Source organism: Staphylococcus pseudoxylosus (assembly GCF_044794325.1).
Lineage (GTDB): Bacteria > Bacillota > Bacilli > Staphylococcales > Staphylococcaceae > Staphylococcus > Staphylococcus pseudoxylosus.
On sequence record NZ_CP085024.1, the window covers coordinates 1,095,761 to 1,153,431 of the forward strand.

49 protein-coding genes, 28 tRNA genes and 3 rRNA genes (1 of these 80 cut by a window edge) are annotated in these 57,671 nt (G+C 34.2%); 69 read left to right on the forward strand and 11 right to left on the reverse strand.

Going from position 1 to position 57,671, the window contains the following annotated elements:
• Together ligA and LG295_RS05140 are read left to right on the forward strand one after the other, a co-directional pair.
• Positions 1 to 1,520 carry the 3' portion of an NAD-dependent DNA ligase LigA gene (gene ligA / locus LG295_RS05135; RefSeq protein ID WP_326028970.1) on the forward strand. 484 nt of this gene lie to the left of the window's left edge, so the window shows 1,520 of its 2,004 coding nt (coding positions 485–2,004); its start codon lies off the left edge, out of view; its stop codon occupies positions 1,518 to 1,520.
• Positions 1,521 to 1,532: 12 nt separating this feature from the next.
• Positions 1,533 to 2,741: a CamS family sex pheromone protein gene (locus LG295_RS05140; protein ID WP_107531211.1), complete on the forward strand. Its 1,209-nt coding sequence runs from the start codon at positions 1,533 to 1,535 to the stop codon at positions 2,739 to 2,741.
• Between the two features lie 94 nt (positions 2,742 to 2,835).
• Here the strand turns inward: LG295_RS05140 and putP are convergent, their stop codons facing one another.
• Complete coding sequence (putP, locus tag LG295_RS05145; protein ID WP_326028969.1) at positions 2,836 to 4,371, reverse strand: sodium/proline symporter PutP; 1,536 nt, start codon at positions 4,369 to 4,371, stop codon at positions 2,836 to 2,838.
• Between the two features lie 368 nt (positions 4,372 to 4,739).
• On the opposite strand from putP, the gene gatC reads away from it, so the two are divergent.
• From gatC to dinB, 7 genes are all read left to right on the forward strand, one after another.
• On the forward strand, positions 4,740 to 5,042 hold the full coding sequence (gene gatC, locus LG295_RS05150) for an Asp-tRNA(Asn)/Glu-tRNA(Gln) amidotransferase subunit GatC (protein WP_107530764.1): 303 nt from the start codon (positions 4,740 to 4,742) through the stop codon (positions 5,040 to 5,042).
• A 1-nt stretch (position 5,043) separates the two neighbouring features.
• Positions 5,044 to 6,501 (forward strand): Asp-tRNA(Asn)/Glu-tRNA(Gln) amidotransferase subunit GatA, encoded by a 1,458-nt coding sequence (gene gatA, locus LG295_RS05155; RefSeq protein ID WP_107530765.1) that lies wholly within the window; start codon positions 5,044 to 5,046, stop codon positions 6,499 to 6,501.
• A gap of 12 nt (positions 6,502 to 6,513) precedes the next feature.
• On the forward strand, positions 6,514 to 7,941 hold the full coding sequence (gene gatB, locus LG295_RS05160; protein ID WP_107530766.1) for an Asp-tRNA(Asn)/Glu-tRNA(Gln) amidotransferase subunit GatB: 1,428 nt from the start codon (positions 6,514 to 6,516) through the stop codon (positions 7,939 to 7,941).
• A 465-nt stretch (positions 7,942 to 8,406) separates the two neighbouring features.
• Positions 8,407 to 9,324 carry a diacylglycerol kinase gene (locus tag LG295_RS05165; protein WP_326028967.1) on the forward strand — a complete coding sequence of 306 codons (918 nt, stop codon included), beginning with the start codon at positions 8,407 to 8,409 and terminating at the stop codon, positions 9,322 to 9,324.
• A gap of 72 nt (positions 9,325 to 9,396) precedes the next feature.
• Positions 9,397 to 10,758 carry a 23S rRNA (uracil(1939)-C(5))-methyltransferase RlmD gene (rlmD, locus tag LG295_RS05170; protein ID WP_404476617.1) on the forward strand — a complete coding sequence of 454 codons (1,362 nt, stop codon included), beginning with the start codon at positions 9,397 to 9,399 and terminating at the stop codon, positions 10,756 to 10,758.
• Positions 10,759 to 10,970: 212 nt separating this feature from the next.
• The gene (locus LG295_RS05175) at positions 10,971 to 11,522 is read left to right on the forward strand and encodes a DUF3267 domain-containing protein (RefSeq protein WP_326001162.1); all 552 of its coding nucleotides are present in this window, start codon (positions 10,971 to 10,973) and stop codon (positions 11,520 to 11,522) included.
• A 203-nt stretch (positions 11,523 to 11,725) separates the two neighbouring features.
• The gene (gene dinB / locus LG295_RS05180) at positions 11,726 to 12,796 is read left to right on the forward strand and encodes a DNA polymerase IV (protein WP_326020928.1); all 1,071 of its coding nucleotides are present in this window, start codon (positions 11,726 to 11,728) and stop codon (positions 12,794 to 12,796) included.
• 48 nt (positions 12,797 to 12,844) lie between these two features.
• Here the strand turns inward: dinB and LG295_RS05185 are convergent, their stop codons facing one another.
• Both LG295_RS05185 and LG295_RS05190 read right to left on the reverse strand, forming a co-directional pair.
• Entirely contained in the window at positions 12,845 to 13,399 is a 555-nt protein-coding gene (locus tag LG295_RS05185) for a 3'-5' exonuclease (RefSeq protein WP_107530770.1), read from the reverse strand.
• A 298-nt stretch (positions 13,400 to 13,697) separates the two neighbouring features.
• Positions 13,698 to 14,201 (reverse strand): ferritin, encoded by a 504-nt coding sequence (locus LG295_RS05190; RefSeq protein ID WP_107530771.1) that lies wholly within the window; start codon positions 14,199 to 14,201, stop codon positions 13,698 to 13,700.
• A 169-nt stretch (positions 14,202 to 14,370) separates the two neighbouring features.
• Here LG295_RS05190 and LG295_RS05195 point away from each other — a divergent pair, with 169 nt between their 5' ends.
• Positions 14,371 to 15,690 carry a Mur ligase family protein gene (locus LG295_RS05195; protein ID WP_107530772.1) on the forward strand — a complete coding sequence of 440 codons (1,320 nt, stop codon included), beginning with the start codon at positions 14,371 to 14,373 and terminating at the stop codon, positions 15,688 to 15,690.
• Positions 15,687 to 16,409, forward strand: a complete 723-nt coding sequence (locus LG295_RS05200; RefSeq protein WP_107530773.1) for a type 1 glutamine amidotransferase — start codon at positions 15,687 to 15,689, stop codon at positions 16,407 to 16,409. Before LG295_RS05195 ends, LG295_RS05200 begins: the two co-directional genes overlap by 4 nt.
• A gap of 201 nt (positions 16,410 to 16,610) precedes the next feature.
• Here the strand turns inward: LG295_RS05200 and LG295_RS05205 are convergent, their stop codons facing one another.
• The gene (locus tag LG295_RS05205; RefSeq protein ID WP_107530774.1) at positions 16,611 to 17,597 is read right to left on the reverse strand and encodes an aromatic acid exporter family protein; all 987 of its coding nucleotides are present in this window, start codon (positions 17,595 to 17,597) and stop codon (positions 16,611 to 16,613) included.
• Between the two features lie 176 nt (positions 17,598 to 17,773).
• Between LG295_RS05205 and map the strand changes: the two genes are divergently transcribed.
• The 5 genes from map to LG295_RS05230 all read left to right on the forward strand — a co-directional run bounded on the left by map (position 17,774) and on the right by LG295_RS05230 (position 21,394).
• The gene (map, locus tag LG295_RS05210; protein WP_107557952.1) at positions 17,774 to 18,526 is read left to right on the forward strand and encodes a type I methionyl aminopeptidase; all 753 of its coding nucleotides are present in this window, start codon (positions 17,774 to 17,776) and stop codon (positions 18,524 to 18,526) included.
• A gap of 104 nt (positions 18,527 to 18,630) precedes the next feature.
• Positions 18,631 to 19,017: a hypothetical protein gene (locus LG295_RS05215; RefSeq protein ID WP_107530776.1), complete on the forward strand. Its 387-nt coding sequence runs from the start codon at positions 18,631 to 18,633 to the stop codon at positions 19,015 to 19,017.
• A 16-nt stretch (positions 19,018 to 19,033) separates the two neighbouring features.
• Positions 19,034 to 19,735 (forward strand): cell wall-active antibiotics response protein LiaF, encoded by a 702-nt coding sequence (gene liaF / locus LG295_RS05220; protein WP_107530777.1) that lies wholly within the window; start codon positions 19,034 to 19,036, stop codon positions 19,733 to 19,735.
• Positions 19,732 to 20,775, forward strand: a complete 1,044-nt coding sequence (locus tag LG295_RS05225; protein WP_107557953.1) for a sensor histidine kinase — start codon at positions 19,732 to 19,734, stop codon at positions 20,773 to 20,775. Before liaF ends, LG295_RS05225 begins: the two co-directional genes overlap by 4 nt.
• Positions 20,765 to 21,394 carry a response regulator transcription factor gene (locus LG295_RS05230; protein WP_017723494.1) on the forward strand — a complete coding sequence of 210 codons (630 nt, stop codon included), beginning with the start codon at positions 20,765 to 20,767 and terminating at the stop codon, positions 21,392 to 21,394. Before LG295_RS05225 ends, LG295_RS05230 begins: the two co-directional genes overlap by 11 nt.
• A 270-nt stretch (positions 21,395 to 21,664) precedes the next feature.
• Here the strand turns inward: LG295_RS05230 and LG295_RS05235 are convergent, their stop codons facing one another.
• The 3 genes from LG295_RS05235 to LG295_RS05245 form a co-directional block, all read right to left on the reverse strand.
• The gene (locus LG295_RS05235; RefSeq protein WP_107530779.1) at positions 21,665 to 22,810 is read right to left on the reverse strand and encodes a YihY/virulence factor BrkB family protein; all 1,146 of its coding nucleotides are present in this window, start codon (positions 22,808 to 22,810) and stop codon (positions 21,665 to 21,667) included.
• Between the two features lie 356 nt (positions 22,811 to 23,166).
• Positions 23,167 to 23,451 carry a hypothetical protein gene (locus LG295_RS05240; RefSeq protein ID WP_107555508.1) on the reverse strand — a complete coding sequence of 95 codons (285 nt, stop codon included), beginning with the start codon at positions 23,449 to 23,451 and terminating at the stop codon, positions 23,167 to 23,169.
• 6 nt (positions 23,452 to 23,457) lie between these two features.
• Positions 23,458 to 23,922 carry a low molecular weight protein-tyrosine-phosphatase gene (locus LG295_RS05245; protein WP_107557954.1) on the reverse strand — a complete coding sequence of 155 codons (465 nt, stop codon included), beginning with the start codon at positions 23,920 to 23,922 and terminating at the stop codon, positions 23,458 to 23,460.
• Positions 23,923 to 24,056: 134 nt separating this feature from the next.
• On the opposite strand from LG295_RS05245, the gene LG295_RS05250 reads away from it, so the two are divergent.
• The 3 genes from LG295_RS05250 to LG295_RS05260 all read left to right on the forward strand — a co-directional run bounded on the left by LG295_RS05250 (position 24,057) and on the right by LG295_RS05260 (position 26,126).
• The gene (locus LG295_RS05250; RefSeq protein WP_107557955.1) at positions 24,057 to 24,260 is read left to right on the forward strand and encodes a DUF1128 family protein; all 204 of its coding nucleotides are present in this window, start codon (positions 24,057 to 24,059) and stop codon (positions 24,258 to 24,260) included.
• Between the two features lie 17 nt (positions 24,261 to 24,277).
• Positions 24,278 to 25,516, forward strand: a complete 1,239-nt coding sequence (locus LG295_RS05255) for an aminopeptidase (RefSeq protein ID WP_107530783.1) — start codon at positions 24,278 to 24,280, stop codon at positions 25,514 to 25,516.
• Positions 25,517 to 25,604: 88 nt separating this feature from the next.
• Complete coding sequence (locus LG295_RS05260; protein WP_107557956.1) at positions 25,605 to 26,126, forward strand: acyl-CoA thioesterase; 522 nt, start codon at positions 25,605 to 25,607, stop codon at positions 26,124 to 26,126.
• A 146-nt stretch (positions 26,127 to 26,272) separates the two neighbouring features.
• On the opposite strand, the gene yfkAB is transcribed toward LG295_RS05260, so the two are convergent.
• Positions 26,273 to 27,427 carry a radical SAM/CxCxxxxC motif protein YfkAB gene (gene yfkAB / locus LG295_RS05265; protein WP_107557957.1) on the reverse strand — a complete coding sequence of 385 codons (1,155 nt, stop codon included), beginning with the start codon at positions 27,425 to 27,427 and terminating at the stop codon, positions 26,273 to 26,275.
• 258 nt (positions 27,428 to 27,685) lie between these two features.
• Here yfkAB and LG295_RS05270 point away from each other — a divergent pair, with 258 nt between their 5' ends.
• The 7 genes from LG295_RS05270 (at position 27,686) to LG295_RS05300 (ending at position 33,319) form a co-directional block, all read left to right on the forward strand.
• Entirely contained in the window at positions 27,686 to 27,868 is a 183-nt protein-coding gene (locus LG295_RS05270) for an SE1561 family protein (RefSeq protein WP_107555513.1), read from the forward strand.
• Positions 27,869 to 27,954: 86 nt separating this feature from the next.
• Complete coding sequence (locus LG295_RS05275; RefSeq protein WP_017722811.1) at positions 27,955 to 28,473, forward strand: type 1 glutamine amidotransferase domain-containing protein; 519 nt, start codon at positions 27,955 to 27,957, stop codon at positions 28,471 to 28,473.
• Positions 28,474 to 28,773: 300 nt separating this feature from the next.
• Positions 28,774 to 29,583: a monofunctional peptidoglycan glycosyltransferase SgtB gene (gene sgtB / locus LG295_RS05280; RefSeq protein WP_107557958.1), complete on the forward strand. Its 810-nt coding sequence runs from the start codon at positions 28,774 to 28,776 to the stop codon at positions 29,581 to 29,583.
• Between the two features lie 246 nt (positions 29,584 to 29,829).
• Positions 29,830 to 30,648 carry a recombination regulator RecX gene (gene recX / locus LG295_RS05285; protein ID WP_107557959.1) on the forward strand — a complete coding sequence of 273 codons (819 nt, stop codon included), beginning with the start codon at positions 29,830 to 29,832 and terminating at the stop codon, positions 30,646 to 30,648.
• Positions 30,626 to 30,940, forward strand: a complete 315-nt coding sequence (locus tag LG295_RS05290) for a YfhH family protein (RefSeq protein ID WP_107530790.1) — start codon at positions 30,626 to 30,628, stop codon at positions 30,938 to 30,940. Before recX ends, LG295_RS05290 begins: the two co-directional genes overlap by 23 nt.
• Before the next feature lie 15 nt (positions 30,941 to 30,955).
• On the forward strand, positions 30,956 to 32,488 hold the full coding sequence (locus LG295_RS05295) for an ATP-binding cassette domain-containing protein (protein ID WP_404476631.1): 1,533 nt from the start codon (positions 30,956 to 30,958) through the stop codon (positions 32,486 to 32,488).
• Between the two features lie 9 nt (positions 32,489 to 32,497).
• Positions 32,498 to 33,319, forward strand: coding sequence for a sugar ABC transporter permease (locus LG295_RS05300; RefSeq protein WP_107558679.1), 822 nt, complete (start codon positions 32,498 to 32,500; stop codon positions 33,317 to 33,319).
• 182 nt (positions 33,320 to 33,501) lie between these two features.
• Here LG295_RS05300 and LG295_RS05305 read toward each other — a convergent pair whose 3' ends face one another.
• Positions 33,502 to 34,479, reverse strand: coding sequence for a metal-dependent hydrolase (locus LG295_RS05305; RefSeq protein WP_318832769.1), 978 nt, complete (start codon positions 34,477 to 34,479; stop codon positions 33,502 to 33,504).
• A gap of 122 nt (positions 34,480 to 34,601) precedes the next feature.
• Between LG295_RS05305 and mutY the strand changes: the two genes are divergently transcribed.
• The 3 genes from mutY to LG295_RS05320 all read left to right on the forward strand — a co-directional run bounded on the left by mutY (position 34,602) and on the right by LG295_RS05320 (position 38,202).
• Positions 34,602 to 35,648 (forward strand): A/G-specific adenine glycosylase, encoded by a 1,047-nt coding sequence (mutY, locus tag LG295_RS05310; RefSeq protein WP_318832770.1) that lies wholly within the window; start codon positions 34,602 to 34,604, stop codon positions 35,646 to 35,648.
• Between the two features lie 67 nt (positions 35,649 to 35,715).
• On the forward strand, positions 35,716 to 36,258 hold the full coding sequence (locus LG295_RS05315; protein WP_017722819.1) for a DUF402 domain-containing protein: 543 nt from the start codon (positions 35,716 to 35,718) through the stop codon (positions 36,256 to 36,258).
• Positions 36,259 to 36,465: 207 nt separating this feature from the next.
• On the forward strand, positions 36,466 to 38,202 hold the full coding sequence (locus LG295_RS05320) for an ABC transporter ATP-binding protein (RefSeq protein ID WP_107558677.1): 1,737 nt from the start codon (positions 36,466 to 36,468) through the stop codon (positions 38,200 to 38,202).
• 79 nt (positions 38,203 to 38,281) lie between these two features.
• On the opposite strand, the gene LG295_RS05325 is transcribed toward LG295_RS05320, so the two are convergent.
• Both LG295_RS05325 and LG295_RS05330 read right to left on the reverse strand, forming a co-directional pair.
• Positions 38,282 to 39,376, reverse strand: a complete 1,095-nt coding sequence (locus LG295_RS05325) for an aromatic acid exporter family protein (protein WP_107530796.1) — start codon at positions 39,374 to 39,376, stop codon at positions 38,282 to 38,284.
• 64 nt (positions 39,377 to 39,440) lie between these two features.
• Positions 39,441 to 40,730, reverse strand: coding sequence for a glutamate-1-semialdehyde 2,1-aminomutase (locus tag LG295_RS05330; protein ID WP_107530797.1), 1,290 nt, complete (start codon positions 40,728 to 40,730; stop codon positions 39,441 to 39,443).
• A gap of 82 nt (positions 40,731 to 40,812) precedes the next feature.
• Between LG295_RS05330 and bcp the strand changes: the two genes are divergently transcribed.
• From bcp to trmL, 40 genes are all read left to right on the forward strand, one after another.
• Entirely contained in the window at positions 40,813 to 41,268 is a 456-nt protein-coding gene (gene bcp, locus LG295_RS05335; RefSeq protein ID WP_107530798.1) for a thioredoxin-dependent thiol peroxidase, read from the forward strand.
• Between the two features lie 6 nt (positions 41,269 to 41,274).
• Positions 41,275 to 42,225: a phosphoglycerate dehydrogenase gene (locus LG295_RS05340; RefSeq protein WP_107558676.1), complete on the forward strand. Its 951-nt coding sequence runs from the start codon at positions 41,275 to 41,277 to the stop codon at positions 42,223 to 42,225.
• Positions 42,226 to 42,319: 94 nt separating this feature from the next.
• Positions 42,320 to 42,772: a peroxide-responsive transcriptional repressor PerR gene (gene perR, locus LG295_RS05345; RefSeq protein ID WP_017722825.1), complete on the forward strand. Its 453-nt coding sequence runs from the start codon at positions 42,320 to 42,322 to the stop codon at positions 42,770 to 42,772.
• Between the two features lie 876 nt (positions 42,773 to 43,648).
• Positions 43,649 to 45,201: ribosomal RNA gene (locus LG295_RS05350) — 16S ribosomal RNA — on the forward strand.
• 103 nt (positions 45,202 to 45,304) lie between these two features.
• Positions 45,305 to 45,381, forward strand: a tRNA-Ile gene (locus LG295_RS05355).
• A 20-nt stretch (positions 45,382 to 45,401) separates the two neighbouring features.
• Positions 45,402 to 45,477 (forward strand) — tRNA-Ala (locus LG295_RS05360).
• Positions 45,478 to 45,666: 189 nt separating this feature from the next.
• Positions 45,667 to 48,589, forward strand: a 23S ribosomal RNA gene (locus tag LG295_RS05365).
• Between the two features lie 79 nt (positions 48,590 to 48,668).
• Positions 48,669 to 48,783: ribosomal RNA gene (gene rrf / locus LG295_RS05370) — 5S ribosomal RNA — on the forward strand.
• The 16S, 23S and 5S rRNA genes sit together here with 27 tRNA genes alongside, the layout of an rRNA operon.
• A gap of 9 nt (positions 48,784 to 48,792) precedes the next feature.
• Positions 48,793 to 48,868: transfer RNA gene (locus LG295_RS05375), tRNA-Val, on the forward strand.
• 16 nt (positions 48,869 to 48,884) lie between these two features.
• Positions 48,885 to 48,960: transfer RNA gene (locus LG295_RS05380), tRNA-Thr, on the forward strand.
• Between the two features lie 7 nt (positions 48,961 to 48,967).
• A tRNA-Lys gene (locus tag LG295_RS05385) sits at positions 48,968 to 49,043 on the forward strand.
• A 13-nt stretch (positions 49,044 to 49,056) separates the two neighbouring features.
• Positions 49,057 to 49,138 (forward strand) — tRNA-Leu (locus tag LG295_RS05390).
• A gap of 3 nt (positions 49,139 to 49,141) precedes the next feature.
• A tRNA-Gly gene (locus tag LG295_RS05395) sits at positions 49,142 to 49,216 on the forward strand.
• An 8-nt stretch (positions 49,217 to 49,224) separates the two neighbouring features.
• Positions 49,225 to 49,310: transfer RNA gene (locus LG295_RS05400), tRNA-Leu, on the forward strand.
• A 17-nt stretch (positions 49,311 to 49,327) separates the two neighbouring features.
• A tRNA-Arg gene (locus tag LG295_RS05405) sits at positions 49,328 to 49,401 on the forward strand.
• An 8-nt stretch (positions 49,402 to 49,409) separates the two neighbouring features.
• Positions 49,410 to 49,483: transfer RNA gene (locus LG295_RS05410), tRNA-Pro, on the forward strand.
• Positions 49,484 to 49,501: 18 nt separating this feature from the next.
• A tRNA-Ala gene (locus LG295_RS05415) sits at positions 49,502 to 49,577 on the forward strand.
• Positions 49,578 to 49,604: 27 nt separating this feature from the next.
• A tRNA-Met gene (locus tag LG295_RS05420) sits at positions 49,605 to 49,678 on the forward strand.
• Positions 49,679 to 49,705: 27 nt separating this feature from the next.
• Positions 49,706 to 49,779, forward strand: a tRNA-Ile gene (locus LG295_RS05425).
• Positions 49,780 to 49,788: 9 nt separating this feature from the next.
• A tRNA-Ser gene (locus LG295_RS05430) sits at positions 49,789 to 49,881 on the forward strand.
• A gap of 44 nt (positions 49,882 to 49,925) precedes the next feature.
• Positions 49,926 to 50,018 (forward strand) — tRNA-Ser (locus LG295_RS05435).
• A 13-nt stretch (positions 50,019 to 50,031) separates the two neighbouring features.
• Positions 50,032 to 50,105: transfer RNA gene (locus LG295_RS05440), tRNA-Met, on the forward strand.
• 8 nt (positions 50,106 to 50,113) lie between these two features.
• A tRNA-Asp gene (locus LG295_RS05445) sits at positions 50,114 to 50,189 on the forward strand.
• 10 nt (positions 50,190 to 50,199) lie between these two features.
• Positions 50,200 to 50,272, forward strand: a tRNA-Phe gene (locus tag LG295_RS05450).
• A 10-nt stretch (positions 50,273 to 50,282) separates the two neighbouring features.
• Positions 50,283 to 50,358: transfer RNA gene (locus LG295_RS05455), tRNA-Thr, on the forward strand.
• 6 nt (positions 50,359 to 50,364) lie between these two features.
• Positions 50,365 to 50,448 (forward strand) — tRNA-Tyr (locus LG295_RS05460).
• 17 nt (positions 50,449 to 50,465) lie between these two features.
• Positions 50,466 to 50,539, forward strand: a tRNA-Trp gene (locus LG295_RS05465).
• Positions 50,540 to 50,541: 2 nt separating this feature from the next.
• Positions 50,542 to 50,614, forward strand: a tRNA-His gene (locus LG295_RS05470).
• Between the two features lie 11 nt (positions 50,615 to 50,625).
• Positions 50,626 to 50,697, forward strand: a tRNA-Gln gene (locus tag LG295_RS05475).
• A gap of 9 nt (positions 50,698 to 50,706) precedes the next feature.
• Positions 50,707 to 50,777, forward strand: a tRNA-Cys gene (locus LG295_RS05480).
• A gap of 10 nt (positions 50,778 to 50,787) precedes the next feature.
• A tRNA-Gly gene (locus tag LG295_RS05485) sits at positions 50,788 to 50,862 on the forward strand.
• Positions 50,863 to 50,877: 15 nt separating this feature from the next.
• Positions 50,878 to 50,952 (forward strand) — tRNA-Gly (locus LG295_RS05490).
• A gap of 105 nt (positions 50,953 to 51,057) precedes the next feature.
• A tRNA-Gly gene (locus tag LG295_RS05495) sits at positions 51,058 to 51,132 on the forward strand.
• Between the two features lie 189 nt (positions 51,133 to 51,321).
• On the forward strand, positions 51,322 to 51,708 hold the full coding sequence (panD, locus tag LG295_RS05500) for an aspartate 1-decarboxylase (RefSeq protein ID WP_107530999.1): 387 nt from the start codon (positions 51,322 to 51,324) through the stop codon (positions 51,706 to 51,708).
• A gap of 279 nt (positions 51,709 to 51,987) precedes the next feature.
• Positions 51,988 to 52,070 (forward strand) — tRNA-Leu (locus LG295_RS05505).
• Between the two features lie 246 nt (positions 52,071 to 52,316).
• Positions 52,317 to 53,384 (forward strand): PTS transporter subunit IIC, encoded by a 1,068-nt coding sequence (locus tag LG295_RS05510; RefSeq protein WP_107558878.1) that lies wholly within the window; start codon positions 52,317 to 52,319, stop codon positions 53,382 to 53,384.
• 286 nt (positions 53,385 to 53,670) lie between these two features.
• Positions 53,671 to 55,137, forward strand: a complete 1,467-nt coding sequence (locus tag LG295_RS05515; protein WP_318832772.1) for an ABC transporter substrate-binding protein/permease — start codon at positions 53,671 to 53,673, stop codon at positions 55,135 to 55,137.
• Positions 55,130 to 55,852, forward strand: a complete 723-nt coding sequence (locus tag LG295_RS05520; RefSeq protein ID WP_107531002.1) for an amino acid ABC transporter ATP-binding protein — start codon at positions 55,130 to 55,132, stop codon at positions 55,850 to 55,852. The genes LG295_RS05515 and LG295_RS05520 overlap by 8 nt, the downstream gene beginning before the upstream one ends.
• Positions 55,853 to 56,014: 162 nt before the next feature.
• A complete protein-coding gene (gene queG / locus LG295_RS05525) occupies positions 56,015 to 57,145 on the forward strand; it encodes a tRNA epoxyqueuosine(34) reductase QueG (protein WP_107558482.1) in 1,131 nt (376 codons plus the stop codon).
• A 1-nt stretch (position 57,146) separates the two neighbouring features.
• The gene (gene trmL / locus LG295_RS05530; RefSeq protein ID WP_107531004.1) at positions 57,147 to 57,617 is read left to right on the forward strand and encodes a tRNA (uridine(34)/cytosine(34)/5-carboxymethylaminomethyluridine(34)-2'-O)-methyltransferase TrmL; all 471 of its coding nucleotides are present in this window, start codon (positions 57,147 to 57,149) and stop codon (positions 57,615 to 57,617) included.
• The last annotated feature ends 54 nt before the right edge of the window (positions 57,618 to 57,671 follow it).

Below are 57,671 nucleotides of genomic sequence, written 5' to 3' on the forward strand. Positions count from 1 at the left end.
TTGAAGTTCGAGGTGAGGCATATATGCCTAGAAAATCTTTTTTTAATTTGAATGAAGCTAAGGCAGAAAATGATGAACAGCCTTTTGCAAATCCAAGAAACGCAGCTGCAGGTTCACTAAGACAATTAGATTCTAAACTTGCAGCTAAACGTAAATTAAGCGTCTTTCTATATAGTGTGAATGATTTTACGCAATTTAACGCAGATACTCAAAGCGAAGCGTTAGATGAGTTAGACCAATTAGGATTTAAAACAAATCAAGCACGCCAACGTGTTCAAACGATAGACGAAGTGTTGGCATATATCGAAAAGTGGACAGATCAACGAGAAGCTCTGCCATATGATATTGATGGTATTGTCATTAAAGTGAACGCTTTAGAACAACAAGAAGAACTTGGATTTACCCAAAAATCACCGCGTTGGGCTATTGCATATAAATTCCCTGCAGAAGAAGTAATAACAGAGTTGTTAGATATTGAGTTAAGTATTGGTAGAACGGGTGTTGTGACACCAACTGCAATACTTGAACCGGTAAAAGTTGCAGGAACAACTGTTTCTCGCGCTTCGTTACATAATGAAGATTTGATACATGAGAAAGATATTAGAATTGGTGACAGTGTTGTTATTAAAAAAGCTGGAGATATTATCCCTGAAGTTATCAAGAGTGTGTTAGATAGACGTCCTGAAAATGCAGAACAATATCATATGCCTACACATTGTCCTAGTTGTGATCATGAGTTAGTAAGGATTGAAGGCGAGGTTGCATTACGCTGTATCAATCCGAAATGCCAAGCGCAATTAGTAGAAGGTTTAATACATTTTGTTTCTAGACAAGCTATGAATATTGACGGTCTAGGCACAAAAATGATTCAACAATTATACGAAAATGAACTGATAAAAGATGTAGCTGATATTTTCTATCTTACGAAAGTGGACCTAGAGCCACTTAATCGCATGGGTGAGAAAAAAATCGATAACCTGCTTAAAGCTATCGAGTTAGCAAAATCTAATTCACTTGAACAATTATTGTTTGGATTAGGTATAAGGCATCTAGGTGTGAAAGCAAGCCAAGTCATTGCAGAAAAATATAGTACCATGGATAAGTTATTTGATGTCACAGAAGAAGAATTGATAGCAATCCACGATATTGGACATAAATTAGCACAATCAGTAGTAACTTATTTAGAAAATGAAGATATTCGTGCACTTATTGAAAAATTAAAAGCTAAAAATGTTAATATGACTTATAAAGGTGTTAAGACAAGTGAACTTGAAGGACATCCTGAATTTAAAGATAAAACAATTGTCCTTACTGGTAAGCTGTATCAAATGACACGAAATGAAGCATCAAAATGGTTAGCGTTACAAGGTGCAAAAGTAACAAACAGTGTTACTAAAAGTACAGATTTAGTCATTGCAGGTGAGGACGCTGGATCTAAGCTAACTAAAGCAGAAAAATTCGGTACCGACATTTGGTCTGAAGAAGACTTTGTTCAGAAACAAAAAGAAATTGAGGGATAGAGGAGATAATGCATGAAAAGAACGATAATATTAATCATTTCAGCAATTTTTGTATTATCAGCATGTGGTCAAAACGAAGAGAAACCAAAAGAAAAATCAAATGATAATGAACAGCAACAAGAATCAGGTTCTGTAAAAGAAATAGCAACTGATAAAAATGTACAAGGTGATAACTACAGAACAATTTTACCTTTTAAAGAAAGTCAGGCTCGAGGATTATTACAAGATAATATGGCTAATAGTTATAATGGAGAAGACTTTGAAAATGGGCTTTTAGATTTAAGTAAAAGTGTATTTCCAACTGACGAATATTTATATCAAGATGGACAATACTTAGATAAATCCACAATTAATGCATTTTTAAGTCCAAAGTATACGAAATCTGAAGTAGATAAGATGGATGAAGATGAGCGTAAAGAGAAAAAAGCAAATGAGAATTTAGGACTTAACCCTTCTCATAATGGTGAAACAGATCCTGAAAAAATCGCTAAAAATTCACCAGCCTATTTATCTAACATTTTAGAACAGGATTTTTATGGTAGCGGTGATACTAAAGGTAAAAAAATCAAAGGCATGACAATAGGTTTAGCAATGAATAGTACATACTATTATCAAAAAGAAAAAGATGGCGAAACTTATAGTGAAGATTTAGATGATAAAGAAATTAAAAAGCAAGGTAAGCAAATGGCAGGGGAGATTCTATCTAGAATTCGTGAGCATAAAGAATTGAAAGAAATACCAATTCATTTTGCAATCTACAAACAAACTGGTGAAAATTCCATTGTACCTGGAGAGTTTATTGCAGGTACAACTGTTGAAGAAGGTAAAACTCGCATCAATGACTGGAAAGATATTAATCAAAAGACAGTCTTATTACCTTCACAAGAAGCGGCTGATTTAGATGAAAACTTAAATAATGATTTTAAACAGTTTAATGATGACTTACAAACTTATTTTAATAACTTTACTCAAGCAGTCGGAACAGTTAAATTTGATAAAAAAGAAGCAAAACAATTATCTGTCGATGTACCAATTGATTACTATGGTAAAGCAGAAACAATTGGTATCACCCAGTATGTGACAGAACAAGCAGAAAAATATTTTGACGGTATAGATGAATATGAAATTCATATTAAGGATGGTAATAATCCAAAAGCCTTAATCAGTAAATCAAAAGATGATAAAGAACCGCAAGTTCATATTTATAAAAATAATAATTAGTAAATAGAATATATTAAATTAACGCCCTACAAGATTGTCAATTTATGTCAATTTTGTAGGGCGTCTTTATATGATATAAATAATTAGAAAGTGTTTATTCTTTAATCATTTGTTTGACCTTATTGAGATCTTTTTCGACAAAATCTCCAGGTTTTTTAGTATATTTACTAACAAGGTAAGTTACAATCACACTTGCCAAGAAACCAGGTATGATTTCATACATACCAAATATTTCATTGATGTTAGCTAAAGGTTTTATCCAAGCAATCCAGATAATAACAACTACTGCACCTGTAATCATTCCAGATAAAGCCCCTACATGTGATAAACCTTTCCAGTATAGTGAGAAGATGACTAAAGGACTGAAAGCAGCGCCAAATCCTGCCCAGGCATTTCCGACTAAATTTAAAATAGTATCATTTGGTGACCAAGCAATCCAAATAGCAACAATGGCTACTAACAATACAGATAACCTACCAACCAAGACGAATTCTTTTTCGTGTTCTCGGGCATTATCTTCTCCACGAATTAATTTATAAAAGTCTTCAGTTAATGAACTAGAAGTTACAAGTAACTGAGATGATATTGTACTCATAATGGCTGCTAATATCGCTGCTAATAGGAAACCACCTACAAGAGGATGGAATAAAATCTGACTCATGACAATAAATAGTGTTTCAGGATCTTCTAATTGAATATTGCGTTCAGAAATAAATGCAATACCAGTAAGGCCAACTACTACAGCGCCTAACAAACCTATAACCATCCAGCTAATACCAAGTCGTCTTGCTTTAGGTAACAGTTTATGTGTTTTAATAGACATAAACCTAACGATGATATGTGGTTGGCCGAAATAGCCTAAACCCCAAGCAAATAATGAGATAATCCCTAATACTGTTGTACCTTTAAATAAGTTCATATTTGTTGGTTTCATTTCAGCTACCTGTCTAAACGTATCCAATCCACTGAGCTCTATGAGAGCAACAATGGGCACCATGACCATGGCAATTAACATGATAACGCCTTGGAAGAAGTCTGTAATCGAAACTGCTAAGTAACCTCCAAAAAAAGTATAAAATATGACAATCGCAGCTACTATAATAAGTCCCCAGTGATAGTTCAAACCAAAAGCGCTTTCGAATAATTTGCCCCCTGAAACAAAACCAGAGTGTGTATACAGCGTGAAGAAAACTACGATAATTAAACCAGAAATAATTTTTATATAATTTTTTTGATCATTCAGTCTATTTTTGAAAAAATCTGGTAATGTAATCGCATCGCCTGCGAGTTCAGTATAAACTCTCAACCTAGGCGCTACGACAAAGTAGTTCACATATGCGCCTAATGAGAGACCGATTGTTATCCACATTGCTGAAAGCCCTGTGCTATATACAGAACCAGGTAATCCCATAATCATCCAACCACTCATATCCGATGCACCAGCTGAAAGAGCGGTGACATAAGGACCAATACTTCTGCCTCCAAGCATAAATTCACTTAAATTACTTGTAGACTGTTTATACCCATAATAACCAATAACGAGTAGTATAATGAAATATATTACGATCATAATATAAGTTTGCCAACCCGCATGAACTTGATTAGCTAATGAAGTGCCCAAAATCAGCATGGTTCACCATCTCCCTTTGTCTTTATCTATTAAATTGTTGTACATGAATGATTATACAATTAAATTTATAAAAGGAGTAGTACTATTTTTATTTTTAAAAATATATTGCTTTTAACAATATATTGTTAAGCGCTTACATACTTGTGTTGTAATGATACACTTGTTATGAATTTTTGTGATTTAATATGCAAATGAAAACGATGAATCTATAGATAAGGTTAATAAAGCTATTACAATTTAAAAAATAATTGGTATAACTTACTAAATTAATTTGTTTTAATTTGCGTATATTATTGAAAAACTTAGATTTTTGGACGGAATTTTGGTACAATTTTGTAATGAATGAGTAAAAAGGAGGCTTTTATTTAATGGCTAAAGTTACACGAGAAGAAGTTGAACACATCGCTAATTTAGCAAGACTTCAAATTAATGAAGATGAAACTGCAGAAATGCAAAACACTTTAGAAAGTATTTTAAACTTTGCTAACCAAATAGATACAGCAGATACAAGTAACATTGAACCAACATATCATGTATTAGATTTACAAAATGTATTACGTGAAGATAAAGCAGTCGAGGGCATTCCCCAAGAGCTTGCATTAAAAAATGCTAAAGAGACGGAAGATGGACAATTTAAAGTACCATCTATCATGAATGAGGAGGACGCTTAAGATGACGATCCGTTATGAATCTGTGGAGAATTTAATCAGCTTAATCAAAAACAAAGAAATAAAACCATCACAAATTGTTAATGACATTTACGATGCAATTGATGAAACGGATCCAACTATTAAATCATTTCTTGCGTTAGATAAAGAAAATGCAATTAAGAAAGCACAAGAGCTTGATGAGTTACAAGCTAAGGACCAAATGGAAGGTAAGTTATTCGGTATCCCAATGGGAATTAAAGATAACATTATTACCGAAGGTGTGGAAACAACTTGTGCTAGTAAAATGCTAGAAGGATTTGTACCGATTTATGAATCAACTGTAATGAACAAGTTACATAATGAAAATGCGGTACTTATCGGTAAATTGAATATGGATGAATTTGCAATGGGTGGTTCAACAGAAACATCTTATTACAAAAAAACAGTGAATCCATTCGATCATACCGCTGTTCCAGGTGGCTCATCTGGTGGTTCAGCAGCAGCTGTAGCAGCAGGCTTAGTACCGTTTAGTTTAGGTTCAGATACTGGTGGCTCAATCCGTCAACCAGCTGCATACTGTGGTATCGTAGGTCTAAAACCAACATATGGACGTGTATCTCGTTTCGGTCTTGTTGCATTTGCATCATCATTAGATCAAATTGGTCCATTGACACGTACAGTTAAAGATAATGCACTAGTGCTAGAGGCAATTACAGGCGTTGACGAAAATGATTCAACTAGTGCTCCTGTTGAAGAAGCTGATTATACAGCTGACATAGGAAAAGACATTAAAGGTCTTAAAGTAGCTTTACCAAGTGAATATTTAGGCGAAGGTATTTCTGATGAGGTTAAAGATTCAGTTAAAGAAGCAGTTGAAACACTGAAATCATTAGGTGCAATAGTTGAAGAAGTTTCATTACCTAATACGAAGTATGGTATTCCATCTTATTATGTTATTGCATCTTCAGAAGCATCATCTAACTTATCTCGTTTTGACGGTATAAGATATGGCTATCATTCACCTGAAGCTAATTCATTAGAGGAATTATATAAAATGTCTAGAAGTGAAGGTTTTGGTGAAGAAGTTAAACGTCGTATCTTCTTAGGTACATTTGCATTAAGTTCAGGCTATTATGATGCTTTCTACAAAAAATCACAAAAAGTTAGAACTTTAATTAAAAATGACTTTGATCGTATTTTTGAAAATTATGATGTTGTAGTAGGACCTACTACACCAACTACTGCATTTAATTTAGGTGAAGAGATTGATGATCCACTTACAATGTATGCGAACGATTTACTAACAACGCCTGTAAACTTAGCAGGGTTACCAGGTATCTCTGTACCGTGTGGACAATCAAATGGTCGACCAATTGGTTTACAATTTATTGGTAAACCTTTTGATGAAAAAACATTGTACCGTGTCGCTTACCAATACGAAACACAATTCAATTTTCATAATGAATACGAAAAATTATAAGGAGTGGAAATCATGCATTTTGAAACAGTTATTGGGCTAGAAGTCCATGTTGAGTTGAAAACAGATTCTAAAATGTTCTCATCATCACCAGCGCATTTTGGAGCGAAACCAAACTCAAATACAAATGTAATTGACCTTGCATATCCTGGTGTCTTGCCAGTAGTAAATAAACGTGCAGTTGATTGGGCTATGAGAGCATCAATGGCATTAAATATGGAAATTGCTACGGAATCAAAATTTGACCGTAAAAACTATTTCTATCCAGATAATCCAAAAGCATATCAAATATCACAGTTTGACCAACCAATTGGTGAAAATGGTTATATTGATATCGAGGTTGATGGAGAGACAAAACGTATTGGTATCACACGTTTACACATGGAAGAAGATGCTGGTAAATCAACACATAAAGACGGCTATTCTTTAGTTGATTTAAATAGACAAGGTACGCCATTAATTGAAATCGTATCTGAACCAGACATTCGTTCTCCACAAGAAGCGTATGCTTACTTAGAAAAATTACGTTCTATTATTCAATACACAGGCGTTTCTGATTGTAAAATGGAAGAAGGTTCACTACGTTGTGATGCTAATATTTCTTTACGTCCATATGGTCAAGAAGAGTTTGGTACAAAAGCAGAACTTAAAAACCTAAATTCATTTACGTATGTTCGTAAAGGGCTAGAATATGAAGAAAAACGTCAAGAAGAAGAATTGTTAAACGGTGGGGAAATTCTTCAAGAAACACGTAGATTTGATGAATCTAATGGTAAAACATTATTAATGCGTGTTAAAGAAGGTTCTGATGACTATCGTTACTTCCCGGAACCAGATATTGTTCCTTTATACGTTGACGATGAATGGAAAGCGCGTGTTCGTAAAACAATTCCAGAATTACCAGATGAAAGAAAAGAAAAATATGTTAATGAATTTGGTTTACCAGCTTATGATGCACATGTACTTACACTCACTAAAGAAATGTCAGATTTCTTCGAAGGTGCTGTAGCACAAGGTGCTGACGTCAAATTAACATCTAACTGGTTAATGGGCGGAGTGAACGAGTACTTAAATAAAAACCAAATTGAATTATTAGATACTAAACTTACACCTGAAAACTTAGCTGGAATGATTAAATTAATCGAAGACGGCACAATGAGTAGTAAAATCGCTAAAAAAGTATTCCCAGAACTTGCTGAAAATGGTGGGGATGCGAAGCAAATTATGGAAGATAAAGGCTTAGTTCAAATCTCGGATGAGGCAACGCTTCTCAAATTTGTAAATGAAGCATTAGATAATAATGAACAATCAATTGAAGACTATAAAAATGGTAAAGGTAAAGCGATGGGCTTCTTAGTTGGTCAAATTATGAAAGCTTCGAAAGGCCAAGCCAATCCACAACTAGTCAATCAATTATTGAAACAAGAATTAGATAAAAGATAATAGTTCACACATAGATATTTATTAATTGTAAAATTGTAATCATGTGTACTAGATCTTCTATATACTCATACTAGTAGGCTGGGACAATTTAATTGTCCCAGCCTTAAACATTACATTACAATAGCTAAAGCTCAGGTAAACATTCAAACCCACTTCTCTAATAGAGCCAATTTTTGATTTGTTAAGTTAGTGGCTCTTACACATGAGTACCTGCTCAGCTGATCCGCTTTCAAGAGCTAGTGGGACTTATGCATGAGTGAGTTCAGCTAAACCTTATAGTCCAACTAATACAAGTCATCGTCAAGGAGAGAAAGCAATAGTTTTAAAGAAACTAAATTTCTTTGTCTCTCTTGTTCTTATACACACGGTTAGGTATTTTCTTTTAAAATTTAACCTAAAATGCTTTTATCATCTATGTAAATCATTTAATATAGGTAATGAGTATACGAAGTTGAGGGATAAATTATGAGAAAACGAGCTAGAATCATTTATAACCCAACATCTGGCAAAGAACTTTTTAAACGTACGTTACCAGATGTTTTAATTAAATTAGAAAAAGCAGGTTTTGAAACAAGTGCTTATGCAACTGAAAAAGTCGGAGATGCTACAACAGAAGCAACACGTTGTTTAGAACAAAATTACGATGTACTCATAGCCGCTGGTGGTGATGGCACTTTAAACGAAGTTATCAATGGTATAGCAGAAAAAGCCAATAGACCGAGTTTAGGTATCATTCCAATGGGCACTGTTAATGATTTTGGTCGTGCGTTACATTTACCTACCGATATAATGAGTGCGATTGATGTTATCATTGAAGGTCACATTACACGTGTAGATATAGGGAAAATGAATAGCCGCTATTTTATTAATTTAGCCGCAGGAGGACAATTAACTCAAGTATCGTATGAAACACCGAGTAAATTAAAATCCATTGTTGGACCGTTTGCATATTATATAAAAGGATTTGAAATGTTACCACAAATGAAAGCAGTAGATATCCGCATTGAATATGATGACGAATTATTTCAAGGCGAAGCACTGTTGTTTTTACTTGGTTTGACAAATTCAATGGCAGGTTTTGAGAAATTAGTACCTGACGCAAAATTAGATGATGGTTATTTTACTTTGATTATCGTTGAAAAGGCGAATCTTGCAGAACTAGGTCATATAATGACTTTAGCATCAAGAGGTGAGCATACGAAACATCCAAAGGTACATTATGAAAAGGCGAAATCTATAAGTATTTCCTCGTTTACCGATATGCAACTTAATGTAGATGGGGAATATGGTGGTAAACTACCAGGTAATTTCTTGAACTTGAAACAACATATTGAAGTTTTCACACCAAGCGATATACAAAATGAAGAAATAGTTGAACAATAAAATATAGAATAAACTACGAGGTTAGGTCAGTCTACAAATATTCCCTAACCTCTTTTAGTGTGGGGTGAAATAATGAACGCAATTCAAAAAAATGAAGTTGTAGAGGGAAAAGTTGTAGATTTAACGCACGAAGGGCATGGTGTTGTTAAATTCGATCGCTATCCTGTTTTTGTTCCTAATGCATTAATTGATGAAATAATTGAATTTAAAGTGATTAAAGTGAAAAAGAATTTTGCAATAGGTAAATTAATGACTATTAAAGAACAAAGTGAGTCGCGTGTAGAACCACCATGTGTCTATTATTATAAATGTGGCGGTTGCCAGTTACAGCATATGACTTACCAAGCACAATTAGATATGAAAAAAGAACAAGTGATAAATTTATTTCAACGAAAAGCAGGATTTAAAGATGTGGTGATACACGATACGATTGGAATGGATAATCCTTGGTATTATAGAAATAAATCACAAATTCCAGTAGGTAAAAATAATGAACATGAAATAATAACTGGGTTTTATCGTCAGCGCAGTCATGACATAATCGATATGGATGAATGTTTAATACAAGACCGTTTACATCAAGACGTAATAAACAAGGTTAAAGTATGGTTTAACGAACTTAATGTGAGTGTTTATAATGAACGTCAGAAGCAAGGATTAATGCGTCATGTCGTTATTAGAACGGGACACCACTCAAGGGAATTAATGGTTATTTTTGTCACAAATGGCAAAAAATTTAAACAAAGTGGTATCATAACAGATAGATTAGTAGCGGATTTTCCAGAAATTGTCAGTGTTAAACAAAATATAAATACAACACATTCTAATGTAATCATGGGAGACATTTCATATACTTTATATGGAAAAGATGAGATTGAAGATACATTATCTGATGTTACATTCAAAATTAATGATCAATCATTTTATCAAATTAACTCCATACAAACTGAAAAGTTATATCAACGTGCTATAGAATATGCTGAATTACAAGGTGAAGAAGTTGTGCTTGATACGTATTGCGGTATTGGTACTATCGGATTATACATGGCTCCAAAAGCGAAACATGTCTATGGGGTTGAAGTTGTTCCTGAGGCAATTAAGGATGCACAGTTAAATGCGACTATAAACCAATTTGAAAATACTACTTTTGTCTGTGGCAAGGCCGAAGATGTTATCTTAAAATGGGAATCAGAAGGAATTAAACCAGATGTAGTAATGGTTGATCCACCACGAAAAGGGTGTGACGAAACATTTTTGGAAACATTATTGGAATTAAAACCCAAAAAGATCGTCTACATTTCCTGCAATCCATCAACACAGCAACGTGATGCTCAATTACTAGCACGTCATTATAAATTAACGCAAATAACACCTGTAGATATGTTCCCACATACAACACATGTTGAAACTGTTGCGCAATTTGAGAGACTTTAGATTTAAATCATTAAGTTAATTGGATGTTTTATTATATGTAGTAATTGTGAAATTAATTAATTAGTTGTTTACTGAGTATTGCAGTTTATTGCAAATCGAGTAAGTTTGTTAAAATTTAATTACAAGCAACTAACTTTCTTGAAAAGCCCTTTATTAGTGGAGATAATCGTTGTATACTCTAGGTAATAACGAATGACATGGAGGGTTGACTGATGTTCAAAATTGATTTATTTTCAAGCAAAAAGGCGCTTGAAGGCTTTATCTTATTTCAATTTACGATTGTGATGATTAGCATTTTATTATCTTATAAATTAGCTTATTCTATGACACATATTATTGAACAGAATATTGTTTTAAATTTGTTGCTTGGCATAATAGGTTTTGCAGTTGTATACTTTTTACATGAATTTATTCACAACATTATGTTTCGAATGTTTGCAAAAGGTAATAAACCTACATATCGTATTCGATTAGGTTTAATGACAACACATATGCCAAATGTTTATTTTAAAAAATGGCAGTACATCAGCATCATGTTAGCTCCATTAGTCATCATTACAAGTGCGCTATTCGTATTATTTTCTTTCTTTGCATATTCATCGCTTATATTCATAGCATGTTTCCACATAGGATACTGTGTGTTGGATTTGTACTTTCTATCAGGTGCTTTTAATAAAAATGTGCAATTGATTGAAGACACAGAAGATGGTATTATATTTTACACTAAAGCTTCACTCCAAGACTTACAAACAGAAGCAAAATAGCATATATTTAATATAAATTGTTTTTAATGAGAGAGTTAGGATTCTACTATTAAAATACATATTGACGATACGTTCAGTGTGTATTTTAATAGCTAGAACTAACTCTTTTTTTAATGAGCAAATTTGAAGAATTAAGATATAGTAAATTGTAAGATATAAGTAATATAAAATTTGAAAAATAGTCAAAAGAGGAGGTGAGGTCATTGTCAGAGAGAAGAATCATTCATATTGATATGGATTATTTTTTTGCGCAAGTTGAAATGAGAGATAACCCCAATTTAAAAGGGAAACCAGTTATTGTAGGTGGTAAAGCAAGTGGTAGAGGCGTTGTTTCTACAGCGTCTTATGAAGCGAGAAAATATGGTGTCCATTCTGCAATGCCCACCGCTCAGGCCCATAAACTTTGTCCAAATGGTTATTATGTAACACCTCGGTTTGAAGCTTATAGGGAAGCGTCTGAACAGATCATGAATATATTTAAAAGTTATACGGATATAGTTGAGCCACTTTCATTGGATGAGGCCTATTTAGATATTACACATCTTGTCAGATCAGATTTACCCGCTTCTCATATTGCACAATATATACGAAGAGATATTTTTGAAGCGACAAAACTCACTTCATCTGCAGGTGTCTCTTATAATAAGTTTCTAGCAAAGTTAGCTAGTGGGATGAACAAACCCAACGGTTTAACTGTAATTGATTACCATAACGTACACAATATATTGATGGCGTTAGATATTGGTGATTTCCCGGGGGTAGGTAAAGCTTCGAAAGAAAAAATGCATGAGCATCATATATATACGGGGCAAGATTTATATGATCAAAGCGAGCGAGAGCTTATTAGGCTGTTTGGTAAAAGAGGTCACGGTTTATATAACAAGGCAAGAGGGGTAGACCATAATCCGGTTAAATCAACGAGGATTAGAAAATCTGTCGGCACAGAGCGAACATTTGCTACAGATATGAATGATGATGATGAAATATTACAAAAAGTTTGGGAATTAAGTAATAAAACAGCAGAACGGTTAGCTAAATTGCATAAATCGGGTAAAACAGTTACCGTTAAAATAAAGACATTTAAATTTGAAACATTATCAAAGCAACGAAGCTTACGTGACCCTGTACGGAACGAAACTGATATCTATAATGTTGCATATAGTTTATATACTGAGTTAAAAGATTCTGATACACCTATTCGACTTATAGGTGTAACCGTAGGGAACCTAGAAAGGGCGACATTCGAAAATATGACAATTTATGACTACATTTAAATTGGTTTGATTTATATAGCTTTAACAACTTAAATGTCTTAACCATGCTTAGTCTTTATCTCTAAGGTCCTTACCATACACCCTGAGCATACTTGGTAAATTGTCATAATGTTTTAAAAGTCTAAATGTAATCATGGCACAAGCTTTAGCGTCGTTTAGAGCATCGTGATGGCCATGAAAATCTAAATCGTAATATTGCATCATATAGTTTAAGCCATAACGGTGATGATGAATTGTTCTTCGTGATAATTGAAGTGAACAAAAATAAGTCATGCACGGTGTTTCAATTCCTAATGATTTAATACTTTCATGGAATACAGTCATATCAAAAGCTGCATTATGAGCTACTACAGGTAAATCACCTATAAATTTTAGCATGTATGGGTATACAGTTTTAAAAGTGGGAGCGTCTGCAACTTCTTCGGGATGAATCCCATGAACTGCAATATTTTGTTGTGAAAAGAAGTCATTAGGATTAATGAGCGTGTAAAATGTTTCTGTTATTTGATGATCAACAACTTTAACCATCCCAACAGAACAAATACTCGTACGTTTTCCATTTGCAGTTTCAAAATCTAGTGCAATAAAGGCGTCTGAATTCATGTTACATGGTTCCTTTCTTAATACTAATATGTAATGACTTTATATAAATATGGCAAACTAGTCAAGTTAGCAAAACGATTCAAAGTGGCTTTTATAACTAGTTTAAAGCATATGATATTGTGTAAGAATAAAAAAAAGAGGGAGGGGCGTATGAATCATTTTAACAAAAATTGGTTTCTAATCTGCGCCCTTTATGGTTTACCCAAGTTGGGCATGGCGTATAAAAAAATAAGATATTTATGCTATGGCATTTTAACAGCATAAATATCTTATAAATGGTTTAAATGTAAGATGAGACTTAGGCTTCCTCGTCGAAAGAACGTGCAGCTAGTTCTTTTTCATAAAGATAGAGTGTATTACTATCATCACCAATACGATTTAAATAATCGATGTGTGTTTCAAACATAGCTTCTTCTTCAACTTGTTCATCTAAAAACCAATTTAAGAATGAAATTGTCGCGTAATCTTTATCTTTATTGGCTAAATCAGATAGGTTATAGAATCTACGTGTAACGTCTTGTTCTTGCGCTAAACCATCTTTAAATGTCTCTAAAATACTTGAGAATTCTGTTTTTGGTGCAGGGATAGAACTAAATAGTGCATGGCCACCACGATCATTAATGTAGTCGTATATTTTTTTACCATGGAAACGTTCTTCTTTAGCTTGTTGGATATAGAAGTTAGCAAACCCTTCGTAAGAATTATCATCACAAAAAGCAGCCATAGCCATATATGCATGAGCCGCATAAAATTCATGATTCATTTGTTCATTTAACGCATTCAATAAGTCTTCATTTAACATAATTAATAAGCCTCCAATGCTTTTTTTTAAGTATATCAAAACTATTCATTGTAGTAAATTATACACAATAACGATAGTAAAAATACAATGGTAATTTAGATTTAGAATTGTTTGGAATACAACATAATCATGTTATAATATTCTAGTGAAGAGTAGAAGGAGGAAGTATATGAGACATTGGACTGCAACCCGATTAGCAAAAATGGCTAGGCAAGTGAGTAAAGCTGCCGGTAAAAAAGGTACAGATTTGCCAGGTCAAGTTGCTAGAAGAATAGATAAAAATATATTACGAAAATTAGCTTCTCAAGTTGACGAAATTGTCTTCATAAGTGGTACAAATGGGAAGACGACAACTTCGAATTTAATTGGTCATACATTAAGAGCTAATGATATAGAAATCATACATAATAATGAAGGCGCAAATATGGCTGCAGGTATAACATCAGCTTTTATTTTGCAAAATAATAAAGATACAAAAATTGCAGTTATTGAGATAGATGAAGGGTCAATTCCAAGAGTGCTTAATGAAGTAACGCCGACAATGATGGTTGTTACGAATTTCTTCCGAGACCAAATGGACCGTTTTGGTGAAATCGATATTATGGTCAATAACATAGCAAATGCAATCAATAATAAGGGGATTAAGTTGCTATTGAATGCAGATGATCCATTTGTTAGTAGATTAAAAATAGCTAGTGATACAGTGGTTTATTATGGGATGAAAGCATACGCTTATGAATTTGAGCAAAGTACAATGAATGAAAGTCGTTATTGTCCAAACTGTGGTCGATTATTACATTATGATTATGTACAATATAACCAAATTGGACACTACCATTGCGAATGTGGATTTAAACGTGAAGATGCAAAATACGAAGTATCTCAATTTACACTTACACCATTTATTAATTTAGGTGTAGGAACAACTACATTTAATATGAAAATAGCCGGTGATTTTAACGCGTATAATGCGATAGCAGCATACACAGTTTTGAAAGAATTAGGTTTAGATGATGAAGGGATACGACAAGGTTTCGAAACTTATACTTCGGACAATGGGCGTATGCAGTATTTTAAAAAAGATAGTAAAGAGGCAATGATTAATCTTGCGAAAAACCCTGCTGGAATGAATGCAAGTTTATCTGTGGGAGAACAATTAACTGGTAGTAAAGTTTATGTGTTGAGTTTAAACGATAATGCAGCAGATGGTAGGGATACATCATGGATATATGATGCAGATTTTGAAAAGTTAACTAGACAGCAAATTGAAGCTATTATTGTTACAGGTACACGTGCTGAGGAATTGCAATTACGATTAAAACTTGCTGGTGTTAACGTACCGATTATTTTGGAAAAGGATATATACAAAGCAACGGCTAAAACAATGGATTATAAAGAAAGTTTCACCGTGGCAATTCCAAATTATACTTCACTTGCACCAATGCTAGAACAATTAAACCACTCATTTGAGGAGGTCAAAGTGCAATGAATGAATTAACGATTTATCATTTTATGCCGGACAAATTAAATTTATATAGTGACATAGGTAACATTATTGCATTAAAGCAACGTGCCAAATTAAGAAATATTAAATTGAATGTTGTAGATGTTAACGAAACAGAAGGTGTTACATTAGATGGATGTGATATATTCTTTATTGGTGGTGGAAGTGATAGAGAACAAGCCCTTGCAACAAAAGAGTTAAGTAAAATTAAAGATACTTTAAAAGAAGCAATTGAAGATGGCATGCCAGGACTAACAATTTGTGGAGGATACCAATTTTTGGGTAGTAAATATATTACTCCTGAAGGTACAGAACTTGCGGGCTTAGATATATTGGATTTTTATACAGAATCACAAAAAGAACGTCTTACTGGTGATATCGTCATACAAAGCGAAACTTTCGGCACAATTGTTGGCTTTGAAAATCACGGCGGTCGCACATATCATCCATATGGTACGTTAGGCAAAGTAACACATGGTTATGGCAATAACGATGATGAAGCGGCAGAAGGTATTCATTATAAAAATCTATTAGGCACGTATTTACATGGTCCAATTTTACCAAAAAACCATGAAATTACAGATTACTTATTAGAGAAAGCTTGTGAACGTAAAGGTATAGAATTTGAGCCTAAACAAGTGGATAATACAGAAGAAGAAGCTGCTAAAAGTGTCATTGTTGAGCGTGTACAGAAAAATAATTAATTAAATTTAAAGAATTTACGATAAATGTTCTGAATAAAGTGTATTAAGCGTTTATGTTAATACGATAGCATGATTTAAAACTGATGCAAAAGAGTGGTATAGAAATGATTTTAGCCAAAAATCATTTTTGTACCACTCTTTTTTATTATGTATAATTAGTCGAAAATGTAACTATATATCAATTGACTAATTATAATGTTATTAAGCAAAACGATGATCTAATATGCGATAAATTAATAGTATTTCATAAATAATGTGACTCTTTATTTGGTTTTCGTCAAATTCATCTAAACCTTTGACCGATGTCTTGAGCAATGAAGCGTGACGTGGCTGGCGCTCAAAATGGCCAGTAGCATAGATGTTACTTATACTCTGTGCGATATAAAGGATAGCCAATTTTTCATCATGGGTAAATGTTACATTAGTATCTTTTGGTAAGTAGACTAAGTTTGATAAATGAGTTATAAATAATCTATTCGTGTGTGATCGAGTAGTTAATGACTTTAACCGTAACCAATCGGAGTCATTATGTTTATGGTAACTAAGTTCGTCTTTTTGATAAGCTAGTAACATTTCCACTTTCTGATTAATGTCAATTAAAGTATTTAACTGGCGATAAGGTGCACTTTTGGTAAATTTACCAAGTAGGAGTTGGCGCATTCTTAAATTAAAAAGAGCATACATTTTACGTTCTGAAGTATTAATTGAAGATTCTAATTGCTCATAATACTTTGGAGGTAAAATGATAAAGTTTACAAGGCCAGCAGTTACAAGGCCGATAATAGCTGTTAAAAGTCTGGAAAAGAAGTTGAAGAAATAAGCATCGTGAATACCTGGAATCATGGCCATTGCTGTGAGTGTTGCAACAGTCGTACCTACGTGTAAATTTAATTTTGTACACAAAATGATTGTAAATGTTGCACTAAAAGCATAGGCAAAAGGTGATTGATCACCGAAGATAAATGTAAATACTACGGCAAATAAAGCGCCAATAATTGTTGCTGGCAGTCTTCGATAGCCTTTTTTCAGAGAAGCTTTAGCAGTCGGTTCAATCGTAACAATTGCTGTTAAAATTGCAAAAATAGGGTTTAAGTCTAAAGCTAAACAGAAAAATGCTGTTAAAAATGTAGCTAATCCTGTTTTGATTGTGCGTGCGCCAATAATCTTTTTATACCAAATGTCATTCATAGAAAAACTCCTAATGGTATGTATAGTCGTCAAACCAATATGAAATATTAAAAGTAGTCATGTCATTCGTTCCATAAAATGTTAAACTATACATGTTAAAATTTTCTAATTTATTATATCAAAAAAATTCTGCTATAATAAGGGAGAATATAATATATATAAAGGAACGGGATAATATGATCGTAAAAACAGAAGAAGAATTAACAGCTTTAAAAGATATTGGTTACATATGTGCTTTAATAAGAGATAAAATGCAAGCTGCTACTAAACCAGGTGTAACTACTAAAGAGTTAGATGATATAGCAAAAGTATTATTTGAAGAACACGGTGCAATCTCAGCACCAATTCACGATGAAAACTTTCCAGGTCAAACGTGTATCAGTGTGAACGAAGAAGTTGCTCACGGTATTCCGGGTAAGCGTAAAATAAATGAGGGTGATTTGGTAAACATTGATGTATCAGCCTTAAAAAATGGTTATTATGCAGATACAGGCGTTTCATTTGTTGTTGGTGAAGCTGACAATCCCTTAAAACAAAAAGTTTGTGACGTAGCACTAGAGGCCTTTGAAGCAGCGATGACTAGAATTAAACCCGGTGCGAAACTAAGCCAAATTGGTAAAGCAGTGCATGCAACTGCACGTAAAAACAATCTTACTGTAATTAAAAACTTAACTGGACATGGTGTTGGCCAATCATTACATGAAGCACCAAACCACGTGATGAACTATTACGAACCAAAAGATAAAACGTTACTAAAAGAAGGTACAGTCATAGCAGTAGAACCATTTATTTCTACAAAAGCAACATACGTTACTGAAGGAAAGAATGAATGGGCATTTGAAACAAAAGATAAAAGTTTTGTGGCTCAAATTGAACATACTGTCATTGTGACAAAAGATGGACCAGTATTAACTACTAAAATAGATTAGATAGTGTTTCGGTCTAAAGTCCTAATATAAGATGGTTCCGGAGCCTATATTAAAGGCTCCGGATATTTTTTATAATAGAAGCTAATCAATCATGAGGTGATTCTATGAATTATATTAAGACTTACTTAGAAAAAATGACAAAAAACACTTTCTATACTAGTTTAGTAGAATATAGACAGTATTTAGATAAAAAATTAAGAAGTATTGAAATGTACATAAATTATTTACTCGAAAGAAAAGTTTATGTAGCAAAATTAATTGATAATTTAACCTTATCATTAGAAAATAAGTATATTGATATGATAGATGAAGATTACATTTATTGTGCTCAAGAGATTGAGGATATCGAAATAGATAGAATAAAAAATGATTTAAATGAAATGGAAGCAGACTACGCTCGAATCGAATCCGATCTATCACAACAAGCAGTTGAAAGAGCAAATATCGAAACTGAGTGTGATTTAATCGAACGCATAAGTTTAGTCGCTTGAAGAAAGGTGGCGAAACATGACTCATAAATATATATCGACAGAGATGCTTATTGTTTTTACAGCATTGATGATTATTGCCAATTTTTACTATATTTTCTTTGAAAAAATTGGCTTTTTACTTGTTTTATTACTTGGTTGTATTTTAGTTTATGTAGGTTATATTTATTTTCATAAAGTACGTGGGCTACTCTCGTTTTGGATAGGGGTCTTGTTAATTGCATTTACGTTGCTTTCTAATAAATACACGATTATAATCTTGTTTGTATTTTTAATAGTACTTATTGTGAGATACATTATTTATAGATTTAAACCTTTAAAAATAACTGCTGCTGAAGAAGAGGTAGATACGCCAGATTTTATAAAACAAAAATGGTTTGGAGAACAACGTACACCTGTATATGTATATAAATGGGAAGACATACAGGTACAACATGGTATTGGAGATATCCATATCGATATGTCGAAAGCGGCAAATATTAAAGAGAATAATACGCTAGTTATCCGTCATATTATTGGGAAAGTACAAATTATCGTCCCATTGAACTACAATATAATATTGCATTTCACAACGTTATATGGCAACGCTTATGTAAATGAGACGTCTTATAAAGTCGAGAACAATAATATCAAAATTATCGAGGAAACTAAAGAGGATAATTATGCTGTGAACATTTATGTTTCATCCTTCTTAGGTGATGTTGAGGTGATTTATAAATGAATCACTATATTAGAGCAATAGGTTCAATGTTGATATTAGTTTATAGTACATTTTTTGCTATATTTTTTATTGATAAAGTATTTGTTAATATTATGTACTTTCAAGGTATGTTTTATACGCAAATATTTGGTATACCCGTCTTATTATTTTTAAATCTAATGGTTATTTTGCTCTGTATTATTGTAGGTTCTGTATTAGCATATAAAATAAACCAACAAAACCATTGGTTGAAAGACCAAATAGAAAGGTCGATAGAAGGGCAAACTGTAGGGATAAATGATCAAAATATAGAATTGTATAACGAAACCATTGATTTATATCAAACGTTAGTCCCTTTAAATCAAGAAGTACATAAATTAAGGATGAAAACGCAAAATTTAACAAATGAATCATATAATATAAATGATGTAAAAGTGAAAAAAATTATTGAAGATGAACGACAAAGGTTAGCACGCGAACTACATGATTCGGTGAGTCAACAGTTGTTCGCAGCTAGTATGATGTTATCAGCAATAAAAGAAACAAAATTAGAAGCCCCTTTAGATCAACAAATTCCAGTACTAGAGAAAATGATACAAGATTCTCAGCTAGAAATGAGAGCTTTATTATTACATTTAAGACCTATAGGCTTGAAAGATAAATCGCTTGGTGAAGGTATTAAAGATTTAGTTGTAGATTTACAGAAAAAAGTACCGATGAAAGTTATACATGATATAGAAGAATTTAAAGTACCTAAAGGTATAGAAGATCATTTATTTAGAATTACACAAGAAGCTATATCGAATACATTAAGGCATTCAAAAGGAACTAAAGTGACCATAGAGTTATTCAATAGAGATGATTATTTATTATTGAGAATACAAGATAATGGTAAAGGCTTTAATGTAGATGATAAGGTAGAACAAAGTTATGGTTTGAAAAATATGCGTGAACGTGCACTAGAGATTGGTGCAACGTTTCATATTGTGTCACTACCTGATGCAGGTACGAGAATTGAAGTTAAAGCCCCATTAAATAAGGAGGATTCATATGCCGATTAAAGTTTTATTTGTGGACGACCATGAAATGGTCCGAATTGGAATATCTAGCTATTTATCAACACAACCAGATATTGATGTTGTAGGAGAAGGGAAATCTGGAAAGGAAGCAATTGAAAAGGCGCACCAATTGAATCCAGATTTAATATTAATGGATTTGTTAATGGATGATATGGATGGTGTTGAAGCAACTGAACAAGTGAAAAAAGATTTACCTCATATGAAGGTAGTCATGCTTACGAGTTATATAGAAGATAACGAAGTATACCGTGCGCTTGATTCAGGTGTGGATAGCTACATTTTAAAAACAACAAGCGCTAGTGATATTGCAGAGGCAATAAGAAAAACTTATAACAATGAATCGGTTTTTGAAGCGGAAGTTTTAGTTAAGATGAGAAATAGGATGAAACAACGTGCAGAATTATATGAAATGTTAACAGAGCGTGAGATGGAAATCTTATTATTAATTGCAAAAGGCTACTCAAATCAAGAAATAGCAAGTGCCTCACATATTACAATTAAAACCGTTAAAACACATGTAAGTAATATTTTGAGTAAATTAGAAGTACAAGATAGAACACAAGCTGTTATTTACGCTTTTCAACACAACTTAATTCAATAAGTTACAAAGTATTTAATAAATAAAGGCTAAAACAGAAACGTAATCATTTAATACGTTGAGTTTTAGCCTTTATTTTTATATAAAGATGAGGCGATTTAGCCATAATCGGTATATTAAGTTAGCAGGATTTGTATCTGAACTTCAGCTCAGGTAATCTTTTTATATTTATTAAGCTAGTCATCTCTGCTTTCTAAGAATGGCGAAAATTTTTAAATAAATTAGATTTTTATCCTGCTCTCATAACTAGAAATATTGTAGTATTGTTAAAATTTATTGGTTATTATCTTTACTATTGTTTGAATCAGTAGCTAAATTTACATCTTCTGAATTAGAGTCTTGTTGTTCAGAAGGCGTATGATTTTGCTTGATTTTCGCAAAAGTTTGTTCTTCAGGTGTCTTACCAACAACAACTTTTCTTTGATGGAAAATTGCATTGATTTCAGCACCTATAATGATAATAAAACCAGTGATATATAACCAAAGCATTAATATAATAATACCAGCGATACTACCGTACGTTTTAGAATAATTGGAAAAATTAGATATATATATACCAAATAAGTATGAACCAGCTAAGAAAACGATAGTTGCGAAGATAGCGCCAGGTATGACAGACATTAACTTAATTTTAACATTTGGAGCTAAGGTATATAAGACCATGAATGCAATCAAGACGACAATTACTGGAAGTACATAGCGAATTGTATCAAATACCCATTTCACTTGTTCTCCAAGTCCAAGTGGACCGAATAATAAATCGCCAATTTGTTGACCAAATGTCGGTAATACAAGTGCTACTGGCATAACAATAATCATAGCTAATGTAAATAAAACACTAAATAATTTTGAAACAATAAAATTTCTACTATCTTCAACATCGTAGGCAACGTTAAATGAATTCATCAATGCAGTCATTCCATTTGATGCTGACCATAATGCTAAGATTAAACCTACAGATAAAATACTACCACTAGCATTACTCATGATATCACCAATGATGTCAGCTACCTGTGAAGCATAAGCAGGTGGCACATGATCTTTAATCATGTCTCTAATAGTAGATTGTTTTACACCTACTACAGGAACTATTGATAATAAAAATAATAGCATCGGGAATAGGGATAACATAAAATAATAAGACAGTTGTGCTGATAAACCAGATGCGTCATCTTTTCCTATTCTATATACTAAATAAGAGAAAAAATTAGAATCTTTGGTATATTTTGCTGGTTTGTTAATACGTGATACAAAGAACGCTTGATTGTCCTTTTTGGGTGATTTTGATTTGAATTCGTCAGGTGTAATATATGTACGATCACGTTTAATCTGCTCACTACTATTTTTGTTTGAGTCCTTATTTTCCATCTCTTTAGCAGAATTTAAAAAGTTAGAATTAGTTTTTTCTTTTTTAGACATATCAAAACTCCTTATGTATTTATATTTTTAATATACTTTAAAATGATAATAAGGTAAATATGTGTTGCAATATTCTTACTATAAACATGAAATGAATAATTTCAGATAATATTGTGAATCATAAAATAATATAAAAAGGAGCGAGACAGAAATCAAGAGTTTAATTTGATTTCATGTTTCGCACCGAGTTAGAGTGATTGATATCTAAAAAATTAAAATGACTAATACTTAGTATTTAAATATCAATTATTACTGTGTATTGAATTGCTATAAAGTTACAAACTTGGAATTTCAGTTTGTTAATAATAACCCATTAGCATACAATATAATATCTCATGTTTATTTCAGAGACTTCATTAGCTGTTTAAACGATTGTTTTTACGTTCAACAAATGTGTTTTTAGCTTCTTTTATTGAACGTTCCAATTCAGGATTATTGCGTCTGATTTCTTCAACAACATCTTTCCAGTAAAATACTTCATCTTTTATATTATTAATTGCAGATGGTTTTTGAGGACGGTTGCCTTCTTTTCTATCTTTGATAGATTGTTTTAAAGACTGTCTTGTTGATTTGTCTGCTAATGTTGCTGCACCTCCGATGATGGCACCTATTAATATTCCTGGAATTAATTTGTTTTGCATTATATTTTACCCCTCTCTTAAGTTTGCATCTTTAATTATAAAATTAATTAAATTATCACAAGATGATTGTACCATTTTATAAACACCTTCGAAATTATTTGTATAATAAGGGTCCGGCACATCAGTCTCATCCATATCACTAAAGTCTAACAATTTGTATAATTGACCTTTAATGTTGGGATTGATTTGTTTAATGTTCTCTACGTTACTTTGATCCATTGCAATGATATAGTCAAAGTCATCATTAGGTTGAAACAATTCGCTAATCATACCGTCGAATGGTATGTTATGCGAGTTTAGAATTGCTTGAGTCCCTTCATGGGGAGCTTCTCCTAAATTCCATTTCCCTGTACCTTTAGAGGATACATTGATATCTTGAATGTTTCTATCTAGTAATTTTTGTCGCATAATGGCTTCTGCCATAGGCGAGCGACATATGTTACCTAGACACACGAATGCTACAGTTGTCATATGAGTACCTCCAAATTTATATAATCCTCATTCCCATTTTAAAGCTTTTTCAATCATTTCTAAAGGGGGAATTATGATAAAAGTTTTACAAGGTAGTTAAATTTGATAAAATGAGAAAAAAAGAGGTGAATAATTTGGCAAATAATAATGAACAAATGATAGACGAAATAAGAGGACGCTTAAATCTTGTGAATCAAAGCGTAATTGATCCGGGGAAGTTTAAAACAGCGAATGAACAAGAGATTCGTGAAATTTATGATTATGTAACATCGAAGGCGTCATTTACGCCAAGTGAAGCATCAGCTATTGCAGAGGCACTTGGTCAGATTCGTCAATAGGAATGGAGTGAGTAAATATGACTCAATTACAAGATAAACTTAAACAATATGCCGAACTTTTAGTAAGTGTAGGTATGAATGTTCAAAAAGATCAACCAGTATTTATTCGTTCGAGCGTAGATGCGCTTGAGTTAACACATTACATAGTAGAAGCTGCTTATCAACGTGGTGCTTCTGACGTTAAAGTCGAATATAGTGACGATAAGTTATCACGTTTGAAATTTGAAAATGAAACAGTAGAACATTTTGAGCAAAATGAAGTTAAATCATATGAAGTTGAAAAACGCATGGATTATGTTAAAAGAGGTGCAGCAAATCTTGCGTTAATTACTAAAGACCCTGATTTATTAAGTGGTATAGATGGGGATAAATTATCCGCTTTTCAACGAGAGTATTCAATGGCATATAAAGGTTATATGGAAGCGAGTCAAAAAAATCAATTTCCTTGGTGTGTAGCAGCGTTTCCATCTAAAGCATGGGCAAAACGTGTCTATCCAGAACTGTCTGAAACAGATGCATATTATAAATTTATTGATGAAGTACTAGATATTGTGCGTGTAGATGGTAATGATCCAGTTATGAATTGGCAAAAACACGTGGACAATTTAAGTCAACATGCTAAAAGGTTGCAACTTAAAAACTATAAAGCTTTTCATTATGTGTCAGAAGGTACAGATTTAGAGATTGGTTTACCTGAAGGGCATATTTGGGAAGATGCTACGAGTTATACAAGTGAAGGTCAAGCTTTTGTAGCTAACATACCTACAGAAGAAGTTTTCACTGCACCACATCGATTGAAAGTTAATGGTTATGTTACGAATAAATTGCCGTTAAGCCATAATGGCAACATTATTGATAATTTTACGTTAACATTTAAAGATGGTGCTGTAGTTGACTTTAAAGCTGAAAAAGGAGAGTCAGTATTACGTGACTTATTAAATACTGATGAAGGTGCAAAACGCTTAGGAGAAGTAGCACTTGTACCTGATGATTCACCAATATCAAACAGAAATACGATTTATTATAATACATTATTTGATGAAAATGCTTCATGTCACATTGCTTTAGGTGCGGCATATGCTTTCAATATTGAAGGCGGCACAGAAATGACAACGGATGAAAAAATAGAACACGGACTTAATGATTCGTTGGTTCATGTCGATTTTATGATTGGTAGCCGCGATTTAACTATTTATGGTATTACACAAAATGATGAAAAAGAACTAGTATTTGAACAGGGAAATTGGGCAAAGTAAGATATAACGGTTAATAAATTTACAGTGTTTTGATGTGATTTCAGAACACTGATTTTTATTAGTTAAAAGCAAAGGAATGGATTATATTATGGGAAATGTAAAGCGTAAGTCAATGTCTGAATCAAGAAGTGTTAAGGAACGACAAGTATTTCCGCAAGATACAAACCATTTACATACTATGTTTGGTGGTATGTTGATGGCAAATGTGGACGAAATTTCTGCAATAACTGCAACGAAACATAGTAATTCTCAAGTAGTAACAGCTTCAACAGATTCTGTTGATTTTTTAAAACCGATTAAAACTGGTGATATTGTGTCATATGAAGCTATGGTGTCATATGCAGGGCAATCATCGATGGAGGTTTGTGTACAAATCATTATAGAAGATATTATAAGAAATGAGCGACATTTAGCAGCGTTAAGCTTTTTAACTTTTGTTGCACTAGATGAGGATGGTAAACCACAAGAAGTACCTCAAGTTTATCCAGAGACACAAACTGAAATGTGGTTTCATGACACAGCGCTTGCACGAGTGAAACGTAGAAAAGAACGTAGAAATGAAAGTAAAGAAACCATAGCATTCTTAGCAAATGCTCAAAATATGAAATAGAGATTGGAACGATGAAATCTAATATAAGGATAAAAAAGCGGCTAGGACCATTAATGATCTTAGCCGTTTTTTATCATATTAGTATAGCTCGAGCCAATTTTATTTTTATAATTGAATTTAAACCATACGATACATTTTGTTAGCATTTAAAGCATCGTATGTAATGAGTGCATAGCTTTTTCTTTTTCTTTAAAATCAGTTTTTGGATAATACATGTTTTTTACAAGAACATTAGGACCAAGACAACTAAATGATGAACAATGACAATTAAGTGATTGTGCGAGTGAGGAGTTTAACCAATGGTTAAATACATCGGGTAATTTATCATTTTTAATATTTGAAATAGTGCCGTTTTCGTCTCCAAAATCTGTGACAATCACATTACCTGTAAACACATTAACATTTAATCTGTTTCTACCATCTGGGTCATTGCGCATTGTGACATTTGGTGTATCACGCAAACGTTGAAGTAACGCTTGGTCATTTTCGTCATTAATACATGGATAAATGGGTAGCGTACCAAATAGCATCCATAAGTCTGGATCACGTAAATCTAAAAGTTGGTGTATCGCTGCTTTCATGTCTTTAAGTGATAATACATCTAATTGACTTGCAAAATCTGCAGGATACATCGGATGAATTTCATGTCGTTGACATTTCATATCATTAACGATTTCTTTATGAATCTTTTCAAGATGTGGTACAGTACTTTGATTTAACATTGTTTCAGCTGAGACAAACATACCTTGATCAGAGAGAGTGCTAGAATTTGTAAGCATCTGATCATATAATTTAAGTTTGGCTTTTAAAGGAGGTTGTTTATCCATGGCTCCAAAACCAACGTCTGTAAATTCATCGATGGTACCCCAATTGTGGGAAATGTGCATAACGTCTATATATTCAGCGATATCTAAATAGCGATCTAGTGGTAGTGTAAGATTCGAATTCATTTGCGTATAAACACCACGGTCATAAGCATATTTTAATAATGGTTTAACGACATTTTTAATAGATTTCTTCGAAAACATAGGTTCTCCACCAGTAATCGACATTGTTTTAAGATCTGGTATCTCATCGAGGCGACGATAAATTAAGTCCATAGGCAGTGGGTCAGGGTCGGCTGTTTGCAATGTATATCCAACCGCACAGTGACTACAACGCATATTACATAAATTAGTCGTAGTAAACTCTATATTACTTAACGTTAAACGATTGTGCTCTTGCATGTCATTGTAAGCTTCCCAAGGGTCATTGTTTATTGAAATTGGTTTCTTTGAATTAGTAATATGTAGATTTAGCATAAATTAAACTTCCTTTTTGTTAACTTTGTACTTAGGATAATTGAAAAATAAATATATTTTAGTAATTGCATCATAGCATAATAAATAATTTAATTTATAAGTAGTGATATGATTTATAAAATAAAGTATGTATGATTTTGGAGGAATGAAAACATTAAACAAACCAGACATTCAATTTAATATTATTAAGACTATACCAAAATTTGTCAAATCCATGTTAGGATATAACTATCATAATAAAAGGAGTCATTTTTAAAAATGGATGAAAATCAAACAATTGATCAAATAAAGGCTAGATTAGAAAAATTTATCGATGACATTGACCATGTTAATCCAGATGAAGTTAAAGTGGAAGATATTGATGAGTGGATTGGCTTACTCGATCAACTAGAAGAAAAAGTTAAAACTGTTTCAAGCTCTTCTGACTCAAATAACGCATAAATAAATGAAAATAAGAAACTATGTTTAAATCCTAGTTATTTAGTCTATATTATATGTAGAACTTAAATAGAGAAAGGTGATTATACATGGCGAAAAAAGTAGCAATCATAGTAACGAATGAATTTGAAGATAGCGAATTAACAAGTCCTAAAGAAGCTATTGAAGAAGCAGGACATGAAACAGTTGTAATTGGCGATGAAGCAAATAGTGAAGTAGTCGGCAAACACGGTGAAAAAGTTACAGTAGATTTAAGTATTGCAGATGCTAATCCTGAAGACTATGATGGATTATTGATTCCTGGTGGATTTTCACCTGACCACTTGCGTGGAGATTCTGAAGGTAGATACGGCACATTTGCAAAATACTTTACTAAAAACGATGTTCCAACCTTTGCAATTTGCCACGGACCACAAATTCTAATAGATACTGATGACTTAAATGGTCGTACATTAACTGCAGTATTAAACGTTCGTAAGGATTTGGCTAATGCCGGAGCACAAGTTGTCGACGAATCTGTAGTGGTAGATAAAAATATCGTTACGAGTCGTACACCAGATGATTTAGATGATTTTAATAGAGAGATTGTAAATCAACTTAACGACTAAGAGTAACGTTAATTAAATAAAATAGTAGTTTAATTTTGCATAACTGGAAAAACATATGATAACGCATATTGATAAGTGATATATTTAAATTTATCATGAAATAATATGTAAGTGTCACTGTTTTTCCAGTTTTTTTATGGAAATGTAAGTTATTTTATGTGGTTTGATCATAATGTAAAACTTCATGTTGAGGATGGCATACACCCTTGGACTGATTTTTACAATTAGCTCTAGATAAACGTTTAAACTATTGATAAACTCACTTATAATGATATGAGAGCAACATAAAGGAGCTACCGCATGAAAAGAAGCGATCGATATAAAGAAAGTAAACACTATAAAGCAAAAGGTTCGAATATACCGCACCACAATACTTACTCACAACCTGTTAGTAAGCCAAAGAAAAAGAAAAAAGGAATCGGATTGTTATTTAAACTATTAATGCCAATCATTCTCATAATAGGCGTTTTTATTGGTGCAATGTATGCTCTGTCTTTAAGAGCAGATGTTGATGAATTAAAAACAATTGAAGACAAAGAAAGCTTTGTTTCTGCTTCAAATATGCCTGATTATACAAAAGGCGCATTTATTGCTATGGAAGATGAACGATTTTATAAACATCACGGATTTGATTTTAAAGGAACTTCAAGAGCACTTTTTTCAACACTAAGTGATAAAAGTGTTCAAGGTGGTAGTACCATCACACAACAAGTAGTGAAAAATTATTACTACGATAATGAACAGTCATTTACTAGGAAGGTCAAAGAATTATTTGTCGCGCATAGAGTAGAAAAAAATTATGATAAAAATGAAGTGTTAAGTTTTTATATGAACAATATATATTTTGGTAGCGATCAGTATACTGTAGAATCTGCAGCGAATCATTATTTTGGTGTGACAACAGATAAGAACAACCCTAATTTACCACAAATATCAGTGTTACAAAGCGCAATCTTAGCAAGTAAAATTAATGCGCCAAGTGTGTATGACATAAATGATATGTCAGGGAATTTTATTAATCGAGTTAAAACAGATTTGGAAAAAATGAAACAACAAGATTATATAACAAATGAACAATATGAAAATGCTATACAAGAATTAGGTGTTTAACTAAATAAAGCAGCAATATGAAATCTAGTACTAAGAGGGATATCATATTGCTGCTTTTTCTATATTTAGGATTAAGCATCTATAAACTGATTTATGTTGTTCATCCTAATATGGATAAAATTTTTAGCCTATTAATGCTATAATTTAGTAATACATATTATGAATTAAAATTAATTTTAAATATACTAGACACTATAATTCCATTCATAAACAATATAAGTTATCCTAATAAGTGGAGTGAGGATTATGCCTAAAATTACTAAAATAGAAGTACAGAAAAAGAATAAAGAGCGCTTTAATTTATATTTAGATGGTGAATTTGAAATGGGTATCGATATGGATACGTATATTCATTTCAATTTAAAAAAAGACCAGATGGTCGAAGCGCAAGATATGGAAAAAATCCAAAACTATGATCAATATAGACAAGCTGTAAATACAGCGATTCAATATATATCTTATCGGAAGAGAACAGATCATGAAGTTATACAACATTTACAAAAAAAAGAAGTTTCAGAATCTGTAATAGCAAAGGTAATAGAATACTGTCATGATCAACGTTTGATTGATCATAATGATTATGCTAATAGCTTAAAAAACACTATGATTTTAACTACTGACAAAGGTCCAGGTATTTTCAAAGAAAAATTGCGTGAAGCTGGTGTCGAACAAATGATTATAGATGATTATGTAGAAAAATATGAAGCAGAACAACCATTAGAAGCGGTTGTTAAAGTAGCGAATAAGATTTTAAAGCAAAAAAAGGGACCAGTAGTAAAGAGAAAAGAAAAATTAACTCAGTCATTAATGCAAAAAGGATACTCATTTGAAAAGATTAAAGAAGTTATGGATGAAATGGATTTTTCTCAACCAGAAGAAGAATTAGATGGTTTACTACAACAAGAATTAGAGAAAGTATATAACAAACAGTCTAGAAAATATTCGGGCAGAAAATTGATTAATAAAACCATTGAAGGTCTCATGAGAAAAGGCTATAAATATGATAAAATTAAAGGTAAATTAGAAGAGAGTGGTATAGTCGATGGAACAGAAGAAATTGAGTGAAATGAGTGAAATAGAATTACGTCACGAAATTCAAAGTTATAAAGAAAAAATGAGAAAAGCAGAAATGAATGGTATTTTAAATGAATATGATGTCTATCAAAGTAAAGTTATAATTGCAGAAAGCTACTTAGTTGATAGAACAAAAATTGAACTAGGGAAAATATACAAATTAAATGATGGCACAGGAAGCTATTTTAAAGTTGAAAGATTAAAAGGTGTATTTGCATGGGGCTTTAGAATTAAAAGTGCAGAACCTGAAGAAGGTTTACCTATTGCATTATTAAAATTATAGAAGGATGAAGATAGGATGGGTAGTTCAATTATATTAAAGTTACTGAATGTAACGCATTATTATAGAAATAGAAAATCCAAAAAATGGTATCAACCCTTTGGTTATGATGCAGAAGATATAGAATTGAATAATATTAATCTACATATCTATCAAGGTGAAGCCTTAGGTATAATTGGTGAAATCGATTCCTCTAAATCATTGATAGGTCGTTTGTTGAGCGGTGAAATCAAACCAGATAAGGGTAAAGTTGTGAGAAAGACAGACATGTTTTTCGCGGATATTGAAGATAAATCGTTGTTATCTTTATCTGTAAGTGATTATGTGAAAAATGCAATTACATTCTTCCAATATAATACTTCTGAACATAAAGTAGAACAAATAATAAAGTTCTCACATCTTCATAACGCAACAAATGCACCAATTAATTCTTTAACCGATCAACAGTATGCTCAATTGCAATTTACGTTGGCTAGGACCTCTAAAGCTAGCATTATTATCATGAACCAAATCTTACATAATTTGGATGAAAGTTATTTTGAAAAAGCAATTGAATTAACAGATGAATACATAAATAATAACTTAACAATAGTTATGATAGATGATGATGTAAATCGCATTTCAAGAGCTAGTAATTATTTAGCTTGGATTTCTCACGGACAATTAAGAATGGAAGGTTCAATCAAACAAGTATTGCCTGTGTTTAAAGAACATGAAAAGGATAGACAATCATTAAAGAATGAACAAGAGAAAGATAATTTTGATGTGGACTGGAAAAAAAGTAGAACAAGAATTCCAGAATTGACTTATAATTTTAGGAGAATTGAACGTTATAAACACGCAAAGCCGCCTGTTGCGTTGGTTCGTTTTTGGACTTTATTTACGGTTTTCTTTATGGGCCTGTTATTTATGGCATTATTGATGTTTAATGATTTAGGTAAACTTGAGATTGGTGAAAATCAAGACCAAGCCTCTATTCAAAATCAACAGAAAAACCCGTATGAAGAGAAATTGGCGTATGGTATTGTATTAAATGATGCTGTTAATTTAGAAAACATGAATAATGGTAAGAAAATGAATGCAGATCAATATTCCTTTGTAACAATCACTGGTGAAAATTCTAAAAATTATCGTATTGTTGTAGATAATAACAATTATAAAATTGCCAAAAATAAATTACGCTATTTTGATCCTGCGGGATTATTTGAAGAACATAGCTTGAAATCATTAGCGCCGTATATGCATACGAATTATAGTAATTACAATGAGTTTTTTAACAGTCATTTGCATAAAAAACATAATAAAGTAACAGACTCGCTTGTACCTGAAAATGGGAAAGATAATCGTTTTAATGTACCAATTGTACAACAACCAATTTCTATGATTTTTGACGATCAAAATAAATTAACTGGTTTCACTTTCCCTATTAAAGATAAAAAAGAATTGAAAGACAAATTTGATATTGAAAATAACTTCTGGATTACTAAATCAGGCGATGGTTATTTCATGGCAGATTTAAAGCATAATAAATGGATTTATATTGAATTGTAGGTGTAAAAGATGATTGATAGTATGATTAGCTATTTTAAAAATACGCCATATTTAATGAAACATGCATATCATCGTTTGAAATCAAAGTGGATGTGGTTAGCAATACCGTTCGTGGTAAGCATTGCTATGTTACTTATAATGATGTTGATATTTCATTTAAGTGGTACTGAAGAAATTAAGCAAGCACGTGGTTATTTTAGATTATCTTCATTAGTCTGTTTTGCATTTATTTGGGTTGCGATATACCAAAGTTACAACACATTTAAAACCGATTATTTTATAGTGAAATTATTTAATTTAAACCCTATTTACCAAAATATTCTTATTGCGATTGTTACAAGTATAACTATGTTGATTACACTCATAATTATTATCTTAGCAACGCCAGTAAATATTGAAAGTTCTATATACTCTGCATTATTTTATGTTGTTATGACTATGCTGTTTATAGTAGTGATATCTACACTTTTAGGTCTAATTTCAATTATACAAAGTAAAGTTGATATCATATTCTATGTTGTTACATTTATAATGTTCTTTACTGTGCCAATTATTTTTATTCCTAATAGTGATACCTCCATATGGTTGCATATTTTAATGTTGAACCCTTTGTTCTATCTTGTTGAAGGTATTTCACAATCTGTAGTGTTAGGTGCATTGAGTTTAAATAATATTCCATATCATTTATATTTTGTTTTGTTTTTAGCAATGATATGTGTATTTATCTATGCATTGTATAGAATAATAGCGCATAAAAAATATGCCTATGCGCAATCACTTTCAAATAAGGAAGAGACTACACAAGAAAATCAACAAAATGATGAAGCGTAACATACAACAGAATATCAAATGTATAACCTTAATAGTATGAAAAATTCAAATTATAGATGACTTTTAAATTAAAGTATTAGTTTCTTTGTTTTAAAGATAGTATTTGAATATGTAACAGAAAACTGGAGGCAACCGTTAAAAAATAACGTGTGCCTCCAGTTTTATTAATGAAATATTGATTTTTACTTTGCAAATAATTTACGTTGTAATTTATCTTCACTAAATACCCAACCAATGTATGAATGGTCTATCTGCATATTTTTATCTAAGTGAGCAATAGCAACAAAAGAATAGTGACTATTTTTTAAATAACGTAAATCAACTAGCCTTATTTCGGTAGTACCATCCTCTAATTTTTTGGCTTGCCAGCGATAAATAGAAGAAAAATTAAGGAAAGTTCTGATATTTTTATCATTCTTTACATATTGCATTAAATCATCATTAGGAAATGATTGCCGTTTACCTTTATCACTGAATACTATATTACGCCCGTAACTTCTTCCTACATAATCGTGTTCTTCAGTTTGAATAGCAACGCGCCATTGCATAAAACGAATAGTGGGTGCTACAAAAACTTTTACAGGGTTATGTTCTTGTTTAATTTGCTTCAATGCTTGTTGTTTAATTATCGCTTGCATTCTAAAACGTATCATATAATATACTACAAGAATAGCGATGATAGGGAAGAAAGCGACATATGGATGAATACCAATTAACCAAAATAATATGCCTAAGCACCATAATATAAAAATAATAGGATCAAATGTATTGATTACGCTTAACTGAATCCATTTATTAGTAACCGGTCTAAGCGCTTGTGTACCATAAGAATTGAAGATATCTACAAATACATGAAGAAATACAGCAAGTTGAGCCCATAGCCAAACATGTGTGGTATCTACATTTTTAAAAAATGTGAAAATGAAAAGCGTAATTAATAAAGGCCATAGAATTGTAAAAGGTATTGAATGTGTTATCCCTCTATGATTGGATATATAAGTAGCATTATCTTTTAATTTAAAAACCGTGTCACCATCAGGTATTAATGAACCAACTACTAACGTTGTAGCTGTTGCTGCAAAAGAACCTGCCATAGCTGGGTCTTGGGTAGCTAATGCAGTGAGTCCGATACCCATGACTATATGTGTTCCTGTATCCATAAGTATTCACTCATTTCATGTCAATATTATATTCATTATAATCGAATATGCATAATTTTAAAAATAACATACTATGTTAATCATAAAAAACTTTTACTAAACTAAAGAAAGAGATGTGGAAAATGTTTAATGAACAGAAATTTAAAAACAATCTTGTAACATGGTTTGACACCAATCAACGCGAAATGCCATGGAGAGAAACTTCAAATCCTTATTATATCTGGTTAAGTGAAGTCATGTTGCAACAAACACAAGTAAAAACTGTTATAGATTATTATCATAGATTTATTAATCGTTTTCCTACAATTGAAGATTTAAGTAACGCAGAAGAAGATGAAGTGCTAAAATATTGGGAAGGCTTAGGTTATTATAGTAGAGCGAGAAATTTTCATACTGCAATTAAAGATGTCCATGCAAACCATCGTGGACAAGTGCCTAATTCACCACAAATATTCGGTGAGCTGAAAGGTGTAGGACCGTATACACAAGCCGCAGTGATGAGCATTGCATTTAATTTACCTTTAGCAACTGTTGATGGAAATGTCTTTAGAGTATGGTCAAGATTAAATAATGATACTAAAGATATTAAATTGCAATCAACAAGAAAAACATATGAGAAAGAATTGCAATCATATGTTGAACAAGATTCAGGTACATTTAATCAGGCTATGATGGAATTAGGAGCTTTAGTTTGTACACCTAAAAATCCACTGTGTTTATTTTGTCCTGTACAAGAAAATTGTGAAGCATTTGAAAAAGGGACTGTCGAGGACTTACCTGTAAAAACAACGAAAATTAAAAAGAAACATGTAAAGCAATATGTATATATTGTTAGAAATGAAGATAATCAATTATTAATAGAAAAAAGAATGCAGAAATTGTTAAATAATATGTGGGAATTTCCAATGTATGAAGCGGACGAAGCAGAAAATATTAATACGAAACTTAATACAAATCTCCAATTTTCAGAAGTCCCTATTTATAAATTAAAGCATCAGTTTACTCATATTACATGGGATATTGAAGTATACTTAGCGGATAAAGTAATTAATAAAATGGATGTTGATTTACCTGAAAATATGACATGGATGCACGTTAATGAGAAAGAAATGTTTAATTTTCCTGTGAGTATGTCGAAAATATTTAAATTCATTTCGACACATGGTTAGACTCGTTGTTGAATCCATACTTATGTTATAATTTATATTGTGAAATTAAGAAAAGGTGGTGTGGAGCATGGTAAAAGAGTCCATACCTAAAGAAGGTCAGACAATTAAGATTCAAAGTTATAAACATGATGGTAATATACATCGTGTTTGGTCTGAAACTACTATATTAAAAGGTACGGAACATGTTGTAATAGGTGGAAATGATCATACGCTTGTTACTGAAAGTGATAGTCGCACATGGATAACTAGAGAGCCAGCAATTGTTTATTTTCATTCTGAATATTGGTTCAATGTTATTTGTATGTTTAGGGAAGATGGTGTGTATTACTATTGTAACTTGTCATCACCGTTTGTTTGTGATGAAGAGGCGTTAAAATACATTGACTATGATTTGGATATTAAAGTTTATCCAAACGGTAAGTATCATTTATTAGATGAAGATGAGTATGAACAGCATATGAGACAAATGAATTATTCTTCCGATATCGATGTGATTTTAAGACGTAACGTTGATATTTTACAACAATGGATTGAACAGAAGAAAGGTCCGTTTGCTCCCGATTTTATAAAAGTTTGGCGTGAACGATATAAAAAAATTAGAAATTATTAAGCACATTTAATGTTTTTAATTACATTATCATTTATAGTGATATGCGTATGAGCTATTTAGGCATGGCAAAACATGTTTGATATAAATAATCGTATGCGCGCGAATGAAATGATAAACAAACTAAGATAACGCGTTTACTACAGCCTCGTTGATAGCTCAACGTAGGCTGTTTCATTTGCTATCAAGTTTGGGGGAGGAATGAAATATATGATTCGTAGATATTTACAATTTGTAAAACCATATAAATGGCGAATCATTGCTACGATACTTGTTGGTATTTTAAAATTTGGGATTCCGATGTTGATTCCATTATTAATAAAATACGTTATTGACGATATTATTAATAATAATTCAATTTCGGTAGAAGAGAAATTTACAAGATTAGCTATTGCTTTGGGCATTGCAGTATTTATTTTTGTAATTGTACGACCGCCAATTGAATTTTTAAGACAATATTTAGCACAGTGGACAAGCAATAAGATCTTATATGATATACGCAGAAGGCTTTATAACCATTTACAAGCATTAAGTGCTAGATTTTATGCAAATAACCAAGCAGGACAGGTTATATCTAGAGTAATCAATGATGTCGAGCAAACAAAAGATTTTATTTTAACAGGATTGATGAATATTTGGTTGGACTGTATTACCATTGTGATTGCACTTTCCATTATGTTCTTCTTAGATGTTAAATTAACACTAGCAGCACTTGTGATTTTCCCAGTGTATATACTAACTGTTTACTTTTTCTTCGGTCGTTTAAGAAGTTTGACTAGAAAGAGATCACAAGCATTAGCGGAAGTTCAAGGTTTTTTACATGAACGTGTACAAGGTATGTCTGTTATTAAAAGTTTTGCCATCGAAGATAATGAAGCGCAAAATTTTGATAAACACAATCGTAATTTCTTGCAAAGAGCATTTAATCATACACGTTGGAATGCTTATTCCTTCTCAGCGATTAATACAGTAACTGATATAGGGCCGTTAATTGTTATTGGCTCAGGTGCATTTTTAGCTATCAATGGTTCAATAACTGTGGGGACATTGGCTGCATTTGTCGGCTATTTAGAGCAATTATTTGGTCCGTTACGTAGACTTGTATCTTCATTTACAACATTGACACAAAGTTTTGCTTCAATGGACCGTGTTTTCCAATTAATGGATGAAGGTTATGATATTAAAAATAAAAAAGGTGCATTACCAATTGAAATTAATAAAGGTCATATAGAGTTAAATGATGTAAGTTTTAAATATAACTCAGAAGAGTCAACAATTTTAAATAATATAAATTTAGAAATTAATCAAGGTGAAACTGTGGCATTTGTTGGTATGAGTGGTGGAGGAAAATCTACTTTAATCAATCTGATTCCAAGATTTTATGATGTAACAGATGGTGAAATAAAAATTGATGGTACCAACATCAAATCATATTTAACTGGAAGTTTGAGAAATCAAATAGGCTTAGTCCAACAAGATAACATCTTATTTTCAGATACAATAAAAGAGAATATCTTATTAGGTCGTCCTGATGCCACAGATGAAGAAGTCATAAAAGCGGCCAAAATGGCTAACGCCCATGACTTTATCATGGAATTATCTGAAGGCTATGATACAGAAGTTGGGGAAAGAGGCGTAAAACTTTCCGGTGGACAGAAACAACGTGTATCTATCGCTCGTATTTTCTTAAACAACCCACCAATTATTATTTTAGATGAAGCTACAAGTGCTTTAGATTTAGAGAGTGAATCTATTATTCAGGATGCATTAAATATTTTAAGTGAAAATCGTACGACATTGATAGTCGCACACAGACTTTCAACTATTACGCATGCTGATAAAATTGTGGTAGTTGAAAACGGAGAGATTGTTGAAACAGGTACACATGATGCATTACTAGCTAAAAAAGGTGCTTATGAACATCTATATAGTATACAAAATCTGTAAAATAGTACGTTTCTGCTGATTTAAACAAATGATATAAAAAAGTCCGAGGATGTTGTAATTACACAACCTCGGGCTTTTTTTATAAGTCGAAATCTTCATCTAAAATATCAATTTCATTATCGTTATTATGATAAGAGAAGAAACTGATGCGTAGTCTGTCTAAGTGTTCTAGTGTATAGCGATATTCTTCTATAGCAGATATAATTTGCATAATATTGGCATAGGAATATACCGTTTGATATGGATTTTTAATTATTTCTTTTTGGAAAGCATCCATAAGTTCTTTTTTCTGTGGATTTTCTATTTGACTATCAAATTGACTGACATCATATTTAGCTTTTTTAGATAGACTTATAAATATTTGTTCATGATATGCAATTAGTGTATCGAGTTCTAATTTAATTTGTAGTAATAATTCATGATTTAAATTGTGTAAATCGTTTTGATAGCGATTCATTTTTTTAAGTACCTCATATGCATGACGAGTACTGCGAACGACTTCTTTAAAAAGTATCTTTTTACGATTTTGCGCATATACTTGTTTTTTAGTAAATGGTCGTTCTTCTTCATAATAACTAAATGTCTGTTCAAGTCTCTTAATGCGATCGCTTATTACACCTCTATCTTCTTTGATATGGTGATATTCTGATGTGTCATTCAATACGAGTTTAAACCATACAAAAATATCAGAACATATATTCAATGAGTTGTAATAAATTTTCGATTCAAATTTTGGTGGTAAGAATAATAGATTAACTGTTGAAGAACTAATTACACCAATCATAACTAGTACAAATCTATAAAATGCAGAAACATAAAAATCTCCTGAGTGCTGTCCCATAATAATTAACGCTGTAACACTCGCTAATGTAGCAACATGTGCTAAATTGAAACGGAAAAGTATAGCTATTAAAAGTATGACAGTAACACCCATAATTATGACGTTATCTCCAAATACCGTAACCATTGCTACAGCAAGTAATGCACCAACGACATTACCAAGCGCTTGGTCAGAAACAGTTTTTATAGATCGAAAAACGCTTGGTTGCATAGCAACGACTGCACTGACCCCAGCGATTGCTTTTAAACCAGCTTCATCAGGTAATAGAGAAGCGATAAACAAAGCAAGTATAATGGCTATACCTGTCTTGAGAATACGGGCTCCTAATTTCAAATGTACCGCTCCTTAATAAATGTATTTATACTTGTTATACAATGATTGGAGCTAAAATTCAAGTTTATTTCATTTGACTAAAGGCGTAATCGGCTGCTTTTAATGTTGCATCTATTTCTTCTTCAGTATGTTCTGTTGTTAAGAACCAAGCTTCGAATTTAGAAGGCGCTAGGTTTATACCTTGGTTAAGCATCAATTTAAAGAATTTAGCGAAAGCCTCTCCGTCTGAATTTTCGGCCTGATCATAGTGAGTTACAGTTTCTTCTGTAAAATAGAGTGTAAGTGCACCATATACTCTATTGACTGTCGCAGTGATTTGATGTTTTTCTATTAATGAAAGCAGTCCGTCTTCTAAACGTTTACCTAAGCTATCTAATTTTTCATAAACACCATCTTGTTCTAGTACTTCTAATAATGCAATACCAGCTTTCATAGATAAAGGATTTCCAGCCATTGTGCCAGCTTGATATGCAGGTCCTAATGGGGCAACTTGTTCCATAATGTCTTGTTTACCACCGTATCCACCAATTGGTAGGCCACCTCCGACAATTTTGCCAAAAGCAGTTAAATCAGGATAAATATTATACAAGTCTTGAGCTCCACCAAAATGGAATCTAAATGCAGTTATTACTTCATCATATATTACTAAACTACCATTGTTATGTGATATTTCATTAACTTGTTCTAAGAAGTTAGGTTGTGGTTTCACCATACCAAAATTTCCAACAATCGGTTCAACTAGAACTGCAGCAATTTCGTCGCCCCAATAATCTATAGCTTCCTTGTAAGCATCAATATCGTTGTAAGGCACAGTAATGACTTCTTGAGCGACACTTAAAGGTACACCGGCAGAATCAGGAGAGCCTAATTGTGATGGACCGCTACCAGCAGCTACTAATACTAAATCTGAATGTCCGTGATATTGCCCGGCAAACTTGATAATTTTAGTTCGATTCGTATAAGCACGTGCGACACGTATAGTAGTCATTACAGCTTCGGTACCAGAGTTAACAAACCTAATTTTCTCTAATGAAGGGATTGCTCCACGTAATTTCTTGGCAAATTCAATTTCTAATTCAGTAGGTGTGCCATATAACACGCCTAATGCAGCTTGTTCTTGAATTGCTTTAGTAATATGTGGGTGTGCATGACCAGTGATAATCGGACCATATGCCTGTAAGTAATCAATATATTTGTTTCCATCTACATCGTAAAGATATGCGCCTTGTCCAGAACGCATCATTACTGGTGCACCACCGCCAACTGCTTTATATGAACGTGAAGGTGAATTAACACCACCTAAAATATATTCATCGGATAATTTCTGAAGATTTTCACTTTCAGTAAATTTCATAGTTATCAACCTCTTTTTATTTAATATTTACGACTATTATCGTATCATAAAATAAAGAATAAAAAGAAATAGGGTGAATGAAATGCTAAAAAAAGGAAGTCAGTTTCCAAAATTCGAATTAGAAAATCAGAATGGTGAGTTAATATCAAATGAAAGTATTAAAGGTAAAAAGGCTGTGCTTTATTTTTACCCGAGGGATAATACACCGACATGTACAACGGAAGCTTGTGATTTTAGAGATAACCTTGAAATGTTTAATGAATTAAATGTAAATGTTTATGGAATTAGTGGAGATAGTAAAAAGAAACACCAAAATTTTAGCAATAAGTTAGAGTTGAATTTTGATTTATTGGTAGACGAAGATTATAAACTTTCTGAAGAAGTTGGCGTATACCAATTAAAGAAATCTTTTGGTAAAGAGTCTATGGGTATTGTAAGAACTACTTTTGTTTTAGATGAAAATGGAAGTGTTATAGATGTAATTAATAAAGTTAAAGTGAAAACTCAAATAGAAGAATTAAAAGATATATTGGGGTGATTTAAAATGAAAGCTGTAAGTTTAATGAGGATGGATGATCTAGAAACTGATTTAATTGAACGCTTTCCTAATGTCGACTTTGTATTTACAACGGGTGTTTCTAGTATTAATAATGAAGATAAACAAACTTTAGATATATTGTTTGGTTACGATAGTGATTTAGACGCTGAATTTTTAAGCGATTGTCCAAATTTAAAATGGATAGCCTGGTACTCTACAGGAGTCAATAATCTTCCGCTAAAATTTATTGACGAAAATAATATAAAACTTACAAATGGTAAAGGTGTACATGCAAAACAGATGTCAGAGTTTATCTTTGCATATATCTTAGATGATTATAAAAAAATGAGAACTTCCTATTTAAACCAAATTAAAAAGCATTATGATTCAAAAATGAGTGGTAAAAGATTAAGTGGCCAACGTTTATTGTTTCTAGGTACAGGCAGTATTGCACAAAATACCGCTAAAATAGCTAATACTATGAATATGGAAGTACTTGGAATAAATACAAATGCGCATAGTGTTGAAGACTTTAGTAAAACATATGCTATTAAAGATTTAAAGGAAGTTATATCTGAAGCGGATATAATTGTTAACACACTTCCCGAAACAAACGAAACAATACATCTACTTAGAAAAAGTCATTTTGAATTGATGAAAAACGAAGCATTATTTATTAATGTAGGTAGAGGAACTATTGTGAAAGAAGAGGTTTTAGTTGAAGTATTAAATGAAAAATTGATTAGACATGCATATTTAGATGTATTTGAAAATGAACCATTAACTTCAGAAAACCCACTATATGAATTAGAGAATGTTACGATTACAGCTCATATTACTGGTAATGGCTCAGAAAACAATGCAGAAGTAACAGAGATTTTTATTGAAAACCTAACATCCATTCTCAATAATAATAAACTAATTGAGAATTTGGTTGATCCAAAGAGCGGATATTAACGAGTTTAGACTTAGAATATTGACATTTCCCCAATTTAACAGTTATATTAATATTAAGTAATAATAATTCTTAAATAGAAAGATGGTGAGGGAAATGAGTGCAGAGATGGAAACAGTTGAACATCAACTAGAAGATTCAATTGCATCTTTAAGAAATAATGGCGTGAGAATAACTCCACAAAGACAAGCGATTCTCAAATTCTTAATTGCTTCAGAGTCACATCCTACAGCCGATGAAATTTATCAAGCACTTTCACCTGATTTTCCAAATATAAGTGTTGCTACTATATATAATAATTTACGTGTCTTCAAAGAAATAGGGATAGTTAAAGAATTACCGTATGGAGATTCATCAAGTCGCTTTGATTTCAGTACACACAATCATTACCATGTTATTTGTGAAGATTGTGGTAAAATCGTAGACTTTCATTATCCACAACTAGATGAGGTAGAACAATTAGCTCAACACGTAACAGATTTTAATGTAACGCATCATCGTATGGAAATTTATGGTTTATGCAAAGATTGCCAAGATAAAAAAGAATAATCGCAACCATAGTTGAAGTAATGATTAATTTAATAGTTATGAAGGAACTAAATTGAAAGTAAGAAAACATATTATGAAATTAATTTCCTTTTATGCACTGACAAAACTAGTTATGATTGAAATGAGTATTTAGCATTTTTAAGCTTAAGATGGGTATATAATTGATTATCAATTAAAAAAACTGTTTAATAAGTTCAACTTGTATTAATTAGTTATTGTCTTGCACAAAGGTGGAAACCGAGATATCTGATATCTTGGTTTCTTTTTTTATTTTCAATTCTTTCTATAGTAGAAACAGATATGATCAAAAATATAAGAACATTTAAAATATAGGGGATAGATGGTATATAAAAAACACATTTACTTACCAGCGAAAAATGAGAAATTACAATAAAAATAGTAAATAGTTATACGATGTTATTACACCATTTTAAAAATCTGTACATCTATTTACTAAATAGTGAATATAAAGGTAAAATTCAACTAAAAAGATTCGTAATAATTATTGACGATATGGAATAATCTTGATACTATATAAAAGTCGTCAAAACAAGACGCACTGCAACATCGATTGAAACAAAATGAATTTTAAAAAGTGTAAAATTAACGCTTGTGAATATCATTTGTAAGTTATATAATAGTAAATGTTGAGTTGAGAAAAACGAAACAAACTTAATGAAAAAGTTAAAATTTTATCATTGACTTAACAAAAACTTAATGATAAAATAATTTCTTGTAACACATTGATGAACATTGAAAACTGAATTGCAATATGTCAACGTTAATTCCGAACGCAACATTAAATTGTTGGTTCAAAACAAGTGTTAGAGATAACACAAATTAGTATTTTATGAGCTAATCAAACATCATAATTCATTTATGGAGAGTTTGATCCTGGCTCAGGATGAACGCTGGCGGCGTGCCTAATACATGCAAGTCGAGCGAACAGATAAGGAGCTTGCTCCTTTGACGTTAGCGGCGGACGGGTGAGTAACACGTGGGTAACCTACCTATAAGACTGGGATAACTTCGGGAAACCGGAGCTAATACCGGATAACATTTGGAACCGCATGGTTCTAAAGTGAAAGATGGTTTTGCTATCACTTATAGATGGACCCGCGCCGTATTAGCTAGTTGGTAAGGTAACGGCTTACCAAGGCGACGATACGTAGCCGACCTGAGAGGGTGATCGGCCACACTGGAACTGAGACACGGTCCAGACTCCTACGGGAGGCAGCAGTAGGGAATCTTCCGCAATGGGCGAAAGCCTGACGGAGCAACGCCGCGTGAGTGATGAAGGGTTTCGGCTCGTAAAACTCTGTTATTAGGGAAGAACAAATGTGTAAGTAACTGTGCACGTCTTGACGGTACCTAATCAGAAAGCCACGGCTAACTACGTGCCAGCAGCCGCGGTAATACGTAGGTGGCAAGCGTTATCCGGAATTATTGGGCGTAAAGCGCGCGTAGGCGGTTTCTTAAGTCTGATGTGAAAGCCCACGGCTCAACCGTGGAGGGTCATTGGAAACTGGGAAACTTGAGTGCAGAAGAGGAAAGTGGAATTCCATGTGTAGCGGTGAAATGCGCAGAGATATGGAGGAACACCAGTGGCGAAGGCGACTTTCTGGTCTGTAACTGACGCTGATGTGCGAAAGCGTGGGGATCAAACAGGATTAGATACCCTGGTAGTCCACGCCGTAAACGATGAGTGCTAAGTGTTAGGGGGTTTCCGCCCCTTAGTGCTGCAGCTAACGCATTAAGCACTCCGCCTGGGGAGTACGACCGCAAGGTTGAAACTCAAAGGAATTGACGGGGACCCGCACAAGCGGTGGAGCATGTGGTTTAATTCGAAGCAACGCGAAGAACCTTACCAAATCTTGACATCCTTTGAAAACTCTAGAGATAGAGCTTTCCCCTTCGGGGGACAAAGTGACAGGTGGTGCATGGTTGTCGTCAGCTCGTGTCGTGAGATGTTGGGTTAAGTCCCGCAACGAGCGCAACCCTTAAGCTTAGTTGCCATCATTAAGTTGGGCACTCTAGGTTGACTGCCGGTGACAAACCGGAGGAAGGTGGGGATGACGTCAAATCATCATGCCCCTTATGATTTGGGCTACACACGTGCTACAATGGACAATACAAAGGGCAGCTAAACCGCGAGGTCATGCAAATCCCATAAAGTTGTTCTCAGTTCGGATTGTAGTCTGCAACTCGACTACATGAAGCTGGAATCGCTAGTAATCGTAGATCAGCATGCTACGGTGAATACGTTCCCGGGTCTTGTACACACCGCCCGTCACACCACGAGAGTTTGTAACACCCGAAGCCGGTGGAGTAACCATTTATGGAGCTAGCCGTCGAAGGTGGGACAAATGATTGGGGTGAAGTCGTAACAAGGTAGCCGTATCGGAAGGTGCGGCTGGATCACCTCCTTTCTAAGGATATATTCGGAAACATCTTCTTACGAAGATGAAATAGGAATAACATTGACATATTGTATTCAGTTTTGAATGCTCATTAGAGTATTCATATCGGAATGGGCCTATAGCTCAGCTGGTTAGAGCGCACGCCTGATAAGCGTGAGGTCGGTGGTTCGAGTCCACTTAGGCCCACCATTAGATTTGAATATTTTTATGGGGGCTTAGCTCAGATGGGAGAGCGCCTGCTTTGCACGCAGGAGGTCAGCGGTTCGATCCCGCTAGTCTCCACCATAAAATTTGTACATTGAAAACTAGATAAGTAAGTAAAATTTATGATTTTACCAAGCAAAACCGAGTGAATTAGAGTTTTTAACAAGCTTTGAATTCAAAAAGAAATAATCGCTAGTGTTCGAAAGAACACTCACAGATTAATAACATTTTGGGTTTTCAACCGACTTGTTCGTGTTGAAAGTCAAAAAAGATTAAGTTATTAAGGGCGCACGGTGGATGCCTTGGCACTAGAAGCCGATGAAGGACGTTACTAACGACGATATGCTTTGGGGAGCTGTAAGTAAGCTTTGATCCAGAGATTTCCGAATGGGGAAACCCAGCATGAGTTATGTCATGTTATCGATATGTGAATACATAGCATATCTGAAGGTAGACGCGGAGAACTGAAACATCTTAGTACCCGCAGGAAGAGAAAGAAAAATCGATTCCCTGAGTAGCGGCGAGCGAAACGGGAAGAGCCCAAACCAACGAGCTTGCTTGTTGGGGTTGTAGGACACTCTATACGGAGTTACAAAAGAATAAACTAGACGAATCATCTGGAAAGATGAATCAAAGAAGGTAATAATCCTGTAGTCGAAAGTTTGTTCACTCTTGAGTGGATCCTGAGTACGACGGAACACGAGAAATTCCGTCGGAATCCGGGAGGACCATCTCCCAAGGCTAAATACTCTCTAGTGACCGATAGTGAACCAGTACCGTGAGGGAAAGGTGAAAAGTACCCCGGAAGGGGAGTGAAATAGAACTTGAAACCGTGTGCTTACAAGTAGTCAGAGCCCGTTAATGGGTGATGGCGTGCCTTTTGTAGAATGAACCGGCGAGTTACGATTTGATGCAAGGTTAAGCAGTGAATGTGGAGCCGTAGCGAAAGCGAGTCTGAATAGGGCGTTGAGTATTTGGTCGTAGACCCGAAACCAGGTGATCTACCCATGACCAGGTTGAAGTTCAGGTAACACTGAATGGAGGACCGAACCGACTTACGTTGAAAAGTGAGCGGATGAGTTGTGGGTAGCGGAGAAATTCCAATCGAACCTGGAGATAGCTGGTTCTCTCCGAAATAGCTTTAGGGCTAGCCTCAAGTGATGATTATTGGAGGTAGAGCACTGTTTGGACGAGGGGCCCTTATCGGGTTACCGAATTCAGACAAACTCCGAATGCCAATCAATTTAACTTGGGAGTTAGAACGCGGGTGATAAGGTCCGTGTTCGAAAGGGAAACAGCCCAGACCACCAGCTAAGGTCCCAAAATATATGTTAAGTGGAAAAGGATGTGGCGTTGCCCAGACAACTAGGATGTTGGCTTAGAAGCAGCCATCATTTAAAGAGTGCGTAATAGCTCACTAGTCGAGTGACACTGCGCCGAAAATGTACCGGGGCTAAACATATTACCGAAGCTGTGGATTGTCCGTAAGGACAATGGTAGGAGAGCGTTCTAAGGGCGTTGAAGCATGATCGCAAGGACATGTGGAGCGCTTAGAAGTGAGAATGCCGGTGTGAGTAGCGAAAGACGGGTGAGAATCCCGTCCACCGATTGACTAAGGTTTCCAGAGGAAGGCTCGTCCGCTCTGGGTTAGTCGGGTCCTAAGCTGAGGCCGATAGGCGTAGGCGATGGATAACAGGTTGATATTCCTGTACCACCATTATTCGTTTTAAGCGATGGGGGGACGCAGTAGGATAGGCGAAGCGTACTATTGGATTGTACGTCCAAGCAGTAAGACTGAGTGTTAGGCAAATCCGGCACTCTTAAGGTCAAGCTGTGATGGGGAGAGGAAATTGTTTCCTCGAGTCGTTGATTTCACACTGCCGAGAAAAGCCTCTAGCTAGAATTGTGGTGCCCGTACCGCAAACCGACACAGGTAGTCAAGATGAGAATTCTAAGGTGAGCGAGCGAACTCTCGTTAAGGAACTCGGCAAAATGACCCCGTAACTTCGGGAGAAGGGGTGCTCTTTAGGGTTAACGCCCAGGAGAGCCGCAGTGAATAGGCCCAAGCGACTGTTTATCAAAAACACAGGTCTCTGCTAAACCGTAAGGTGATGTATAGGGGCTGACGCCTGCCCGGTGCTGGAAGGTTAAGAGGAGTGGTTAGCTTCTGCGAAGCTACGAATCGAAGCCCCAGTAAACGGCGGCCGTAACTATAACGGTCCTAAGGTAGCGAAATTCCTTGTCGGGTAAGTTCCGACCCGCACGAAAGGCGTAACGATTTGGGCACTGTCTCAACGAGAGACTCGGTGAAATCATAGTACCTGTGAAGATGCAGGTTACCCGCGACAGGACGGAAAGACCCCGTGGAGCTTTACTGTAGTCTGATATTGAAATTCGGCACAGCTTGTACAGGATAGGTAGGAGCCTGAGATGCGTGAGCGCTAGCTTACGTGGAGGCGTTGGTGGGATACTACCCTCGCTGTGTTGGATTTCTAACCCGCACCATTTATCATGGTGGGAGACAGTGTCAGATGGGCAGTTTGACTGGGGCGGTCGCCTCCTAAAGAGTAACGGAGGCGCTCAAAGGTTTCCTCAGAATGGTTGGAAATCATTCATAGAGTGTAAAGGCATAAGGAAGCTTGACTGCGAGACTTACAAGTCGAGCAGGGTCGAAAGACGGACTTAGTGATCCGGTGGTTCCGCATGGAAGGGCCATCGCTCAACGGATAAAAGCTACCCCGGGGATAACAGGCTTATCTCCCCCAAGAGTTCACATCGACGGGGAGGTTTGGCACCTCGATGTCGGCTCATCGCATCCTGGGGCTGTAGTCGGTCCCAAGGGTTGGGCTGTTCGCCCATTAAAGCGGTACGCGAGCTGGGTTCAGAACGTCGTGAGACAGTTCGGTCCCTATCCGTCGTGGGCGTAGGAAATTTGAGAGGAGCTGTCCTTAGTACGAGAGGACCGGGATGGACATACCTCTGGTGTACCAGTTGTCGTGCCAACGGCATCGCTGGGTAGCTATGTATGGACGGGATAAGTGCTGAAAGCATCTAAGCATGAAGCCCCCCTCAAGATGAGATTTCCCAACTTCGGTTATAAGATCCCTCAAAGATGATGAGGTTAATAGGTTCGAGGTGGAAGCATAGCGATATGTGGAGCTGACGAATACTAATCGATCGAAGACTTAATCAAATTTTAAATGTTTTGTTTTGGTTAAATCATATTTTACTTACTATCTAGTTTTGAATGTATAATTTCATACATTTCATTGTCTGGTGACAATGGCAAAGAGGTCACACCTGTTCCCATGCCGAACACAGAAGTTAAGCTCTTTAGCGCCGATGGTAGTCGGACTTACGTTCCGCAAGAGTAGGACGTTGCCAGGCAACTTATATGGAGGATTAGCTCAGCTGGGAGAGCATCTGCCTTACAAGCAGAGGGTCGGCGGTTCGAACCCGTCATCCTCCACCATTTATTAATTTTAATAGCCGGCCTAGCTCAACTGGTAGAGCAACTGACTTGTAATCAGTAGGTTGGGGGTTCAAGTCCTCTGGCCGGCACCATTTTAAAGAGCCATTAGCTCAGTTGGTAGAGCATCTGACTTTTAATCAGAGGGTCAGTGGTTCGAGCCCACTATGGCTCACCATTATTTTAATATCGCGGGTGTGGCGGAATTGGCAGACGCACTAGACTTAGGATCTAGCGCCTTACGGCGTGGGGGTTCGACTCCCTTCACCCGCATATGCAGAAGTAGTTCAGCGGTAGAATACGACCTTGCCAAGGTCGGGGTCGCGGGTTCGAATCCCGTCTTCTGCTCCATTATTTTTGCCGGGGTGGCGGAACTGGCAGACGCACAGGACTTAAAATCCTGCGGTGAGAGATCACCGTACCGGTTCGATTCCGGTCCTCGGCATAATCCTATAAAATTATGCGCCCATAGCTCAACTGGATAGAGTACTTGACTACGAATCAAGAGGTTATAGGTTCGACCCCTATTGGGCGCATTAATTTACGGGAAGTAGCTCAGCTTGGTAGAGCACTTGGTTTGGGACCAAGGGGTCGCAGGTTCGAATCCTGTCTTCCCGATAAACCTAAAATATATATGGGGGCTTAGCTCAGATGGGAGAGCGCCTGCTTTGCACGCAGGAGGTCAGCGGTTCGATCCCGCTAGTCTCCACCATATTTAATAATACAACCTAAATACAACGGCGGTGTAGCTCAGCTGGCTAGAGCGCACGGTTCATACCCGTGAGGTCGGGGGTTCGATTCCCTCCACCGCCACTAATTATTAGTTGTAAATTATATTTAGGACCTTTAGCTCAGTTGGTCAGAGCTAACGGCTCATAACCGTTCGGTCGCAGGTTCGAATCCTGCAAGGTCCATATAATTTTGGAGGAATACCCAAGTCCGGCTGAAGGGATCGGTCTTGAAAACCGACAGGGGCTTAACGGCCCGCGGGGGTTCGAATCCCTCTTCCTCCGCCATTTTTATCATAATTGAATATAAATTATTTTTAGCTAATATTTGTGGAGGAATACCCAAGTCCGGCTGAAGGGATCGGTCTTGAAAACCGACAGGAGCTTAACGGCTCGCGGGGGTTCGAATCCCTCTTCCTCCGCCATTAATATTATTATCGCGGGATGGAGCAGTTCGGTAGCTCGTCGGGCTCATAACCCGAAGGTCGGTGGTTCAAATCCGCCTCCCGCAATTTTTAAAGGTCCCGTAGTGTAGCGGTTAACACGCCTGCCTGTCACGCAGGAGATCGTGGGTTCGAATCCCATCGGGACCGCCATTTTAATTATGGTTCAGTAGCTCAGTTGGTAGAGCAATGGATTGAAGCTCCATGTGTCGGCAGTTCGACTCTGTCCTGAACCATTTTATGCAAGCCGGCCTAGCTCAACTGGTAGAGCAACTGACTTGTAATCAGTAGGTTGGGGGTTCAAGTCCTCTGGCCGGCACCATTCTTAGGAGGGGTAGCGAAGTGGCTAAACGCGGCGGACTGTAAATCCGCTCCTTCGGGTTCGGCAGTTCGAATCTGCCCCCCTCCACCATATATTTTTAATTTAATAGGGGCATATTTCAACGGTAGAATAGAGGTCTCCAAAACCTTTGATGTGGGTTCGATTCCTACTGCCCCTGCCATGGCGGTTGTGGCGAAGTGGTTAACGCATCGGATTGTGGTTCCGACACTCGTGGGTTCGATTCCCATCATCCGCCCTTTATATTAATGGGCTATAGCCAAGCGGTAAGGCAATGGACTTTGACTCCATCACGCGCTGGTTCGAATCCAGCTAGCCCAGTTTTTTATTGGCGGCATAGCCAAGTGGTAAGGCAGAGGTCTGCAAAACCTTTATCACCGGTTCAAATCCGGTTGCCGCCTTCATCAAAATGCGGGAGTAGTTCAACTTTCAGAATACGTTCCTTCCCAGAATGTGGTATAGGTGTAAGTCCTATCTTCCGCTCCATAATTTAATAATTAAGCGGGAGTAGTTCAACTCTCAGAACACATTCCTTCCCGGAATGAGGTATAGGTGTAAGTCCTATCTTCCGCTCCATAATTTAATAATTAAGCGGGGGTATTTCAACTTTTAGAATACGTTCCTTCCCGGAACGTGGTATAGGTGTAAGTCCTATCCTCCGCTCCATAATTTAATAATTAAGCGGGAGTAGTTCAACTCTCAGAACACATTCCTTCCCGGAATGAGGTATAGGTGTAAGTCCTATCTTCCGCTCCATTTATTCTTCCTTATGGGAAGTTTTTTTTATATCTTCTTTTATCTTAACGTGTATCCTTATTTTAAAATCCAATATTTGTAGCAATATCTATATAATATGGTAATATGAATAATCATAATAGTGTTTTGTACTATTGATTTAAATAACATACATTATTATAAATACTTTGTGGTAGGAGATTGTATATAATGATTAGAACAATGATGAATGGAAAAATTCATAGAGCGAGAGTTACAGAATCAAATTTAAACTATGTAGGTAGTATTACTATAGATAAAGATTTATTAGAAGCAGTTGATATATTACCTAATGAAAAGGTTGCTATTGTAAATAATAATAATGGGGCAAGGTTTGAAACATATGTGATTGAAGGTGAACGAGGTAGTGGTAAGATTTGTTTGAATGGTGCAGCCTCTAGATTAGTTGAAGTAGATGATGTGGTAATCATTATGACTTATGTTCAGCTGAAGGAAGAGGAGCTTTCTACACATACTCCAAAAGTTGCTGTCTTGAATGAATATAATCAAATTATACAAATGATTCATGAAGTTGAGAGTGAAGTTATAACTGATTAGCATTAATATTTTACTTTAAGCTTTTTATGGATTTAATTTTCACTTGATTTTTAGGATTTATATAAGTAATTATACTTAAAACTTTGAAGTTGAACAGTGACAAAAATTACAATTTACAATTTTATAAATTGTACCTAAACCTAGCAATTACAGCTTTATTTAATAAATCTATTGACGACAAATGTAGTTAGTAATATAATATATTTATGCCATTTAGAAGTTGTATATTATTTACAGATATAAATGATAAATAATAAATAGTCTCGAATGAGCTATTGAGCCGGCGTGGCGGAATTGGCAGACGCGCGGGACTCAAAATCCCGTTCCTTTTTGGAGTGTCGGTTCGATCCCGACCGCCGGTACTAATAAAATAACTAACTTTTTAGAAACATCATTTAATGATGTTTCTTTTTTTTTTACTTTCTTTAAGATTGATATACAAGTAATTTTACTTATTTATTTTAAAGTTAATTATATGCCGTTTTTTCATTTATATAGAAATTTATTGTGTAAATCTCTAAATTTAAAGAGCTTTTAAAATTAATATTGTAGTTTAATACAATGTGTAATATTATTAGTCTAATGTTATATTTGGAGGACGTAATTTGATGGTTAAGTATAAAAGTTCAGAATCAAATGGAAAACAATTTTTTAGTAATATCTTACAAGCTGTTGGTGCAGGAGTAGTAATTGCTTTATTGCCTAATGCATTATTAGGAGAGTTATTAAAGTTTTTTAAAGATGGTAATCAATTACTAGAATCAATATATCAACTTGTAGTATTAATTCAGTCATTTATGGCATTTATCATTGGCGTTTTGGCAGCACATCAATTTAAGTTTAATGGTGCAGGTGCTGCAATGGTTGGTGTCTCTGCTATGTTAGGTAGTGGCGCCGTGAAAATTACAGCTGGAGGATTTGTGTTAAATGGTATCGGTGATATTATAAACACTATTCTTGTCGTTATTGTTGCATGTTTTTTATATTTATTATTACGCGATAAACTAGGCTCATTAGAAATGATTATTTTACCAGTGTTAATACCTGTAATAAGTGGTGTTATTGGATTATATACGTTAAGTTACGTATCAAACGTTACTAAAGGTTTAGGGCATGTTGTTAGTTCGTTTACAGAACTTAATCCAATGTTAATGTCGATATTTATTTGTATTACTTATTCATTATTAATGGTAACGCCAATATCTGTTGTAGCTATTGCAACTGCCATAGGTTTATCAGGATTAGGAAGTGGTGCTGCAAATATGGGTATAGTTGCTGCATGTGTAACATTTTTATTTGGTTCAATTAGAGTTAATAGCGCTGGCGTGAATTTAGTTCTAATAATCGGTGCTGCAAAAATGATGATACCGGTTTATTTTAAACATCTAATTATTGCAGTTCCATTAACTATAAACGGTATAATTGGTGGCTTGATTGCTTATTTCGTAGGTATACATGGCACACCAATGTCTGCAGGATTTGGATATACAGGCCTTGTAGGACCTATAAACGCTTTTAATCGTATGGATGGAGATCCGACGACCAACATTATTCTACTTGTTTTTGGTTACTTTATCATACCTTTTGTATCAGCATTTTTTGTACATGAATTATGTAAAAAATTCATTGGTAAATATTCTGATGAAATTTACAGATTCGAAATTCCGAGACAATAGGTGCATCAAACGTTACAAACTAAAACAATCAATTTAAATTTTGCATATACCTATACCAAAATAAAGGAAAGTATATGTTATATCACTTTTTGAGGTGCTTAATAGGGCGGTTTAGCAAATCATTACTAAAATTTTGATTTCTATCCGCTTTTTTTATACATATTTTTTGCATAATAATTTATTTTTATTAAAGAAAGTGCGATATAACAATAATTTTAAAATTTGCTATTGAATAATATTACGATATTGTGTATAATAATTGATATTATAGAGAGGGGATACGAAAATGAAACACATATTAAAAAGCTTTATGGCATTTATAATTATTTTTAGTGCCATAATAAGTTATATTAACCCTACAGCTCATGCACAGGCGCAAGATAATCAATGGGAAAAAATAAAAGAGCGTGGTGAGTTAAGAGTCGGTTTGTCCGCGGATTATGCACCTTATGAATTCGAACATAATGTTAATGGCAAAACCGAATACGCGGGAATAGATATTGAATTAGCTAAAAAAGTGGCAAAGGACAATGATTTAAAATTAAAAATTATAAATATGCAATTTGATAGTTTACTGGGAGCTATTAAAACTGGGAAAGTAGATTTAATTATTTCTGGTATGACACCTACACCAGAACGTAAAAAGGAAGTAGACTTTTCTGATCCTTATATGACGGTTCAACAAAAAATGATTATAAAAAAATCCGATGCTGATAACTTAAAAACTATTGATGATTTTGCTAATAAAAAAATAGGTGTTCAAAAGCAGACGCAACAGGAAAAAATTGCCCAGTCAGATATTGAAAATGCTCAAATTCAATCACTGACTAGAGTTCCAGAAGTAATCATGTCATTAAAGAGTGGCAAAGTAAGTGGTATGGTCATTGAAGGCCCAGTTGCAGAAGCCTATTTAAAACAAAATAAAGATTTAACTTTTGCTGATGGAGTAAAATTTAATGAAGGAACTAAAAGTACAGCAATTGCAGCGCCCAAAAACGCCCCTAAATTAATGGAAAAATTAAATTCTAGTATTAAAGAGGTTAAGGATAAAAACTTAATTGCAGATTATAAAGATTCAGCTGCAGAAGCAATGAAAAAAGATGATGGTAACTTCTTTAGCAAGTATGGTAACTTTTTCTTAAAAGGTATTCAAAACACTATTTTAATTTCAATTGTGGGCGTATTATTAGGAACTGTTTTTGGAGCTATTATAGCACTAATAAAACTCAGTAAGATAAAAGTACTTAGATGGATAGCTTCAGCTTATATTGAATTTCTAAGAGGTACTCCATTGTTAGTACAAGTGTTTTTAGTTTATTTTGGTACCACAGCGATGCTTGGTTTAGATATTTCAGCTTTAATTTGCGGTATGATTGCGCTTGTAATTAACTGTTCTGCATATATTGCCGAAATAATTAGAGCAGGAATTAACGCAGTAGATAAAGGACAAACGGAAGCTGCACGTAGTTTAGGGCTTACTTACGGCCAAACTATGAAAACAGTTATATTACCTCAAGCAATTAAAAAGATATTACCAGCCTTAGGTAACGAATTTGTAACTGTAATTAAAGAATCATCAATCGTTTCTGTAATAGGTGTAAGTGAAATCATGTTTAATGCCCAAGTCGTTCAAGGTGCTTCATTTGATCCATTCACACCATTGTTAGTGGCAGCAGTATTATACTTTATACTTACATTCACACTATCTAGAGTGATGTATTTCTTTGAAGGGAGAATGAAAGTTAGTGATTAATATTAAAAATTTATATAAAACTTTTGATAAAAATGAAGTTTTAAAAGGTATTGATATGACAGTGAATCAGGGAGAAGTTGTAGCTATCATTGGACCTTCAGGTAGTGGGAAAAGTACATTGTTGCGTTGTATGAATTTATTAGAAACACCTACAAGTGGTGAGGTTATATTTAAAGACCATAGCTTAACAAGTAAAAATACAGAGTTAGAAAAATTACGTCAACAAATGGGGATGGTATTTCAAAACTTCAACTTATTCCCACATAAAAAAGTAATAGATAATATCATTTTAGCTCCAAGTTTATTAAAAAAAGACAAGCAAAATAATTTAAAGGATCAAGCTCAGGAACTACTAGATAAAGTGGGATTAAGTGATAAAGCTGATGCATATCCTTCACAATTGTCAGGTGGTCAAAAACAGAGAGTTGCTATTGCTAGAGCATTAGCGATGAATCCAGAAGTTTTACTTTTTGACGAACCTACTTCAGCGTTAGACCCAGAAGTTGTTGGCGATGTTTTGAAAGTTATGAAAGATCTTGCAAAAGAGGGTATGACAATGGTTGTTGTAACTCATGAAATGAATTTTGCTAGAGATGTGAGTGATAAAGTAGTATTTATGGCAGATGGTGTTATCGTTGAATCAGGTACTCCGGAAGAAATATTTGAGTATCAACAACATGAAAGAACTAAAAACTTCTTAAGTAGAGTATTATAAATTTTTGTTAAAGCCAGGTAGATTAAGTAATTATGACAATACAATTACTTATTTGCTTGGTTTTTATTTTTGATGATAAAAATTGAATTTGCGCATACTCTTAATACGAAATAATGTGTTAAACTGTAGGATGTATGTTTTTAATGTGGGGTGTAAGAAAAAATGGATTTAAATCAATTAAAACAAGATGTAATTGACTATGCACATACGATAGGTATTGATAGTATCGGTTTTACCACTGCTGATCCATTTGATGAAATGAAGCAAAAGTTAGTTGACTATCATGCTAAAGGTTATGCATCAGGTTTTGAAGAATCAGATATAGCGTTGAGGACTGAACCGAAATTAACATTACCAACAGCAAGGTCCATTATAGCGATTGCAGTAGGTTATCCCAATAAATTAAAGGGAGCACCTAAAAGTACTAGAGGAGATAGAAGAGGTATGTTTGCGCGTGCTTCATGGGGACAAGATTATCACTCAATTATGAGAAAACGCTTGGATAAACTAGCCGACTACTTGAGAGATAGAGTAGATGGCGTTGAAATCCAATCAATGGTAGATACAGGAGCATTGTCAGATAGAGCTGTGGCAGAGCGTGCTGGGTTAGGCTATGTTGGTAGAAATGGCTTTGTAATCAACCCTGAGCTAGGAACTTGGACATATTTAGGAGAAATGCTTGTAAGTGTGCCTTTTCCACCAGATGACCCGTTACTGGATAGTTGTGGAGATTGTACCATTTGTGTTGACCGTTGTCCGACTGGTGCACTTGTTGGAGATGGTCAGTTAAATAGTCAAAAATGTATTAGCTTTTTAACTCAAACAAAAGGATATTTAGCAGATGAATATCGTTATAAAATAGGTAATAGGCTATACGGATGTGATACTTGTCAGCAAGTGTGTCCAAGAAATAAAGGTATTAACACCCAGCATGAAGATATTGTCTTAGAACCTGAAATTTTAAAACCAAGATTAGTACCATTACTAAAAATGAGTAATAAGGAATTTAAAAATACGTATGGTCATTTAGCAGGTGCTTGGAGAGGCAAAAAGCCAATCCAGCGTAATGCGATAGTAGCGTTAGCACATTTTAAAGAAGTGAGTGCTATTCCTGACTTACAAGATGTAGCATTAAACGATCCTCGTCCAATGATTAGAGGTACTGCGTATTGGGCAATTGGACAAATACAGGGCGAAGATGCTAGAAGTTTTATTGAACAACAATACCAAAATGAACTAGAAGAAGTTCAACAAGAAATGTTAAAAGGATTAGAAACGAGGAGAGAACAATAGCATGACAAACCATATCGTATTATTTCAACCGCAAATACCAGGTAACACCGGTAGTATTGCAAGAACTTGTGCAGGAACATATACTAATTTACATTTAATTAAACCATTAGGATTTAGTACAGATGATAAAATGTTAAAACGTGCAGGATTAGATTATTGGGAAACTGTAAACATCATGTATCATGAAAGTATAGAAGATTTTTTTGAAGCCACTGAAGGAACATATTATTTGTTAACAAAATTTGGCGAAAAAACATATTCAGATTTTGATTTTACAAATACGGAACATGACCACTTTTTCATATTTGGTCGAGAAACAACAGGCTTACCCGACTGGGTAAAAGAGAAATATGCAGATACTGCACTTCGTATACCGATGAATGATAATATTAGATCTCTCAACCTTTCAAACACTGCTTCTTTACTAATTTATGAAGCTTTGAGACAACAGAATTTTCCTGAGTTGCATTAATACTTACCTAAATGAATGAAAATATACTAAAAGCTTTGTATAATGATAATAAGT

Excerpts from the sequence above, each read along its gene's own strand:
- LG295_RS05260 (WP_107557956.1), top strand. The coding sequence starts at position 25,605 with ATGGGAAATGTAAAGCGTAAGTCAATGTCTGAATCAAGAAGTGTTAAG.
- LG295_RS05215 (WP_107530776.1), top strand. The coding sequence starts at position 18,631 with ATGAATTATATTAAGACTTACTTAGAAAAAATGACAAAAAACACTTTC.
- recX (WP_107557959.1), top strand. The coding sequence starts at position 29,830 with ATGCCTAAAATTACTAAAATAGAAGTACAGAAAAAGAATAAAGAGCGC.
- LG295_RS05275 (WP_017722811.1), top strand. The coding sequence starts at position 27,955 with ATGGCGAAAAAAGTAGCAATCATAGTAACGAATGAATTTGAAGATAGC.
- LG295_RS05245 (WP_107557954.1), bottom strand. The coding sequence starts at position 23,922 with ATGACAACTGTAGCATTCGTGTGTCTAGGTAACATATGTCGCTCGCCT.
- map (WP_107557952.1), top strand. The coding sequence starts at position 17,774 with ATGATCGTAAAAACAGAAGAAGAATTAACAGCTTTAAAAGATATTGGT.
- perR (WP_017722825.1), top strand. The coding sequence starts at position 42,320 with ATGAGTGCAGAGATGGAAACAGTTGAACATCAACTAGAAGATTCAATT.
- LG295_RS05515 (WP_318832772.1), top strand. The coding sequence starts at position 53,671 with ATGAAACACATATTAAAAAGCTTTATGGCATTTATAATTATTTTTAGT.
- gatC (WP_107530764.1), top strand. The coding sequence starts at position 4,740 with ATGGCTAAAGTTACACGAGAAGAAGTTGAACACATCGCTAATTTAGCA.
- LG295_RS05190 (WP_107530771.1), bottom strand. The coding sequence starts at position 14,201 with ATGTTAAATGAAGACTTATTGAATGCGTTAAATGAACAAATGAATCAT.
- LG295_RS05230 (WP_017723494.1), top strand. The coding sequence starts at position 20,765 with ATGCCGATTAAAGTTTTATTTGTGGACGACCATGAAATGGTCCGAATT.
- rlmD (WP_404476617.1), top strand. The coding sequence starts at position 9,397 with ATGAACGCAATTCAAAAAAATGAAGTTGTAGAGGGAAAAGTTGTAGAT.
- LG295_RS05300 (WP_107558679.1), top strand. The coding sequence starts at position 32,498 with ATGATTGATAGTATGATTAGCTATTTTAAAAATACGCCATATTTAATG.
- gatA (WP_107530765.1), top strand. The coding sequence starts at position 5,044 with ATGACGATCCGTTATGAATCTGTGGAGAATTTAATCAGCTTAATCAAA.
- LG295_RS05235 (WP_107530779.1), bottom strand. The coding sequence starts at position 22,810 with ATGTCTAAAAAAGAAAAAACTAATTCTAACTTTTTAAATTCTGCTAAA.
- LG295_RS05225 (WP_107557953.1), top strand. The coding sequence starts at position 19,732 with ATGAATCACTATATTAGAGCAATAGGTTCAATGTTGATATTAGTTTAT.
- LG295_RS05240 (WP_107555508.1), bottom strand. The coding sequence starts at position 23,451 with ATGCAAAACAAATTAATTCCAGGAATATTAATAGGTGCCATCATCGGA.
- LG295_RS05270 (WP_107555513.1), top strand. The coding sequence starts at position 27,686 with ATGGATGAAAATCAAACAATTGATCAAATAAAGGCTAGATTAGAAAAA.
- LG295_RS05320 (WP_107558677.1), top strand. The coding sequence starts at position 36,466 with ATGATTCGTAGATATTTACAATTTGTAAAACCATATAAATGGCGAATC.
- LG295_RS05195 (WP_107530772.1), top strand. The coding sequence starts at position 14,371 with ATGAGACATTGGACTGCAACCCGATTAGCAAAAATGGCTAGGCAAGTG.
- LG295_RS05315 (WP_017722819.1), top strand. The coding sequence starts at position 35,716 with ATGGTAAAAGAGTCCATACCTAAAGAAGGTCAGACAATTAAGATTCAA.
- mutY (WP_318832770.1), top strand. The coding sequence starts at position 34,602 with ATGTTTAATGAACAGAAATTTAAAAACAATCTTGTAACATGGTTTGAC.
- LG295_RS05305 (WP_318832769.1), bottom strand. The coding sequence starts at position 34,479 with ATGGATACAGGAACACATATAGTCATGGGTATCGGACTCACTGCATTA.
- LG295_RS05200 (WP_107530773.1), top strand. The coding sequence starts at position 15,687 with ATGAATGAATTAACGATTTATCATTTTATGCCGGACAAATTAAATTTA.
- LG295_RS05185 (WP_107530770.1), bottom strand. The coding sequence starts at position 13,399 with ATGAATTCAGACGCCTTTATTGCACTAGATTTTGAAACTGCAAATGGA.
- LG295_RS05330 (WP_107530797.1), bottom strand. The coding sequence starts at position 40,730 with ATGAAATTTACTGAAAGTGAAAATCTTCAGAAATTATCCGATGAATAT.
- putP (WP_326028969.1), bottom strand. The coding sequence starts at position 4,371 with ATGCTGATTTTGGGCACTTCATTAGCTAATCAAGTTCATGCGGGTTGG.
- LG295_RS05340 (WP_107558676.1), top strand. The coding sequence starts at position 41,275 with ATGAAAGCTGTAAGTTTAATGAGGATGGATGATCTAGAAACTGATTTA.
- panD (WP_107530999.1), top strand. The coding sequence starts at position 51,322 with ATGATTAGAACAATGATGAATGGAAAAATTCATAGAGCGAGAGTTACA.
- bcp (WP_107530798.1), top strand. The coding sequence starts at position 40,813 with ATGCTAAAAAAAGGAAGTCAGTTTCCAAAATTCGAATTAGAAAATCAG.
- LG295_RS05510 (WP_107558878.1), top strand. The coding sequence starts at position 52,317 with ATGGTTAAGTATAAAAGTTCAGAATCAAATGGAAAACAATTTTTTAGT.
- gatB (WP_107530766.1), top strand. The coding sequence starts at position 6,514 with ATGCATTTTGAAACAGTTATTGGGCTAGAAGTCCATGTTGAGTTGAAA.
- trmL (WP_107531004.1), top strand. The coding sequence starts at position 57,147 with ATGACAAACCATATCGTATTATTTCAACCGCAAATACCAGGTAACACC.
- sgtB (WP_107557958.1), top strand. The coding sequence starts at position 28,774 with ATGAAAAGAAGCGATCGATATAAAGAAAGTAAACACTATAAAGCAAAA.
- LG295_RS05290 (WP_107530790.1), top strand. The coding sequence starts at position 30,626 with ATGGAACAGAAGAAATTGAGTGAAATGAGTGAAATAGAATTACGTCAC.
- queG (WP_107558482.1), top strand. The coding sequence starts at position 56,015 with ATGGATTTAAATCAATTAAAACAAGATGTAATTGACTATGCACATACG.
- LG295_RS05165 (WP_326028967.1), top strand. The coding sequence starts at position 8,407 with ATGAGAAAACGAGCTAGAATCATTTATAACCCAACATCTGGCAAAGAA.
- LG295_RS05255 (WP_107530783.1), top strand. The coding sequence starts at position 24,278 with ATGACTCAATTACAAGATAAACTTAAACAATATGCCGAACTTTTAGTA.
- liaF (WP_107530777.1), top strand. The coding sequence starts at position 19,034 with ATGACTCATAAATATATATCGACAGAGATGCTTATTGTTTTTACAGCA.
- LG295_RS05205 (WP_107530774.1), bottom strand. The coding sequence starts at position 17,597 with ATGAATGACATTTGGTATAAAAAGATTATTGGCGCACGCACAATCAAA.
- LG295_RS05175 (WP_326001162.1), top strand. The coding sequence starts at position 10,971 with ATGTTCAAAATTGATTTATTTTCAAGCAAAAAGGCGCTTGAAGGCTTT.
- yfkAB (WP_107557957.1), bottom strand. The coding sequence starts at position 27,427 with ATGCTAAATCTACATATTACTAATTCAAAGAAACCAATTTCAATAAAC.
- LG295_RS05140 (WP_107531211.1), top strand. The coding sequence starts at position 1,533 with ATGAAAAGAACGATAATATTAATCATTTCAGCAATTTTTGTATTATCA.
- LG295_RS05295 (WP_404476631.1), top strand. The coding sequence starts at position 30,956 with ATGGGTAGTTCAATTATATTAAAGTTACTGAATGTAACGCATTATTAT.